Consider the following 56,805-nt stretch of genomic DNA (forward strand, 5'->3'; position numbering starts at 1 on the left):
TCACAAACTCGGTGTTGTTACCCGTGTCGCAGATCACAGACGAGCGGGCATAAGATGCGCAGCAGTCCGGCTTGTGAACTGCCTCACATGTGCACGATCTTCGCGAGGCGGGGCACGCGTCGCCGGCAGCGGTCCAACGGTCAAGGACGACTGGAAGGAGCGAGGAGCGTGAATGCGTACGCGCCCATCCTCGTGCTCGGCGCCCTCGGCGCAGGGTTTGCGATCTTCTCCGTGGTCATGGCCACGCTGATCGGCCCAAAACGCTACAACCGGGCAAAGCTGGAAGCCTACGAGTGCGGCATCGAACCGACACCGATGCCGGCCGGCGGCGGTCGCTTCCCCATCAAGTACTACCTGACGGCGATGCTCTTCATCGTCTTCGACATCGAGGTTGTCTTCCTCTACCCCTGGGCCGTCACCTTCGACTCCCTGGGGATCTTCGGGCTCGTCGAGATGCTGCTCTTCGTGCTCACCGTCTTCGTCGCCTACGCCTACGTCTGGCGCCGCGGCGGCCTGGAATGGGACTGAGGGGCTGAATTCCCATGGGACTGGAAGAGAAGCTGCCGAGCGGCTTCCTGCTCACCACCGTCGAACAGGCCGCGGGATGGGTGCGCAAGTCGTCCGTCTTCCCGGCGACGTTCGGCCTCGCCTGTTGCGCCATCGAGATGATGACGACCGGAGCCGGCCGCTACGACCTGGCCCGCTTCGGCATGGAGGTCTTCCGCGGCTCCCCGCGCCAGGCCGACCTGATGATCGTCGCCGGCCGGGTCAGCCAGAAGATGGCGCCGGTGCTGCGCCAGGTCTACGACCAGATGCCCGCTCCCAAATGGGTGATCTCCATGGGGGTTTGTGCATCCTCGGGCGGAATGTTCAACAACTACGCGATCGTCCAGGGCGTCGACCACATCGTCCCGGTGGACATCTACCTCCCCGGCTGCCCGCCCCGCCCCGAGATGCTGATGGACGCGATCCTCAAGCTCCACCAGAAGATCCAGGGCGGAAAGCTCGGCGTGAACCGGGAGGAGGCGGCCCGCGAAGCGGAAGAGGCCGCCCTCAAGGCCCTCCCCACCATTGAGATGAAGGGGCTGCTCCGGTGAGCGAGACCCACGAGCCGGAGAACGGCGCCACCGGCGACGACAACGGCACCGAAGGCGGCCTGCCCGCCCCGCGCGCCCAGGGCCCCGAGGTCATCGGCGTCCGCAAGGGCATGTTCGGAGCCCGGGGCGGCGCCGACACCAGCGGCTACGGCGGCCTCGTCCGCACCGTCGCCCTTCCCGGCGCGAGCAGCCGCCCGTACGGCTCCTACTTCGACGAGGTGGCCGACGAGCTCGAAGGCGCCCTGGAGGAGCAGGACCTGCTCCCGGAGAACGCCATCGAGAAGACGGTCGTCGACCGGGGCGAGCTCACCTTCCACATCGCCCGCGAGCACCTCGTGCGCGTCGCCCGCACCCTGCGCGACGACCCGGCCCTGCGCTTCGAGCTCTGCACCGGCGTCTCCGGAGTGCACTTCCCCGGCGACAAGGGCCGCGAACTGCACGCCGTGTACCACCTGCGCTCCCTGACGCACGGCCGGATCCTGCGGCTGGAGGTGTCGGTCCCGGACGACGACCCGCACGTCCCCTCGCTCGTCACCGTCTACCCGACCAACGACTGGCACGAGCGCGAGACCTACGACTTCTTCGGCCTGGTCTTCGACGGGCACCCGGCCCTCACCCGGATCATGATGCCGGACGACTGGCAGGGCTTCCCGCAGCGCAAGGACTACCCCCTCGGCGGCATTCCCGTCGAGTACAAGGGCGCCCAGATCCCGGCTCCCGACCAGCGGAGGTCGTACAGCTGATGTCCACGTCACACCACGCGTCCTCCCGCGAGACCACCGAGGGCACCGTCTACACCGTCACCGGCGGCGACTGGGACGAGATCGTCCAGTCCGCCGCCAAGGCCGACGACGAGCGGATCGTCGTCAACATGGGGCCCCAGCACCCGTCCACCCACGGCGTGCTCCGGCTGATCCTGGAGATCGACGGCGAGACGGTCACCGAGGCCCGCTGCGGCATCGGCTACCTGCACACCGGCATCGAGAAGAACCTCGAATTCCGGAACTGGACGCAGGGCACCACCTTCGTCACGCGCATGGACTACCTGACGCCCTTCTTCAACGAGGCGGCCTACTGCCTCGGCGTCGAGAAGCTCCTCGGCATCACCGACCAGGTCCCGGACCGGGCCACCGTGATCCGCGTCCTGCTGATGGAGCTCAACCGGCTCTCCTCCCACCTGGTGTGCATCGCCACCGGCGGCATGGAGCTGGGCGCCACCACGATCATGATCTACGGCTTCCGCGACCGCGAGCTGATCCTCGACATCTACGAGCTGATCACCGGCCTGCGGATGAACCACGCGTTCATCCGCCCCGGCGGCCTCGCGCAGGACCTGCCCCCGGGCGCCGTCGACCAGCTGCGCGAGTTCGTGAAGACCATGAAGAAGAACCTGCCGGAGTACGACAAGCTCGCCACCGGCAACCCCATCTTCAAGGCCCGCATGCAGGACGTCGGCCACCTCGACCTCGCCGGCTGCATGGCCCTCGGCGCCACCGGCCCGATCCTGCGCTCCGCCGGCCTGCCGCACGACCTGCGCAAGTCCGACCCGTACTGCGGCTACGAGACCTACGAGTTCGACGTGCCGACCACCGAGACCTGCGACTCCTACGGGCGCTTCCTGATCCGCCTGGAGGAGATGCGCCAGTCGCTGCGGATCGTCGAGCAGTGCCTGGAGCGCTTGGAGCCGGGCCCGGTGATGGTCGCCGACAAGAAGATCGCCTGGCCGGCGCAGCTGGCCATGGGCCCCGACGGCCTAGGCAACTCGCTCGACCACATCAGGAACATCATGGGCACCTCCATGGAGGCCCTCATCCACCACTTCAAGCTGGTGACCGAGGGCTTCCGGGTACCGGCCGGCCAGGCGTACGCGGCCGTCGAGTCCCCCAAGGGCGAGCTCGGCGTCCACGTCGTCTCCGACGGCGGGACCCGCCCCTACCGGGTCCACTTCCGCGACCCGTCCTTCACCAACCTGCAGGCCATGGCCGCGATGTGCGAGGGCGGCCAGGTCGCCGACGTCATCGTCGCCGTCGCCTCCATCGACCCCGTGATGGGAGGCGTCGACCGATGACCGCCAGTCCTCAGAACCGAGGGGTCTCGCTGGGCATGCCCCAGCTGCCCGCCCCCGACTTCCCGGCGGAGGTGCGCGCACGCCTCGCGGCGGACGCGGCGGACGTCGTCGCGCGCTACCCCGACAGCCGCTCCGCGCTTCTCCCCTTGCTGCACCTGTGCCAGTCGGAGGAGGGATACGTCTCCAAGACCGGCATCCGCTTCTGCGCCGAGACGCTGGGGCTGACCACCGCCGAGGTCACCGCCGTCGCGACCTTCTACACGATGTACCGGCGCAAGCCCTCCGGCGACTACCAGGTCGGCGTCTGCACCAACACCCTGTGCGCGGTCATGGGCGGCGACGCCATCTTCGAGGAGCTCCAGCAGCACCTCGGGGTCGGCAACAACGGGACCACCCCCGACGGCAAGGTCACCCTCGAGCACATCGAGTGCAACGCGGCCTGCGACTACGCCCCCGTGGTGATGGTCAACTGGGAGTTCTTCGACAACCAGACCCCCGCGTCCGCCAAGGCCATGGTCGACGACCTGCTGGCCGGCCGCGAGGTCGCCCCCACCCGGGGCGCGCCGCTGTGCACCTTCAAGGAGACCGCCCGGATCCTCGCCGGCTTCCCGGACGAGCGCGCGGGAGCCGTCGAGGCCACCGGCGGTGCCGGCCCCGCCTCCCTGATCGGACTGCGGATCGCCCGCGGCGAGTCCCCGCACACCCCGATCGTCCACCCGCGCGGCGAGACCACCACCGAGGGAGGGGAGTGATGTCCGTGTCCTCCGAACTGAGCAACGGGGGTGCCTCCCGGCCGGAGGCCGGGGGAGGGACCAGCCCGGAGAAGCTGCTCGCGCCCGTCCTGTCGGCCTTCTGGGACGAACCCGCGTCGTGGACGCTGGAGACCTACCGGCGCCACGAGGGCTACGAGGGCCTGCGCAAGGCGCTCGCGATGACCCCGGACGACCTCATCGCCTACGTGAAGGACTCGGGCCTGCGCGGACGCGGCGGCGCCGGCTTCCCCACCGGGATGAAGTGGCAGTTCATCCCGCAGGGCGACGGAAAGCCGCACTACCTCGTCGTCAACGCCGACGAGTCGGAGCCGGGGACCTGCAAGGACATCCCCCTCCTCTTCGCCAACCCGCACTCCCTCATCGAGGGAATGATCATCGCCTGCTACGCGATCCGCTCCGAGCACGCGTTCATCTACCTGCGCGGCGAGACGGTGCCCGTCCTGCGGCGCCTGCACGAGGCCGTGCGCGAGGCGTACGCGGCCGGATACCTCGGCAAGGACATCGACGGCACCGGGCGCAACCTCGACATCACGGTGCACGCGGGCGCGGGCGCGTACATCTGCGGCGAGGAGACGGCACTGCTCGACTCCCTCGAAGGCCGGCGCGGCCAGCCCCGGCTGCGTCCCCCCTTCCCGGCGGTCGAGGGGCTCTACGCCTGCCCCACTGTCGTCAACAACGTCGAGTCCATCGCCTCGGTTCCCGCGATCCTGAACAAGGGCAAGGACTGGTTCAAGTCCATGGGGACCGAGAAGTCCCCCGGCTTCACCCTGTACTCGCTCTCCGGCCACGTCGCCGGCCCCGGCCAGTACGAGGCGCCGCTCGGCATCACCCTGCGCCAGCTCCTCGACATGAGCGGCGGCATGCGGCCCGGCCACCGGCTGAAGTTCTGGACCCCGGGCGGCTCCTCCACCCCCATGTTCACCGACGAACACCTCGACGTCCCCCTGGACTACGAGGGGGTGGGCGCCGCCGGCTCGATGCTCGGCACCAAGGCGCTCCAGTGCTTCGACGAGACCACCTGCGTGGTGCGCGCCGTGACCCGGTGGACGGAGTTCTACGCCCACGAGTCCTGCGGCAAGTGCACGCCCTGCCGCGAAGGCACCTACTGGCTGGTCCAGTTGCTCCGCGACATCGAGGCGGGCAAGGGCGTCATGTCCGACCTCGACAAGCTGAACGACATCGCCGACAACATCAACGGCAAGTCCTTCTGCGCGCTCGGCGACGGCGCGGCCAGCCCGATCTTCTCCTCGCTCACGTACTTCCGCGCGGAGTACGAGCAGCACATCACGGGCAAGGGCTGCCCCTTCGACCCCAGGAAGTCGACCCTCTGGGCCGACACGGAGGTGAACGCATGACCGTCACCACTACGTCCGCCTCCGGGGGCGAACCCGCCGTCCCGCCGGAGGACCTGATCTCGCTCACCATCGACGGGGTCGCCCTCTCCGTGCCCAAGGGCACCCTCGTCATCCGGGCCGCCGAACAGCTCGGCATCGAGATCCCCCGGTTCTGCGACCACCCCCTCCTCTCCCCGGCCGGCGCCTGCCGCCAGTGCATCGTCGAGGTCGAGGGCCAGCGCAAGCCGATGGCCTCCTGCACCATCACCTGCACCGACGGCATGGTCGTCAAGACGCAGCTCACCTCCGAGGTCGCCGACAAGGCCCAGCGCGGGGTGATGGAGCTGCTGCTCATCAACCACCCGCTGGACTGCCCCGTCTGCGACAAGGGCGGCGAGTGCCCCCTGCAGAACCAGGCGATGTCCCACGGCAACGCCGAATCCCGGTTCGAGGGGAAGAAGCGCACCTACGAGAAGCCCGTCCCGATCTCCACGCAGGTCCTGCTGGACCGGGAGCGCTGCGTGCTCTGCGCCCGCTGCACCCGCTTCTCCAACGAGATCGCCGGCGACCCGATGATCGAGCTGCTCGAACGCGGCGCGCTCCAGCAGGTCGGCACCGGCGAGGACGACCCCTTCGAGTCGTACTTCTCCGGCAACACCATCCAGATCTGCCCGGTCGGCGCCCTCACCTCCGCCGCCTACCGGTTCCGCTCCCGGCCCTTCGACCTCGTCTCCTCCCCGAGCGTGTGCGAGCACTGCGCCGGCGGCTGCGCCACCCGCACCGACCACCGCCGCGGCAAGGTGCTGCGCCGGATGGCCGCCGAGGACCCCGAGGTCAACGAGGAGTGGATCTGCGACAAGGGCCGCTTCGGGTTCCGCTACGCGCAGCGCCCGGACCGGCTGACCACCCCGCTCGTGCGCAACGCGGCCGGGACCCTGGAGCCGGCGAGCTGGCCCGAGGCCCTCCAGGCCGCCGCCGACGGACTCGCCGCCGCGCGCGGCCGCGCCGGAGTGCTCACCGGCGGCCGGCTCACCGTCGAGGACGCCTACGCGTACGCCAAGTTCGCCCGGGTCGTGCTCGACACCAACGACATCGACTTCCGGGCCCGCGTGCACAGCGCGGAGGAGGCCGAGTTCCTGGCCGCCACCGTCGCCGGCACCGGCAAGGACCTCGACGGCGAGGGGGTCACGTACTCCTCGCTGGAGGCCGCTCCCGCCGTGCTGCTCGCCGGCATCGAGGCCGAGGAGGAGGCCCCCGGGGTCTTCCTGCGGCTGCGCAAGGCCCACCGCAAGCGCAAGCAGCGGACGTTCGCCCTCGCGCCCTTCGCCACCCGCGGCCTGGAGAAGGCGGGCGGCACCCTGCTGGCCGCCGCACCCGGCACCGAGCCCGAGTGGCTCGACGCACTGGCCTCCCGCACCGGCCTGGAAGCCGGCGGCACCGAGGCCGCGGACGCTCTGCGCGCCCCCGGCGCCGTCATCGTCGTCGGCGAGCGCCTCGCCGGAGTGCCCGGCGCGCTGACCGCCGTCGTGCGCACCGCCGCCGCCACCGGCGCCCGGCTGGTGTGGATCCCCCGCCGGGCCGGCGAGCGGGCCGCCGTCGAGGCGGGCGCACTGCCCTCCCTGCTGCCGGGCGGCCGTCCGGCCACCGACCCGCGGGCGCGCGACGAGGTCGCCACCGTCTGGGGCCTGGACGAACTCCCGCACCGCTACGGACGCGACACCGGCCAGATCGTCGAGGCCGCCGCCACCGGTGAACTGTCGGCCCTGCTCGTCGCGGGCGTCGAGGTCACCGACCTGCCGGACCCGCGACGGGCCCGCACGGCGCTGAAGGAGGCCTTCGTGGTCTCCCTCGAACTGCGCCCCGGCGAGGTCACCGACCACGCCGACGTGGTGTTCCCGGTCGCGGCCGTCGTCGAGAAGACCGGCGCGTTCATCAACTGGGAAGGCCGCGTGCGCCCCTTCGAGGCCGCGCTCAAGCCCGACCAGATGACCCGCCGGCTCGCCCCCGCCGACGCCCGCGTGCTGCACATGCTCGCGGACGCCGCCGACCGGCCGATCGCCCTGCCCGACGTGCACGCCGTACGCCGGGAACTGGAACGGCTCGGCCCGTGGGAGGGCGGACTCGCCGCCGAGGCCGCCACCGACACCGCGCCGCTGCCGCGCCCGGCCGCGGGCGAGGCGCTCCTCGCCGGCCACCGGCTCCTGCTCGACCTGGGCCGGCTCCAGGAGGGCGACGACGCCCTGGCCGGCACCCGGCACGAGGCGAGCGCCCGGCTCTCGGCCGCCACGGCCGCCGAGACGGGCGTCAAGGACGGCGACGTCCTCGCGGTCACCGGTCCGGCCGGCTCCGTGGAACTCCCGCTCCGGATCACCGAGATGCCCGACCGAGTGGTCTGGCTCCCGCTGAACTCCACCGGCTCCGGCGTGCTCGCCGACGCCGGAGCCCGGCCGGGCACCCTCGTACGCATCGGCCCGGCGACCCCGGCCGCCGCCGGCGACACCACCGCGGAGGTGGACGCGTGAACACCGTTCAACTCGCTGCCGAGGACCTCTCCCTGTTCGGGAAGGACGTCTGGTGGCTCGTCGTCATCAAGGCGGTGTTCTGCTTCGCCTTCCTGATGGTCACCGTGCTCTTCTCCATCGTGTGGGAGCGCAAGGTCGTCGCCTGGATGCAGCTGCGCATCGGCCCCAACCGGCACGGTCCCTGGGGCATGCTCCAGTCGCTCGCCGACGGCGTGAAGCTGATGCTCAAGGAAGACATCATCGTCAAGCGGGCCGACAAGGTGGTGTACGTCCTGGCCCCGATCATCGCGGCGATCCCGGCCTTCATGGCCATCGCCGTGATCCCCTTCGGCCCGCCCGGTGACGAGATCTCCATCTTCGGCCAGCGCACCACGATGCAGCTGACCGACCTGCCCATCGCGATGCTCTACATCCTCGCGGTGGCCTCCGTCGGCATCTACGGCATCGTCCTCGCCGGCTGGTCCTCCGGCTCGACCTACCCGCTCCTGGGCGGCCTCCGCTCGTGCGCGCAGATGATCTCCTACGAGATCGCGATGGGCGCGGCCTTCGCCTCCGTCTTCCTCTACTCCGGGTCGATGTCGACCTCGGCGATCGTGGAGGCGCAGGCCGACCGCTGGTACATCGTGCTCCTGCCGGTCTCCTTCATCATCTACGTCATCACGATGGTCGGCGAGACGAACCGCGCCCCCTTCGACATGCCGGAGTCCGAGGGCGACCTGGTCGGCGGCTTCAACACCGAGTACTCCTCCATCAAGTTCGCGCTGTTCATGCTCGCCGAGTACGTCAACATGGTCACCGTCTCGGCGGTCTCCGTGACCCTCTTCCTCGGCGGCTGGCGGGCCCCGTACCCGATCAGCACCTTCTGGGAGGGCGCGAACCACGGCTGGTGGCCGCTGCTCTGGTTCGTCCTCAAGGTCCAGCTGCTGCTGTTCTTCTTCATCTGGCTGCGCGGCACGCTGCCGCGCGTGCGCTACGACCAGCTGATGAAGCTCGGCTGGAAGGTGCTCATCCCGGTCTCCGTGGTCTGGCTGATGCTCGTCGCCACCGTCCGGGCCCTGCGCAACGAGGCCTACGACTTCAGCGAGATCGCCCTCTACGTGGGCAGTGCCGTCATCGCGATCCTCCTGTTGTCCTTCGTCGCCGACGTCTTCCGCGACAAGCGGGAGAAGGCCACGGCGGAGCGGGCCGGGAAGGCCGCGGCGGCCGAGCCGTTCGACCCGATGGCGGGCGGGTTCCCCGTGCCGCCGAAGCCCGGCCAGCACCTGGCACCCGTACCGCGCAGGCGGTCCCGCAGCGAGCGGGAGCTGATCGTCAGTGGCGGGACGAATTCCGACAGTGACCGAGAGGAGGGTGCTGAGAATGTCTGACGAGAAGTGGCAGAACCCGGTGGCCGGCTTCGGCGTGACCTTCAAGGCCATGTTCAAGAAGCGCCTCACCGAGCAGTACCCGGAGCAGCAGAAGACCACCGCCCCGCGCTTCCACGGACGCCACCAGCTCAACCGGCACCCCGACGGTCTGGAGAAGTGCATCGGGTGCGAGCTGTGCGCCTGGGCCTGTCCCGCCGACGCCATCTACGTGGAGGGCGCGGACAACACCGAGGAGGAGCGCTACTCCCCGGGTGAACGCTACGGCCGCGTCTACCAGATCAACTACGCCCGCTGCATCCTGTGCGGGCTGTGCGTCGAGGCCTGCCCCACCCGGGCGCTGACCATGACGAACGAGTTCGAACTGGCCGACGCAAGCCGCGAGTCGCTCATCTACACCAAGGACCAGCTGCTCGCCGGGCTGACCGAGGGCATGGTCGAGGCCCCGCACTCGGTCTTCCCCGGCACCGACGAGCAGGACTACTACCGCGGACTGGTGACGGGCGCCGCCCCGGGCACGGTCCGCCAGGTGGCGGTCTCCAAGGGGGAGGAGCCGGCCGAGGGGGCCGACGGGAACGCGGAGGTGGGGGCATGAGCGCCATCGCCGCCACCGTCACCTCCACCGGCGAGGCCGTGCAGTTCTGGATCCTCGGCACGGTCGCCGTCATCGGCGCGCTGGCCACGATCCTGATGAAGAAGGCCGTGCACAGCGCGCTCAGCCTGGCCGGGACGATGATCATCCTGGCCGTCTTCTACCTCGCCAACGGGGCGTACTTCCTGGGCGTCGTCCAGGTGATCGTCTACACCGGCGCGATCATGATGCTCTTCCTCTTCGTGGTCATGCTCGTCGGCGTCACCGCCGCCGACTCCCTGAAGGAGACCATCAAGGGCCAGCGCTGGCTCGCGGCCCTGTGCGGGCTCGGCTTCGGCATCCTGCTGATCGGCGGCATCGGCAACGCCGGGATCAGCCACTTCAACGGACTCGGCAAGGTCAACTCCGCCGGGCACGTCGAGGGACTGGCCCAGCTGATCTTCACCAAGTACGTCTTCGCCTTCGAGCTCACCGGCGCGCTGCTGATCACCGCCACGGTCGGCGCCATGGTCCTCACCCACCGCGAGCGCACCGAACGCGCCGCCACCCAGCGCGAGCTGGCCGAGCGCCGCGTCCGCGAGGGCGTCCAGCTCCCGCCGCTGCCCGCGCCCGGTGTCTACGCCCGGCACAACGCGGTGGACGTTCCCGGCCTGCTCCCGGACGGCACCCCGTCCGAGCTGACCGTCAGCAAGACGCTGCGCGCCCGCGGCCAGGTCCGGGACGTCTCCGGCCAGGCGCTCGACGACCTCAAGGCCCTGGAGCAGCGTTCCGCGGAGCGCCTCGGCCGTGAGGAGGCCTCGAAGTGAATCCGGTCAACTACCTGTACCTGGCGGCGCTGCTCTTCACCATCGGTGCCGTCGGCGTGCTCATCCGCAAGAACGCGATCGTGCTGTTCATGTGCGTCGAGCTGATGCTCAACGCCTGCAACCTCGCCTTCGTCGCGTTCTCGCGGATGCACGGCAACCTCGACGGCCAGATCATCGCGTTCTTCACGATGGTCGTCGCCGCCGCGGAGGTCGTGGTCGGCCTGGCGATCATCGTGTCGCTGTTCCGTACCCGCCACTCGGCCTCGGTCGACGACGCCAGCCTGATGAAGCTGTAAGGGGTCGCTGTGGAGAACCTGATTGCGCTGCTGATCGCGGCGCCCCTGCTCGGAGCGGTGGTGCTGCTCTGCGGCGGCCGCCGCCTCGACAAGGCCGGCCACTGGCTCGGCACCCTGCTCGCGGCCGCCTCGTTCGGCATCGGCGTGGCCCTGTTCGCGGACATGCTGGGCCGGCCGTCGGACGACCGCACCCTCACCCAGAACCTGTACACCTGGATCCCCGTCGAGGGCTTCCAGGCGGACATGGCCTTCCAGCTCGACCAGCTGTCGATGACGTTCGTCCTGCTGATCTCCGGGGTGGGCACGCTCATCCACGTGTACTCCATCGGGTACATGGAGCACGACGAGCGCCGCCGCCGCTTCTTCGGCTACCTCAACCTGTTCGTCGCGGCCATGCTGCTGCTGGTCCTCGCCGACAACTACCTGCTGCTGTACTTCGGCTGGGAGGGCGTCGGCCTCGCCTCGTACCTCCTGATCGGCTTCTGGCAGCACAAGCCCAGCGCGGCCACCGCCGCCAAGAAGGCCTTCCTGGTCAACCGCGTCGGCGACATCGGCCTCTCCATCGCGATCATGCTGATGTTCACCACGTTCGGGACCTTCGCCTTCGGTCCGGTGCTCGGCGCGGTGGGCGAGACCTCCGAGGACACCCTCACGGCCATCGGCCTGATGCTGCTGCTGGCCGCGTGCGGCAAGTCCGCCCAGGTGCCGCTGCAGTCCTGGCTCGGCGACGCGATGGAGGGCCCGACCCCGGTCTCGGCCCTCATCCACGCGGCGACGATGGTGACCGCCGGCGTCTACCTGATCGTCCGCTCCGGGGCCATCTTCAACGCGGCGCCCGACGCCCAGCTGGTGGTCACCGTCGTGGGCGCCGTCACGCTCCTCTTCGGTGCGATCGTCGGTTGCGCGAAGGACGACATCAAGAAGGCCCTGGCGGGCTCGACGATGTCGCAGATCGGCTACATGATCCTGGCCGCCGGCCTCGGCCCCATCGGCTACGTCTTCGCGATCATGCACCTGGTGACGCACGGCTTCTTCAAGGCCGGCCTCTTCCTCGGCGCCGGATCCGTGATGCACGGGATGAACGACGAGGTCGACATGCGCAAGTACGGGGGGCTGCGGAAGTACATGCCGGTCACCTTCGTCACCTTCGGCCTCGGCTACCTGGCGATCATCGGCTTCCCGGGCCTGTCCGGCTTCTTCTCCAAGGACATGATCATCGAGGCGGCCTTCGCCAAGGGCGGCACCGAGGGCTGGATCCTCGGCGGGGTCACCCTGCTGGGCGCCGGCATCACCGCCTTCTACATGACCCGCGTCATGCTCCTCACCTTCTTCGGCGAGAAGCGCTGGCAGCCGGACGCCGACGGCCACGCGCCGCACCCCCACGAGTCCCCGAAGTCCATGACCATCCCCATGGTCATCCTGGCCTTCGGCTCGGTCTTCGCCGGCGCCTTCTTCGAGATCGGCGAGCGCTTCCTGAAGTGGCTGGAGCCCGTCACGGGCTACTCCCACGGGAACCCGCCGGTCAGCGCCATGACCGTCACCGCGGCCACCATGGTGATGCTCCTCGTCGGCGTCGGCATCGCCTGGGCGATGTACGGCAAGCGGCCCGTCCCGGTCGTCGCCCCGCGCGGCTCCTTCCTCACCCGGGCCGCCCGACGGGACCTCTACCAGGACGACTTCAACCACGTCGTGCTGGTGCGGGGCGGGGAGCACCTCACCCGCTCCCTCGTGTACGTCGACCACAGCCTGGTCGACGGGGTGGTGAACGGGACGGCCGCCTCGGTCGGCGGTCTCTCGGGCCGCCTGCGCAAGCTGCAGAACGGCTACGCCCGCAGCTACGCGGTCTCGATGTTCGGGGGCACGGCGATCCTGATCGCCGCGACCCTGCTGATGAGGGCGGTGTGACATGAACTTCCCGCTTCTGACGGTCACGGCCGCGGTCCCCGCGGTCGGCGCGATCCTCACGGCGGCCGTCCCGGCCGGCCGCAGGGCCGCCGCCAAGTGGCTCGCGCTGCTGGTCTCACTGGCGACCCTGGCCCTGGCCGTGCTCGTCGCCGTCCGCTTCGAACCCGGCGGAGACCGCTACCAGCTCACCGAGTCCCACGCCTGGATCCCCGACTTCGGCGTCCGCTACGAACTGGGCGTGGACGGGATCGGCGTGGTCCTCATCGGACTCACCGCGCTCCTGATCCCCTTCGTGATCGCTGCGGGCTGGCACGACGCCGACCCGCTGGAGACCAGCTCGAAGCGCTGGCGGCCCACCCAGGGCTTCTTCGCCCTGATCCTGCTGGTCGAGGCGATGGTGATCATCTCCTTCGAGGCCACCGACGTCTTCCTCTTCTACGTCTTCTTCGAAGCCATGCTCATCCCGATGTACTTCCTCATCGGCGGCTTCGGGGACCGGGCGCACGCCGGGTCCGACGAGAACGCGGCCGCGCAGCGCAGCTACGCGGCGGTCAAGTTCCTCCTCTACAACCTGGTCGGCGGCCTCATCATGCTGGCCGCGGTCATCGGCCTGTACGTGGTCGCGGGGAACTTCTCGCTCCAGGAGATCGCCGCCGCGCGCGCGGCGGGCACGCTCGACATGGCCACCAACACCGAACGGCTGCTGTTCCTGGGCTTCTTCTTCGCCTTCGCGGTGAAGGCCCCGCTGTGGCCGCTGCACACCTGGCTGCCGAACGCGATGGGGGAGTCCACCGCGCCGGTCGCCGTGCTGATCACCGCGGTCGTCGACAAGGTCGGCACCTTCGCGATGCTCCGCTTCTGCCTCGGCCTCTTCCCGGACGCCAGCAAGTGGGCCACCCCGGTGATCCTCGTCCTGGCCCTGATCAGCATCGTCTACGGCGCGCTGGTCGCGGTCGGCCAGCGGGACATCAAGCGGCTGGTCGCCTACGCCTCGATCTCGCACTTCGGCTTCATCGTCCTGGGCATCTTCGCGATGACCTCCCAGGGCCAGTCCGGCGCCACCCTCTACATGGTCAACCACGGCCTGTCGACGGCGGCGCTGATGCTGGTGGCCGGCTTCCTGATCTCGCGGCGCGGCTCGCGGCTCATCGCCGACTACGGAGGCGTCCAGAAGGTGGCCCCGGTCCTGGCCGGCACCTTCCTGATCGGCGGCCTCGCCACCCTCTCGCTGCCGGGCCTCGCACCCTTCGTCAGCGAGTTCCTCGTCCTGGTCGGCACCTTCGCCCGGTACCCGGTCGTCGGCATCATCGCCACCACCGGCATCGTGCTCGCCGCGCTCTACACGCTGGTGCTCTACCAGCGCACGATGACCGGGCCCGTGAAGGAGGAGGTCCGCAGCATGCCGGACCTGCGCCTGCGGGAGGTGCTGGTGGTCGCCCCGCTGATCGCCCTGCTGATCGGCCTCGGCGTCTACCCGAAGGTGCTCACCGACATCGTCAACCCGGCGGTGGAGCACACCATGTCGGACGTCCGGCAGACCGACCCGAAGCCCGAGGTCGTCGTCGACGCCAAGAACGGAGAGGCGGCGAAGTGAGCGCACTGAACTCCGCCCACAGCCTGTGGACAATGGCGGCGGACGGGCCGGCCGGCCGGATTCCGGCCCCGACCATCGAGTACGCCCAGCTCGCACCCACGCTGATCGTGGTCGGCGCGGCGATCATCGGGATCCTGGTCGAGGCCTTCGTGCCCCGCAAGGCCCGCTACCACGTCCAGGTCTTCCTGGCCCTGGCCGCGCTGGCCTCCGCCTTCGCGGCGGTCGTCGGCCTCGCCGCCGGCGGGTACGGCTCCACGAAGGCGCACGTCGCGGCGATGGGCGCCATCGCCGTGGACGGCCCGGCGCTCTTCCTGCAGGGCACCGTCCTGCTGGCCTCGGTCGTCGCGGTCTTCACCTTCGCCGAGCGGCGCCTGGACCCGGCCGCGCACGGCAACCGCGTGGACTCCTTCGCCGCCCAGGCGGCGTCGGTGCCCGGCAGCGACAGCGAGAAGGCCGCGGTCAAGGCGGGCTTCACCACCACCGAGGTCTTCCCGCTGGCCCTGTTCGCGATCGCCGGAATGCTCATCTTCCCGGCGGCCAACGACCTGCTGACGCTGTTCATCGCCCTGGAGGTCTTCTCCCTCCCGCTGTACCTCCTGTGCGCCGTCGCCCGCCGCCAGCGGCTGATGTCCCAGGAGGCCGCGGTGAAGTACTTCCTGCTCGGCGCCTTCTCCTCGGCCTTCCTCCTCTTCGGCATCGCCCTGCTCTACGGGTACGCGGGCTCGGTCTCGTACGCGGTGATCGCCGACGTGGTCGACGGGACCGTCACCACGATCGACCCGGCCCTCGCGGGGACCATGGGCAACGACGCGCTGCTGCTGATCGGCGGCGCGCTCATCCTGACGGGCCTGCTCTTCAAGGTCGGCGCCGTCCCGTTCCACATGTGGACCCCGGACGTCTACCAGGGCGCCCCGACCCCGATCACCGGCTTCATGGCCGCCGCGACGAAGGTGGCCGCCTTCGGCGCCCTGCTGCGCCTGCTCTACGTGGTCCTGCCGGGGCTGCGCTGGGACTGGCGCCCGGTGATGTGGGGCATCGCCATCGTCACCATGCTGGCGGGCGCGGTGATCGCCGTGACCCAGACGGACGTCAAGCGCCTGCTGGCCTACTCGTCCATCGCCCACGCCGGCTTCATCCTGGCCGGTGTCATCGCGACCTCGGCGGAGGGCGTGCGGGCCGTCCTCTTCTACCTGGCCGCGTACTCCTTCGTCACGATCGGCGCGTTCGCCGTGGTCACGCTGGTCCGCGACGCGGGCGGCGAGGCCACCCACCTGTCCAAGTGGGCCGGTCTGGGACGGCGTTCGCCGCTGACGGCAGCCGTCTTCGCGGTCTTCCTGCTCGCCTTCGCCGGCATTCCGCTGACGTCGGGCTTCACCGGGAAGTTCGCCGTGTTCTCGGCCGCGGCCGAGGGCGGCGCCGGGGCGCTGGTCGTGATCGGCGTCCTCTCCTCCGCGATCGCCGCGTTCTTCTACATCCGGGTGATCGTCCTGATGTTCTTCAGCGAGCCGAAGGCCGACGGTCCGACCGTGGCCGTGCCCTCGCCGCTGACGATGACCACCATCGCGGTGGGCGTCGCGGTCACCCTGGTCCTGGGCCTGGCGCCGCAGTACTTCCTGGACCTGGCGGGGCAGGCGAGCACCTTCGTCCGCTGACCGCTCCACCGCTCCACCACACGGCCGTGGGCCCGGCCCCCTTCCTCGGGGGCCGGGCCCACGGCCGTGCGCGGGGCTACTTCTTCGGACGGTGGCGGGGCGTGATCGCCGTGAGGTCCACGTCGATGGTGAACGGTACGGAGAGCTTCAGGCGGTCGTGGAAGATGCCCGTCGCCACGTAGGAGCCCGTGGCGGGATCCAACTCGTAGACGTAGACCACGGCGCGTCCGTCCTTGTTCTCGACCCGCCAGAAGTGCACGATCCCGGCCCTGGCGTACTTCAACGGCTTGGTCTCGCGGTCGCGTCCGACCGAGTCGGGGGAGACCACCTCGATGGCGAGCTCCACCGCCCCGGCGGGGAAACGGGTCTGTTCCAGGTCGTCCACGACATCGGTGCGGACGACCACCACGTCCGGCTCGGGCCGGTTGTGTGCGTCGATGTCGATCGTGAACTCGCGAAAGATCTCGAAGTCGGCGGGTGCCGCCGACCGCAGCTGCCACTTGAACAAGTCGACGGCTCGCTCGTGGAAGATGCTCTGCGGACTCACGAAGATCAGGCTCCCGTCGATCAGCTCCGTGTGCGGAGGCAGATTCGGAAGCGTGTCCAGGTCGTCCGCGGTCCAGCCGCCCGCGGGCGGGATGGGCCAGCGGGGCCCCGGCTCCGGCTCCGGTTCGGGCTGCGGCGCTGCGGGTCCGACGCTCATCAGTGCTCCCATGGGGCAGAGTCTCGCGAGTCCGCTCAGCGTATCGCCGGAGTTCTCGCGCGAGCTCACACTGACGAGTGAGTCATATGCCGTTGCCACTTGACGAACCCGGTCGCGGCCGCGGCTAGTGGCCGTGGGAGGTGGCCGGCTTGCCCGGGGTCGGAGCCTTCTTCGGGCAGGTCAGAGCGGTGTTCCAGTTGTGGAAGCGGCCCGCCGGGTTCTCCTTGTAGGCCCACATGTGCAGGTCGTAGTGCTTGGGCATGCCCGCCCAGTGGCCCGGCATCGGCCCGTCGAAGGGCAGCCCGAACATGCTCGGCCGGTCGTCGGCCGTCTTCAGGTCCTGGTCGCGGTCGGTGGACATCCACTCCACCGTCTCCAGCCGGCGCCGGCCGTTCTTGTCCTTCTCCCGGCTGTAGAGGAGCGCCGTGGGCCTCGCCGGGTCCTTCGAGCCCCAGTTGGCCTGCTTGACGTAGTGGTAGTTCATGGCGCCCGCCCCGAACGGGTTCGTCATGCACTCCTCGCCCATCGGGACGTACCCGTCCTTGAGGGCCTGCCGCTCGTCCGCGTACTTGGCGGTCGCCGCCATCGCCGTCGCCATGTCCCGCATGGCCTTCGCGTTGCGCGGGTCGGGCGCCGGGCCCTCGACCCCGGCGGCCGGGGCCACGGCGGTCAGGCCGAGCGTCACGGCGGCCGCGCAGGTGACGAGGGTCCTCAGGCTGCGTACGGTCATGGCGCGGCTCCTCGCGGTGGGGGTACCGGGTACGGGTTCCCGCTCCCGGTCGTCCGTCCACCATCCCGGGCCGCCGCGCGCGCCGCACGCGGCGCGCCTCCGAACGGGGGCCGGGCAGGCCCCGTCCGGAGGCGCCGAGGACTACTGCGCCGCGGGCGCCGCCGGCACGATGCGCCCGGTGACCTCGCCGAGGCCGACGCGGGTGCCGTCCGGGCCGGGGGCCCACGCGGTCAGGGTGACGGTGTCCCCGTCCTCCAGGAAGGTCCGCTTGCCGTCGGCCAGCTCGATGGCGTCGCGGCCGTTCCAGGTGAGTTCCAGCAGCGAGCCGCGCTGGGCGACCTCCGGGCCGCTGACCGTGCCCGAGCCGAAGACGTCGCCGGTGCGCAGGGAGGCGCCGTTGACGGTCATGTGGGCGAGCTGCTGGGCGGCGGTCCAGTACATCGTCGCGAACGGCGGCCGCGCCACCTCCTGCCCGTTGACGGACACGGTGATGTGCAGGTCGAAGCCGCCCGGACGGTCGACGGCCGCGTCGTCCAGGTAGGGCAGGAGCGGGAAGTCCCGGGCCGGCGGGGCCACCCGGGCGGCGTCCAGGGCCTCCAGGGGGGTCACCCAGGCGGAGACGGAGGTGGCGAAGGACTTGCCGAGGAAGGGGCCGAGCGGCACGTACTCCCAGGCCTGGATGTCGCGCGCCGACCAGTCGTTGAGCAGGAACAGACCGAAGACGTGGTCCTCGAACGCGCCCAGCGGCACCGGGCTGCCCAGCTCCGAGGGCGCACCCACGACGAAGCCGACCTCGGCCTCGATGTCGAGCTTGACGGACGGGCCGAAGACGGGCGCCGGGTCGGTGGGGGCCTTGCGCTGCCCGGAGGGCCGTACGACGTCGGTCCCGGAGACCACGATCGTGCCGGAGCGGCCGTGGTAACCGATCGGCAGGTGCTTCCAGTTGGGGGTCAGCGCGTCGCCGTCGGGGCGGAACATGCGGCCGACGTTGGTGGCGTGGTGCTCGCTCGCGTAGAAGTCGACGTAGTCGGCGACCTCGTACGGCAGGTGCAGCGTGACCGCGTCCAGCGGCAGCAGGTGCGGCTCGACGGTGGGGCGGTGGCCGGGGTCGGTCACCCAGGCGGTCAGCGCACGGCGCACGTCGCGCCAGGCGGTGCGGCCGGCGGCCAGCAGCGGGTTGAGGGAGGGCTGCCCGAGCAGTCCGGCGTACGGGGAGCCGAGCGCGACCGCGGCCGCCCCCGCGTCGAGCACGTGCCCGCCGATGCGCACGCCGATCCGGCGGTGCTCCTCCCCGGCGGTCGAGAAGACGCCGTAGGGGAGGTTGTGCGGCCCGAACGGGTCGCCCTCGGGGACATCGAGGGGGCTCTGCTGGGGCATGGGGTGCTGCCTCGCTTTCGACGCGGTCCGGGGGTGTCCCGGGGGCTGGTTGACACGTTACGTGGCTGAAGGGGCCTAGGGGAGGCCGGATTCGGGCTCTATTTGTAGGACTTGTCCGCAGGGGTCCGTATCCTTGGCGCCGTGACTTCCGCGCCTCTTCCGGCCCTCCCCCCTGCTTTGATCGCGACCGACCTTGACGGGACCCTGCTGCGCGCGGGGGACACCGTTTCCGCCCGTTCCTACGGGGCTCTCGCGAAGGCCCGCGCCGTCGGCGCCCAGCACATCGTCGTCACCGGACGCCCGGTGCCACAGGTCCGGCACGTCCTGGACGACCTCGGTTATACGGGGCTCGCGGTGTGCGCGCAGGGCGCCCAGGTGTACGACGCGGCGCGCGGCCGGATGCTGCACTCCGTCGCCATGGACCGCGAGCTCGCCGAGGTGGCCCTCGGCAAGATCGAGGCCGAGATCGGCGAGGTCTACGCGGCCGTGAACCAGGAGGGCCTGGACGCGGAGATGCTGATGGGGCCGGGCTACCGGATGTGGCACCCCCACCTGCCGACGGTCCGGGTCCCGCGGCGTTCGGGCCTGTGGTCGGCGCCGATCAACAAGGTGCTGCTCCAGCACCCGGAGCTCGACGACGACGAGCTGACGCGGGTGGCCCGGGCGGTGGTCGGGGACCTGGTGAACGTCACCATGGCGGGGGAGCACACCGTGGAGCTCCAGCCGCTCGGCATCGACAAGGCGGGCGGGCTCGCCCGCGCCGCCGAGGTCCTGGGGGCGTCCCCGGCGGGGACGATCGCCTTCGGCGACATGCCGAACGACATCCCCATGTTCGCGTGGGCGGCATGGGGGGTGGCGATGGCGAACTCGCACCGCGAGCTGGTCGCCGTGGCGGACGAGGTGACCCTGTCGAACGACGAGGACGGCGTCGCGGTGGTCCTGGAGCGCCTCTACGCCTGACCGGCCCTGCTGCCCCGGGCCGGTCGGGGCCGGGCGGGCGGTCAGCCCGCGCTGCGCGGGAGGCGGCGTTCCCAGGTGCGGTGGAAGACCACCTCGTCGCCCTCCCGGCACACCACCTCGTTCGACGTGAGGAAGCCGCCCTCGTCGCAGGTGATCTCCGAGCGGGTCTCCACCCGGGCGTCCCAGCCCAGGTCCGGCCGGTGCAGCCGGATCCGCCACCGCGAGCGGGTCCGCGCCGACAGCGGGTCCGCGTCCTGGATCTCGTAGGTCTCCTCCGCCTCCTCGCCGTACTCCAGGCCGTCCGGGTACACGCGGGTGCCCCCGTAGCGCGGGTCGACCTCCAGCCGCCAGGTGCCGCGCGCGACGTCCCGTACGACGAGCCGTTCCGGGCGGGGTTCGTCCAGGGTGGCCGGGACCGTCACCCCCAGCGGCTCCGCCTGCTCCGGCGGCTCGAACACGATCCCGTCCTCGGCCGGCCCGGCCACCCGCACGGGCAGGGTCAGCGCGCTGCCCGCCGGGTCCAGGGTCCAGCCGGCCTCGGAGCCGGCCCGCGGCCAGATCCACGGCCAGTACGCGGAGGACACCGCCAGGCGGATCCGGTGCCCCGGCGGGAAGGCGTGCCCGATGCCGCCCAGCTCGAAGGAGACGTCCTCGTACGAGCCCACCGGCCACGGGACGGCCCGGTGGCGGCCCTGCCGGGCGGACAGGTTCAGCGCGCCCCGGGTGACGAGCGTCGAGGAGCCGTCCGGGGCGACGTCGCAGAGCCGGGCCACGACCTGCCCGTACGGGACGTCGAGGCGCAGCCGCAGGGTCACCGACGCGCGCCCCAGGATCTCCACCGGCTCGTCGCCCTCGACCGGGAACTCGAAGCAGGCCGACTTGGCGTCCTCCTCGCGCTGGTCCGGCGGCAGGTCGGCCTCGTTGCCGAAGGGGAAGAAACGGCCCGCGTCGAGCCCCGTGTGCTGCGGCGAGGCCACGGCCACCGGCGCGCCCGCGAACACGTACGGGACGGGGACCACCGTCGCCGAGGGCCAGCTCCGCTCGGCGACCCAGCGGCCCGGCAGCTCCTCGTACACGGTGGCCGGCGGGTGCGCGTCGCTGATCCAGGCCCGCAGCAGCGGCTCGTCCATCACGTCGTTGTCCACCCCCTTCAGCCAGTGGTCCCACCAGCGCAGGGTCTCCTGGAGGAAGCCGATCGCGGGTCCGGGCGGCAGCCCGCGGTCCGGGTACTGGTGCGACCAGGGCCCGATCAGCCCGCGGACCCGCCGCGGGTCCAGGTGCTCCACCAGGCGCAGCACGGTGTCCCGGTAGGGGTCGTGCCAGCCGCCGACGGCGAGGACGGCCGCGCCGACCGCCGTGTAGTCCTCGCAGACGCTCCCGTGGCGCCAGTAGTCGTCGCGGGTCTGGTGGGACAGCCAGGTGTGGACCAGCGGCTCCATCGCCTCCAGACGCTCCAGCCACTGCGCGCGCCAGCCGTCGCCGGCGAAGAGCGGGTCCGGCGGCCGGGCGGTGAAGGCCAGCATGGTGGCCGCCCACGCGTGCATGTCGACGGCGAGCACGGAGCCGCCCATGTAGTGGACGTCGTTGTCGTAGCGGTCGTCGGTGGAGCAGACGGTGACGACCGCCTTGAGGGGCTCGGGGGCCAGGGCGGCGATCTGGAGGGAGTTGAATCCGCCCCACGAGATCCCGAACATCCCCACCGCGCCCGTGCACCACGGCTGCGCCGCCAGCCACTCCACGACCGCGACCCCGTCGGCCAGCTCGCGCGGGTCGTACTCGTCGCCCGGCCGCCCGCCGCTGCAGCCGTGGCCGCGCACGTCGACGCGTACGGAGGCGTATCCGTGGCCCGCGTACCAGGGGTGGCGCTGGGCGTCGCGGGGCGCGGTCCAGTCGGTGAGCCGGTAGGGGAGGTACTCCAGCAGGGCGGGGACCGGTTCGTCCGTCACGGGCCGCCAGACGCGGGCGTACAGCGCGACGCCGTCGGGGAGCGGGATCCGGACGTCCTCGTGCGTGGTCCGGTACGGGAACTCGGTGCGGATGATCATCGGGTTCGGCCGCCAATCGCCTCAGTGGACGGGGTGCATGGTGCGGCGCAGCCACGGCGCCAGTGCGATCACGGCCAGGCCGGCCGCCACCGCTACGGCGCCGTTGACGCCGAAGTACACGGGGTGGGACACCTGGCCGTAGGCCTTGACCACCTGCGCCTGGATGCCGTTGGCCAGGGCGAGGGAGAGGAACCAGAGGGCCATCGTCTGGCTGCCGAAGGCCCGGGGGGCGAGCTTGCTGGTGGCCGACATGCCCGAGGTCTCCAGCAGGACGTCGCCGAGGCCGAGCAGCAGGTACGACCCGACGATCCACCAGGCGGCCATCCGGTAGGAGTCCCCGTCGTGCCCCGAGGTGGGGATCACCATGAGCAGGAAGGACAGGCCGCCGAGGATCACCCCGATGGCGATCTTGTTGGAGGCGTGCGGCTGGCGGGGGCCCATCCTGGCCCAGACGGCGGCGACCACCGGGGCCAGCGCGACCTCGAAGGCGCCGAGGGCGGAGGCGTACCAGCTCGACGGGAAGTCGAAGCCGAGGATCGTGGTGCGGGCGTTGGTCGAGGCCAGCAGCATCATCGTGGAGTAGGCCTGGAAGAGGATGAAGTTGAAGGCGACCGAGGCCAGGAAGAGCACCACGTACGGGCGCAGCCGGCCGCGCTCCGCGGCCGTCACCCGGGGGCTGCGGAACATGACCGCGAAATAGACGACGGGCGCGAGGACCGAGACGAGCGTCAGCAGGTCGACGAACCGGTCCATCGTCAACCAGCCGATGACGGCCAGAAGGGTGGCGAGCGCGGCGGCGGCGAGACCCCCGCCGATGATCAGCCGTACGGCGCGCCCCAGGGCGGCGGGCGCGAGCGCGTACTCGGCGGAGTGCCTGCGCCCGGCCAGGTGACGGCGGCCCAGCACGTACTGGACCAGGCCCGCGGTCATGCCGATCGCGGCGGCGGAGAAGCCCCAGTGCCAGCCCTGGTGCTCGCCGAGCCAGCCGGTGACCAGCGGTCCGGCGAAGGCGCCGATGTTGATGGCCATGTAGTAGAGGGCGAAGCCGGCGTCGCGCCGGTCGTCGTCCGTGCGGTAGAGCTTGCCCACCATGGTGGCCACGTTCGGCTTGAGCAGGCCGGTGCCCGCGCTGATCAGGCCGAGGCCGGTCCAGGTCATGGCGGTGGTGGGCACGGCCATGGCGTAGTGGCCGCAGGCGATGAGGATGCCGCCCCAGAGCACGGCGCGGTACGAGCCGAGGATGCGGTCGGCGAGCCATCCGCCGGCGACGGAGACGAGGTAGACCATGGTTCCGTAGGCGGCCGCCACCGAGGCGGCGGTGCCCGGGTCCATGCCCAGGCCGCCGTGGGCCACCGTGTCCGCGAAGTAGAGGACGAGGATGGCCTGCATGCCGAGGAAGGAGAAGCGCTCCCACACCTCCAGTCCGGAGAGCGTGGCGAGGCCCCGAGGGTGCCCGAGGAAGGCATGCTCGTCACCGGGCGGCGGCTGTTCGGCCTCCGGATCCGCGGGCTCGTCCCGATCGGTTGCAGATGTGGGCAAAACGCACTCTCCGGTTGATTCGGCTCCTCACGAACATACCGGGGCTCATCGGGCGGTGCGTGGCGGGTGGCCGGGAAGGCCCTCTCGGTGATCGAAAAGGGACCCGATACGCTGGCTTGAGTGATGGCAGCGACACATCGACAATCCATGTGATCGTCAGCGTGATCGTCAGCAGACAGGAGTACCCCTCGTGACCGTCGTCGGGCCGTTCGGACTGAGCGTGCGGGACCAGGCTCTTGAGACCGATGTCCAGGCCGGACTGGCCGCCGTCGAGGCGGGTCTGCTGGAAGCCACCAAGAGCGAAGTCCCCTTCATCACCGAGGCCGCACAGCACCTGGTCCGGGCCGGCGGCAAGCGGTTCCGGCCGCTGCTCGTCATGCTCGCGTCCCGGTTCGGCGACCCCTACGCGCCCGGGATCGTCCCGTCGGCCGTGGTGGTCGAGCTCACGCACCTCGCGACGCTCTACCACGACGACGTCATGGACGAGGCCGACGTGCGCCGCGGGGTGGAGAGCGCCAACGCCCGCTGGGGCAATTCGGTGGCCGTCCTCACGGGTGACTTCCTCTTCGCCCGTGCCTCGCACATCCTGGCCGACCTCGGTCCCGAGGCCGTGCGCATCCAGGCGGAGGCCTTCGAGCGGCTCGTGACGGGCCAGATCCTGGAGACCGCCGGACCGCGCGACGGCCGCGACCCCGTCGCCCACTACCTCGACGTCATCGCCGGCAAGACCGGCTCGCTGATCGCCGTCTCCGGCCGGTTCGGCGCGCTCATGTCCGGAGCCGACGAGTCGGTCGTCGACATCCTCACCCAGTACGGGGAGCGCCTCGGCACCGCCTTCCAGCTCGCCGACGACGTCCTCGACATCGCCTCCGACGCGCACGAGTCCGGCAAGACGCCGGGCACGGACCTGCGCGAGGGCATCCCGACGCTGCCCGTGCTGCGGCTGCGCGAGATGGCCGCGCGCGACGGCCGCCCGGAGGACCTGGAGCTCGTGGAGCTGCTGGACGGCGACCTGACGGACGACGCCCGCCACGCCGAGGTCCTCACCCGGCTGCGGGCGCACCCCGCCCTGGAACAGGCCCGCCGCGACACCATCCGCTACGCGGAGGACGCGCGGGCCACGCTCGCGCCGCTGCCCGAGTGCTTCGCGAAGGCGGCCCTGGAGGAGCTCTGCGACGCGGTGGTGCACCGCGCCGGCTGACACCGCGCAGGGGTGGTCCGCCGCCCCGTCGTGCGACGGGCCCTCCTCCCCGCCGACCCCTACGGGTCGGGGGAGGAGGGCCCGCCGCGTGTCATCCCTCGGTATTACGTCCGGTTGCGTCCGGGGGCTGACGCCCCCGGCCCGTCTTTTTGGTCAGATGGAGTTATCAACCCCACCGGATCGGGTGAGCGCGGCGAAACGGATGTCGCCGCCGTCGACACAGAGGGCAGGGCACTGACATGGCAGCGAACACGAAGACTTCTCGCAAGGTCGCCCGGTACGCCGTACCGGTCGCGGTGGCGGGCGTCGCCGCGGCGACCGTGGCGATGGTCCCGGCCTTCGCCAACGCCGGAGGGCCCGACCTGCCCAAGGTGACGGCGCAGCAGCTGATCGAGAAGATCGCCGCCTCGGACGTGGAGCAGCTGTCGGGCACGGCGAAGATCAGCACCGACCTGGGCCTGCCGAAGCTCGCGTCCGGCCTGCTCGGGGGCGGCGGCGTCACGGGCGGCTCCGCCGACCCGCAGGACAAGGTCGCGCAGCTCGCGAACGGCACGCACACCCTCCGGGTCGCGGCCGACGGCGAGGACCGCCAGAAGCTGACCTTCCTGGACGGCAAGGACGAGTACAGCCTCATCCACAACGGCGACGACGTGTGGGGCTACGACTCCAAGTCCAACGAGGTCTTCCACGAGAAGGCGACCCCGTCGGAGAAGGCGGCCGGCAAGGGTGCGGGCAAGGAGCACAAGACCGGCGACCGGCTGAACGCCACCCCGCAGAAGATGGCCGAGGAGATCCTCGCGGCCGCCGGCCCCACCACGGACGTCAGCGTCGGCGAGACCGCGCAGGTGGCCGGGCGCGACGCCTACCAGCTGGTGCTCAAGCCCAAGCAGGCCGGCTCGACCGTCGGATCGGTGCAGATCGCGGTGGACGCCAGGAACGGCGTGCCGCTGCGCGTGCAGCTGCTCTCCGCCCAGGGCGGCAAGCCCATCGTGGACGCCGGCTTCACCAAGGTGGACTTCGCCAAGCCCGCCGCCGACACCTTCGCCTTCACCCCGCCCAAGGGCGCCAAGGTGACCGAGGGCACGGACGACCACGGCAAGGGCGACAAGGACGGCGCGTTCAAGGCGCTGGAGTCCATCCCCGGCCTGGACGCGCTGGCCGGCGGCCAGAACGGCAAGGGCGACGTGAAGGTGCTCGGCGAGGGCTGGGCGACGATCGCGCGGATGGACACGGGCGCGGGCAAGGGGCTCAAGGAGCTGGAGAACGACAAGAACGCCCCGAAGGAGGCCAAGCAGTTCCTCGACTCCCTCGGGGACAAGGTGGGCGGCAGCTTCGGTGAGGGCCGGGTCCTGTCCACCCGCCTGTTCAACGTCCTGCTCACGGACGACGGCAAGGTCTACGCCGGCGCCGTCACCAAGGACGCGCTGGTGAAGGCGGCCGACGCCAACAAGTAGCCGTCCCGGCGGCGACGGACCCAAGGGTGGGCGGGGACTGTGTCCCCGCCCACCCTTTGTGTCATGGGTGCTGCCCGTACAGCGCGGCCGCTGTACGGTGTTGGGCATGTCGAGACACGTCACCATCCGCCTGGACGAGGAGTTCCACGAGCGCCTGAAGGCGCGCGCGGCGGCGCTGGGGACGACGGTCACCGCGCTGATCACCGAGGTGACCGAGCGCGAGCTCGACGAGGACCGGAAGAACTTCCTCTCCGGCATAGAGGAGTTCGCCGATCACTGGGGCTACTTCCAGGAGCGGTTCGGCAATTGAAGATCACCATGGAGTGGGCCTGGACCGCTCTGGCCCACCATCTCCCTTCGGATCCCGCGGTGTGGGACCCCTCCGGGGTGGCCGCCGCCGTCGCCAGGCACCAGAACGACCTCGTCCTGGTGCCCGAACAGCCCGCCCCGGACACCGCGTGGCGGGCCGCCGCGTTTCTGCACACCCTCGCGGTCTGCCCGGCACTGGAATCGCCGATGAACGAGTTCTACGCGGCCGCGGCGACGCGCTCGTACCTGCGCGTGGCCGGGGCCGCGAAGCTGCCCACGCCGGAGGAGCTCGGCGACCTGGTCGAGGCGGCGAAGCTGGGCCGCGCGGACGTGGCGGCCGTGGCCGAGGAGCTGCGGGCCCGGATGAACGAGCCGCTGGAGGCCTCGTCCCCGGCGGCCCGTGCCGAGGACGGCTGAGCTCCGGCACGATCCGGGCGGACCGTGCCGGAGCCCGAGGAGAGCGGGAGCGCCGGCCGGCTAGAAGGTGATCTTCCAGCTGTTGATGTAGCCGACGTCCTGGGCGGCCGCGTCCCTGACCCGGAGGTTCCAGGTCCCGTTCGCGACCTCGCTGGAGGCGTTCACGGTGTACGACCCCACGATGTTGTCGGCGCTGCCGCCGCTGCGGTTGTGCAGGTTGTAGACCGTGCCGTCCGGGGCGACCAGGTCGACCACCAGGTCACCGCGGTAGGTGTGGACGATGTTCACGTCCACCTTCGTGGTGGCCGGGGCGTTGCCCGCGACGCCCGAGACCGCGATCGGCGAGTTGACGGCCGCACCGGGGGAGTCCGGGATGTTCACGTCCGCCGTGTTCTCGAAGGACGGGCCGGGCGGGACCGGGGTGGAGGCGCCCAGGTGCCAGATCGCGTAGGCGACGGCGTCCGCGTTGCGGTCCAGCGCGGTGTCGTTGATGTTCGCGGTGTTGTCGCAGGAGGAGTGGTAGCAGCGGTCGAAGGACTGGCCGGCGGTGCCGCCCCACTTCTGTGCCTGCGCGGAGGTCTTGGTGTTGCTGGCGCCGGTGAACAGGCCGCCGACCGGTATGCCCACGTTCTTGAACGAGGCGTGGTCGGAGCGGCCGTCGCCCTCGGTCTCGATCTCGGTCGGGACGCCGATGCCCGCGTAGTAGTTCTTGAAGGTCTGCTCGATCGTCGGGTCGTCGTCGTAGACGAAGTAGCCCGGGTTGGGCGAGCCGATCATGTCGAAGTTCAGGTACCCGGCGAACTTGGCCCGCTCGGCCGACGGCAGGTTGTTGACGTAGTACTTCGACCCGATCAGACCGAGCTCCTCCGCGCCCCACCAGCCGAAGCGCAGGTGCTTGGTGGGCTGCAGCCCGGCCCGGGAGACCGCGAGGGCCGTCTCCAGGACGGCCGCGCTGCCGGAGCCGTTGTCGTTGATGCCCGCGCCCGAGGTGACGGAGTCGAGGTGGGCGCCGGCCATCAGGACCGAGTTCGGGTCGCCGCCCGGCCAGTCGGCGATCAGGTTGTAGCCGGTGGCGCCGCTGGAGGTGAAGGTCTGCAGGGTGGTGGTGAAGCCCGCCGCGTCGAGCTTGGCCTTCACGTAGTCGATCGACGCCTTGTAGCCGGCCCGGCCGTGGGCGCGGTTGCCGCCGTTGTTGGCGGCGATCGTCGAGAACTGCGACAGGTGGGCCTTGACGTTGGCCAGCGGGATGTCGGGCGGGGTCGGCGCCGCGGTCGCCGCCGTGGGGGCGGCGAGTGCGGCGGGGGCGGTGGAGGCGAACAGGCCGGCGACCGCGAACGCGGTCACGGCGGCGAGGCGCCGGGAGACGGACAGGCTCATGTGGGGGCTCCGGGATTCCGCTGGGGATATGACGGAACGAGCGAGAGAGCGGGTGAGCGTTAGTGCGTCAGTGCGAGCCTGATGTTCAGCGAGAGTATGACTGTCCGTCAAGACCATAATCCGGTCAGGGTCGTTCGCTGAACGGACGATCCCCGGTACGGGTGGTCCGTACCGGGGATCGTGAGGTGGGGATGTACGCCCGTGGCGGGCCCGCGGCGCTCCGCTATGCGGGCTCCCGGGCCGGTGCCGGGGCGGCGGCGGGCGCCGCCTCCAGCCGCACCCGGGAGCGGCGCGCGGTACGCAGGGCATCCCAGGTGAGGAGTGCGAGCGCGGCCCACACGAGGGAGAAGCCCACCCAGCGCTCCGGGGGCATGGCCTCGTGGAAGTACAGGACGCCGAGCCCGAACTGGAAGACGGGCGCCAGGTACTGCAGCAGCCCGAGGGTGGACAGCGGGACCCGGATCGCGGCCGCCCCGAACAGCACCAGCGGCACCGCCGTGACCAGGCCCGTCGCGGCCAGCAGCAGGCCGTGGCCGAGGCCCTCCGAGGCGAAGGTGGACCGGCCCTGCGCGCCCAACCAGAGCAGGTAGCCCAGCGCCGGCAGGAACAGCAGGGCGGTCTCGGCCGCCAGGGACTCCAGCCCGCCCATGTTGAGCTTCTTCTTGATCAGCCCGTAGGTCGCGAAGGAACAGGCCAGGACCAGCGAGATCCACGGCGGCCGCCCGTAGCCCACGGCGAGCACCAGCACGGCGACGAAGCTGAGGCCGACCGCCACCCACTGGGCGCGGCGCAGCCGCTCGCCGAGGACGAGCACGCCCATCGCGATGCTGACCAGCGGGTTGATGAAGTAGCCGAGGCTCGATTCGACGACGTGGCCGTTGTTGACCGACCAGATGTACAGGCCCCAGTTCACGCTGATCACCGAGGCGGCCAGCGCGGTCAGCGCCAGCTTGCGCGGCTGCCGCAGCAGCTCGCGCATCCAGCTCCAGCGGCGCACGAAGAGCAGGGCGATCCCGACCACGGCCAGGGACCAGGTCATCCGGTGGGCGAGGATCTCGACGGCGCCCGCGGGCACCAGCAGGGGCCAGAAGAGCGGGACCAGCCCCCAGATCCCGTACGCGCCGAATCCGTAGAGCAAACCCGTGCGCTGCTCGTTCTCCGCTTTCACGGGGCCTCCTGTACGACTTCCAGCCAACTTCACGACGGTATCGCCGGACGGCTCGGATGTCATGCCCGTAATCGCGAGATACTCATGACATCTTCCCGGGGGCGGCGCGCGGCCGCCGCCCGGGAACCCGCCGTCAGGCCAGCGCCGCGCCGATCGCCTCGGCCACCGGCGTCGTCGGGCGTCCGATCAGCCGGGCCAGGTCCCCGCCGGTGCCCGCCAGCCGGCCGCGGGCGATCGCCGCGTCCACGTCCACGAAGACGGCGGCGAACTCCGCCGGCACCCCGGCCCCGGTCAGGACCGACAGGTGCTCCTCGGCCGTCAGGTCGGTGTACGCGATCTCCTTGCCGGACTGCGCCGACACCTCCGCCGCGTACTCCGCGAGGCTCCACGCGGTGTCCCCGGACAGCTCGTAGACCTGCCCCAGGTGCCCCTCGCCGGTGAGCACCGCGGCCGCGGCGGCCGCGTAGTCGGCCCGCGCCGCGGAGGCGATCCGGCCCGCGCCCGCACTGCCCACGACCGTGCCCCGGCCGAGGACGGCCGGCAGCTCGCGGGTGTAGTTCTCGTGGTACCAGCCGTTGCGCAGGAAGGTGTAGGGGACCCCGGAGGCCAGGACGGCCCGCTCGGTGGCGGTGTGCTCCGCGGCCAGGTCGAAGTCGGCCTCCGGGCCGCCGAGGATGCCCGTGTAGGCCAGCTGCGCCACGCCGGCCGCCCGTGCGGCCTCCAGCACGGCGGTGTGCTGCGCGACGCGCCGCCCGAACTCGTTGCCCGAGATCAGCAGGACGCGGTCCCCGGGCCGGAAGGCGGTGGCCAGGGCGGTGGGGTCGTCGTAGTCGGCGACGCGCACCTCCACCCCGCGTGCGGCCAGGTCGGCCGCCTTGCCGACGTCCCGGACGACGACGGCGACCCGGTCGGCGGGGACCCGTTCGAGGAGTTCCCCGACCACGAGACGGCCGAGTGCTCCGGTGGCTGCGGTGACGACGATGCTCATGACTGCTCTCTCCTCGTGGGGGACGACAGCACCATCGTAAGGTAAGCGCTAACTTTTAGAAAGCGCTCTCTGTGGGGTGGTGTGGAATGCCGCGGAGCCCGGATCCCCCCGAGGGGATCCGGGCTCCGGGACGGCCACCGCGCGCCGAGGTCAGCCGACCACGGTCCAGGTGTCGTTGCCGCTCAGCAGCGCACCGAGGTCTCCCTTGCCGTTGCGCTCGACGGCCGCGTCGAGCTGGTCGGCCATCAGGGTGTCGTAGACCGGCCGCTCGACGCTGCGGAAGACTCCGATCGGGGTGCGGTGCAGGGTGTCCGGGTCGGCGAGTCTGGACAGGGCGAACGCCGTGGTGGGGCTGGCGTTGCCCGCGTCGTGCACCAGGACCTGCGACTCGTTCGCCGGGGTGACGTCGACGACCTCCAGGTCGCCGGTCGCGTGGTTGCGGACGACGCCCTTGCCGCCGTCCGCGCCGAAGCGGATCGGCCGGCCGTCCTCCAGGCGGATCACCGCCTCCCGGGCCTGCTCCTGGTCCTTGAGGACCTCGAAGGCGCCGTCGTTGAAGATGTTGCAGTTCTGGTAGATCTCGACGAGCGCTGTGCCCTGGTGGTCGGCCGCCCGCCGCAGGACCTCGGTGAGGTGCTTGCGGTCGGAGTCCACGGTGCGGGCGACGAACGAGGCCTCGGCGCCGATCGCCAGCGACACCGGGTTGAAGGGCGCGTCCAGCGAGCCCATCGGCGTGGACTTGGTGATCTTGCCGACCTCGGAGGTGGGGGAGTACTGGCCCTTCGTCAGCCCGTAGATCCGGTTGTTGAAGAGCAGGATCTTGAGGTTGACGTTGCGGCGCAGGGCGTGGATCAGGTGGTTCCCGCCGATGGAGAGCGCGTCGCCGTCGCCCGTGACCACCCACACGGACAGGTCCCGGCGGGAGGTGGCGAGCCCGGTGGCGATGGCCGGGGCGCGCCCGTGGATGGAGTGCATCCCGTAGGTGTTCATGTAGTACGGGAAGCGGGAGGAGCAGCCGATCCCGGAGACGAAGACGATGTTCTCCTTCGCCAGCCCGAGCTCGGGCATGAAGCCCTGGACGGCCGCCAGCACGGCGTAGTCGCCGCAGCCGGGACACCAGCGGACCTCCTGGTCCGACTTGAAGTCCTTCATCGACTGCTTGCCCTCGGCCTTCGGCACCAACGAGAGCAGGGTGCGGGCGGTGCCTGCCCGCCCGGGTGCCGCGCCGTCGGTCGCCTCTTCGGTCACCTCAGTCATCGATGGCCTCCTTGAGAACCGTCGCGAGCTGCTCCGCCTTGAACGGCATTCCGTTGACCTGGTGGTACGACCGGGCGTCCACCAGGTATTTCGCCCGGATCAGGGTGGCGAGCTGCCCGAGGTTCATCTCCGGCACCACTACCTTCTCGTAACGCTCCAGGACCTCGCCGAGATTCCTCGGGAAGGGGTTGAGGTGGCGCAGATGGGCCTGGGCGACGGGGAGTCCGGCGATCCGGAGCCGGCGGACGGCGGCGGTGATGGGCCCGTAGGTGGAACCCCAGCCGAGGACCAGGGTGCTCGCGCCGTCCGGGTCGTCGACGTCGAGGTCGGGCACCCGGATGCCGTCGATCTTGGCCTGGCGGGTGCGGACCATGAAGTCGTGGTTGGCGGGGTCGTAGGAGATGTTGCCCGTGCCGTCCTGCTTCTCGATGCCGCCGATGCGGTGTTCCAGGCCGGGGGTGCCGGGCACCGCCCAGGGCCGGGCCAGCGTCTCGGGGTCGCGCTTGTACGGCCAGAAGACCTCGGTGCCGTCATCGAGCACGTGGTTCGTGCCGGTGGCGAACTTGACCTTCAGGTCCGGCAGGTCCGTGACCTCCGGGATCCGCCACGGCTCGGAGCCGTTGGCCAGGTAGCCGTCGGAGAGCAGGAAGACCGGGGTCCGGTAGGCCAGCGCAATCCGGGCCGCGTCGAGGGCGGCGTCGAAGCAGTCCGCGGGCGTGCGCGGCGCCACGATCGGCACGGGAGCCTCGCCGTTGCGGCCGAACATGGCCTGGAGGAGGTCCGCCTGCTCGGTTTTCGTCGGAAGTCCCGTGGACGGGCCGCCGCGCTGGATGTCCACGATCAGCAGCGGGAGCTCCAGCGAGACCGCGAGGCCGATCGTCTCCGACTTGAGCGCCACACCGGGCCCGGAGGTCGTCGTCACCGCCAGCGCCCCGCCGAAGGCGGCCCCCAGGGCCGCGCCGATGCCGGCGATCTCGTCCTCGGCCTGGAAGGTCCGCACGCCGAAGTTCTTGTGCTTCGACAGCTCGTGCAGGATGTCCGAGGCCGGGGTGATCGGGTACGAGCCCAGGTAGAGCGGCAGGTCGGCCTGCTGGCCCGCGGCGATGAGTCCGTAGGAGAGGGCCAGGTTCCCCGAGATGTTGCGGTAGGTGCCGGTGGGGAAGGCCTTGGTGGCGGGCGCGACCTCGTAGGAGACCGCGAAGTCCTCGGTCGTCTCGCCGAAGTTCCAGCCGGCGCGGAAGGCGACGATGTTCGCCTCGGCGATGTGGGGCTTCTTCGCGAACTTCTGCCGCAGGAAGGCCTCGGTGGCCTCGGTCGGCCGGTGGTACATCCACGACAGCAGGCCCAGCGCGAACATGTTCTTGCTGCGTTCGGCCTCCTTGCGGGAGAGCCCGAAGTCCTTCAGCGCCTCGACGGTCAGGGTCGTCAGCGGCACCGGGTGGAGGTTGTAGGCCGCCAGCGAGCCGTCCTCCAGCGGCGAGGTCTCGTAGCCGACCTTGGCCATGGGGCGCTTGGTGAACTCGTCCGTGTTGACGATGATCTCCGCGCCGCGCGGCACGTCCCCGATGTTCGCCTTCAGGGCGGCGGGGTTCATGGCCACGAGCACGTTCGGCGCGTCGCCGGGGGTGAGGATGTCGTGGTCGGCGAAGTGGAGCTGGAAGGAGGAGACGCCCGGCAGGGTGCCGGCGGGGGCGCGGATCTCGGCGGGGAAGTTCGGCAGCGTCGACAGGTCGTTCCCGAACGACGCCGTCTCCGACGTGAAGCGGTCCCCGGTGAGCTGCATGCCGTCACCGGAGTCACCCGCGAAGCGGATGATCACACGGTCGAGACGGCGCACTTCCTTGCCGCCAGGACTCTCCGGAGCGCGCTGTCCGCCGACAACCGCACCCCCGGCCCCGTCGGCCTGTTCTGGGCTGCTGACCTGGCTGGTCACTGAACTGGACCTCCTTCGAGGCGTGAGCACCCCCAGAACCCACCCTACGTCGGTAGGGATCGGGCCCCCAGGAGCGACCACATTCTGGACCGTAGGACCGCCCTTCGAGACGGCCCGACCGGTATGCCGTATCTGACAGAGTGTCAGTCGATCAAGATTTCAGATAGGTGAGCACGGCCAGTACGCGCCGGTGATCCCCGTCACTCGGCGACAGGCCCAGCTTCATGAAGATGTTGCTGACGTGCTTCTCCACCGCGCCGTCACTGACGACCAGCTGCTTCGCCACGGCGGAATTGGTGCGGCCCTCGGCCATCAGCCCGAGCACCTCGCGCTCGCGCGGGGTCAGCCCCGCCAGCACGTCCTGCTTCCGGCTGCGGCCGAGCAGCTGCGCGACCACCTCCGGATCCAGGGCCGTGCCGCCCCGGGCCACCCGGACCACCGCGTCCAGGAACTCCCTGACCTCGGCCACCCGGTCCTTCAGCAGATACCCCACTCCGGTACTGGAACCGGCCAGCAGCTCCGTCGCGTACTGCTCCTCCACGTACTGCGACAGCACGAGCACGCCTATCCCGGGATGGTCGCGGCGCAGCTGCACCGCCGCCCGCACGCCCTCGTCCGTGTGCGTCGGCGGCATCCGCACGTCCGCCACCACCACGTCCGGCAGGGCGCCCTCGGCGGCGAGGTCCGCCACCGTCTTGATCAGGGCCTCCGCGTCCCCGACGCCCGCCACGACGTCATGCCCCCGGTCGGTCAGCAACCGGGTCAGGCCCTCGCGCAGCAGCACTGAATCCTCGGCGATGACCACCCGCACCCTGTCGTCCACGACTCAGCAGCTCCCGCGTCCACTCGATTTCCCGTACTGACCGGCTCAGCCAAGCATCCCAGCCTCAAGCCCCGGTGAAGGCAGAGCCGGGACAACACGTGGGCGTACGGGGGGAGTTTTCACATGCCGATACGTCCGGACGGGTCGGCTCCGGGTCCGGGCGGTGCGGGCGGGGTGCTGCCGGGGCGAGCCGCCCCGCGCAGCCCCTGCGTCCATCCGGCGTAGGCCACTCCCCGGTCCGGGCGGGAGCCCAGGAGCCGGGCAGGGGCGTGGGGCCTCGCCGGTCGGGCGGCGCCTGACGGACCGGCGACGGTCGGGTGCATGCCGCGGAGCGGGGGCGTGGGGCGGGGGCGTGGGGCGGGGGCGTGGGGCGGGCCCCCGTCCGCCCGGGCGGGGGCCCGCCCAGCCGATCGGACGGGGGTCCCGCGGGCCTACGTCCGCCACGGCAGCTCGGCGGTGACCGTCGTCCCCCCGCCGGCCGGGGAGTCGACGACGAGCACGCCGTCCACCGCGTCCAGCCGCTCGGTCAGCCCCGCCAGCCCCGCCCCGGCCCGTACGGCCGCCCCGCCCCGGCCGTCGTCGCCGACCTGCAGCAGCAGCCGTTCCCCGGACTTCCACACGTCCACCGAGGCGGACCGGGCCCCGGCATGACTACTGACGTTCCGCAGCAGCTCCGAGACCGTGAAGTACGCGATCCCCTCGACCGCCGCCGAAGGCCGCTCCGGCAGGTCCACGGCCACCCTCACCGGCACCGCGCACCGCGAGGCCACCGACGACAGCGCCGCGTCCAGCCCGCGGTCCGTCAGCACGGCCGGGTGGATCCCGCGGGCCAGGTCCCGCAGCTCCTGGAGGGCGACCTTCACCTCTCCGTGGGCCTCGTCCACCAGCCGCGCGGCGGCCTGCGGGTCCTCGACCAGCCGCTCCCTGGCCGACCCCAGCTCCATGGCCAGCGAGGCCAGCCGGGCCTGCGCCCCGTCGTGCAGGTCCCGCTCGATGCGCCGCAGGTCGGCGGCGGCCGTGTCGACCACCACCCCGCGGTCCGACTCCAGCTCGGTGACGCGGCCGGCCAGCCGGGACGCCCCCAGCAGTCCGACGACCAGCACCCGGTCGACGGTGGTCAGGGCGCGGATCACCCAAGGGGTGGCGAGGGTGAGGGCCAGTCCGACCAGACTGGTCAGCACGATCTCGGCCGGGGCGTCGAGGTGGAAGGTGTAGTCGTCGTTCTGGAAGAGCTGGAGCCCGGGCTGGTCGGTGAACGTGGGGAAGACCCAGTACCAGAGCGGGTACAGGAGGTACGCCCAGCCCGACGCCCAGAACGTCAGTGCCACACAGAAACCGAACACCGCCCACGGGAAGTGGATCAGGCAGTACAGCACGTGCCGCCAGGCACTCCCGTTCTTGAGCAGCGCCCCCATGGCGGCGAGCGCACCGGGCTTCGCCGCCCGGATCGGTGCCGGGGCGGCGACGCGGACCCCGAGCAGCCCCCGCACCCGGGCCCGCTCCAGTACGCCGATCCCCCGGCCCACCGCCAGCAGCACGGCGAACACCGGGACACCGAGGAAGGTGACGAGCAGCCCGGCGCCGAGGCTCACGCCGGTGATCGCGAGCGAGAAGTACAGCGTGCTCAGCGGCAGCCCGATCAGCAGGTAGGCCAACTCCCGCCAGGTCCGCGCCGTCACCGGCGCACCCAGTACCGTGCGGAGCCCGCCGCCGCCGCCGCCGTTGCCCATGTCCCCGACCCGCCCTTCCCGCTCCTCCGTGACTCCTCCACCCTCGCGCCGGGCCCCATTCCTGAACCATCCGGCGGGTCGGCGTACCGGCCGGGGGGTTATCCCCACCCCGGCCCTCCGGCCCCTCCGACGGCACCGCGCACCCGCTTCCCCGCACCCGCTTCCCCGCACCCGCTTCCCCGCACCCGCTTCCCCGCACCCGCTTCCCCGCACCCGCTTCCCCGCGCCGGCTCCTCGTACGGCCACGCGTGCCCGTACGGGGCCCCGTACCGGCTCCGATACGCGCAGGGGCTCCCGGCCGGTCCGGCCGGGAGCCCCTGCGCGAGCCGCCCGAGGGCGCGGGGGTCACCCCCGCCCCGCACCCCCGCGGTCCCGCCACGGCAGCTGCGCCGTCACCACCGTGCCCGCGCCCTCGGGGGAGTCCACGACCAGCACCCCGTCCACCGCGTCCAGCCGCTCCGCCAGTCCCGCCAGCCCGCTCCCGCGGGAGACGTCGGCGCCGCCGCGCCCGTCGTCGGAGACCCGCAGCACCAGCCGCGCGTCCGCCCGCCACACCTCCACGCTCGCGCCGCGCGCCTGCGAGCCCGCGTGCTTGCTGACGTTCTGCAGCAGCTCCGACACCACGAAGTACGCGATCCCCTCGATCGCCTCCGCCGGCCGTTGCGCCGGCAGGTCCACCACCACCTTCACCGGCACCGTGCACCGCGCCGCCACCGACGACAGCGCCGCGTCCAGCCCGCGGTCCGTCAGCACCGCCGGGTGGATGCCCCGCGCGAGGTCCCGCAGCTCCTGGAGCGCGAGCTTGACCTCCCCGTGGGCCTCGTCGACCATCGCCGCCGCGCCCTCCGGATCCTCCAGCAGCTTCTCCTTCGCCAGGCCCAGCCCCATCGCCAGGGCCACCAGCCGGGCCTGCGCCCCGTCGTGCAGGTCCCGTTCGATGCGCCGCAGGTCGGCCGCGGCCGTGTCGACGACCACGCCGCGGTCCGACTCCAGCTCCGCTATCCGCCGCTCCAGGTCGACGGAGGGCGACAGCAGACCCCGCACCATCGCGCGGTCCACGTTCGCCAGCAGCCGCACCAGGTAGGGCAGCACCGGCCACAGCACGAACAGACCCGTCAGGACTACCGTGAAGGTGAGAACGCCCCAGGGCAGCCGGATCAACTGGTAGAGCACCGTCCGCCAGCCGACCGGATCCTTGATGCCCGTCCACAGCCAGGGGAAGAAACCGCCGGACCGCCGCGGACCGGGAAGCGGACTCGGTTCCTCGATCCGGACTCCCAGCAGCGACCGGGCGCGGGCCCGTTCGAGCCGTCCCCATTGCCGGGACAGAAAGAGACCGACCGCAAGCAAAGGAAGTCCGATCGCGGTCACGGAAAGACCGCCCGCGGTGGAAACCATGACGACCGCGTAAACGAATCCGATGATCCCCTCCGGCAGATTGATCACCAGATGGGCGATTTCCTTCCACGTGACGGCGCTGAATGCGGGCCGTACGGGAGGAGGTCCGTCGTGGTCGGGGAGGGCATGGCTCGTGGTCATGCGCCACACCCTGTCAAGCACGGCCCGCCGGTGCCATGGGGTGGCCGGGGTGCTGTGAACGGGGGATAACCCCACCCCGTGTGAGGCAGGCCCTAGACTCCCGTCCGTACGAGATCGTCGACAGTGCACGAGGAGCGAGGAACGGACGTGCCCGAACCAACGGTATCGACCGTAACCGTGCTCGCGGCGGACTACTTCCGGAGTTATTCGGTCGTCGGTCTGCTGGCCGCCCTCGGTGTGCTTTTCGTGGCCGTCGCCTTCGGCGCCGGGCGCCTGCTGCGGCCGGTGGTCCCGACCCACGAGAAGCTGCTCACGTACGAGTGCGGCGTGGACCCGGTCGGCGACGGCTGGGCGCACACCCAGGTCCGCTATTACGTCTACGCGTTCCTCTACGTGATCTTCGCCGTCGACTCGATCTTCCTGTTCCCGTGGGCGACGGTGTTCGCCGCCGCCGGTTACGGCGCCACCACGCTCGTGGAGATGTTCATCTTCCTGGGCTTCCTGGCCGTCGGCCTGCTCTATGCGTACAAGAAGGGCGTCCTCGAATGGACGTGACACCGGCTGTGACGCCGACAGACGCCGCCGCGACGGACGCCACCGCGGCGGACGGCGCGACCGGGGGTGCGGGCGGGAGCGTGCCGCTCCCGGAGCCCAAGCGCCTGGGAGTCCTCTCCCGCCTGGCACCGGAACCCATGAAGGTGGTCCTGAACTGGGGCCGCCGCTACAGCCTGTGGGTCTTCAACTTCGGCCTCGCCTGCTGCGCGATCGAGTTCATCGCCGCCTCCATGGCCCGGCACGACTTCATCCGTCTCGGCGTGATCCCCTTCGCGCCCGGACCCCGCCAGGCCGACCTGATGATCGTCTCGGGCACCGTCACCGACAAGATGGCCCCGGCCGTCAAGCGGCTCTACGAGCAGATGCCCGAGCCGAAGTACGTCATCTCCTTCGGCGCCTGCTCCAACTGCGGCGGCCCCTACTGGGACTCCTACTCGGTCACCAAGGGCGTCGACCAGATCATCCCCGTCGACGTCTACGTCCCCGGCTGCCCGCCCCGGCCGGAAGCGCTCCTCCAGGGCATCCTCAAGCTCCAGGAGAAGATCGCCCGCGAGTCGCTGGCCGAACGCTACGCCGCCGGCCCGTCCGTCTCCCAGCTCACCAGCGGCCTGGTCACGCCCCCGCCCGCACCCGGTCAGGGGGCCGGCGCGTGAACCTCTACGACTCCCTCCCCGACGCCGCGGCCACCGTCTTCGGAGCCGAGGCCCTCGCCGAGCTCTCCTACGACGTCCTCACGGTCGACGTGCCCGTCGGCAGCTGGATCCCCTCCCTCGAAATCGCCCGGGACAAGCTGGGCTGCACCTACTTCGACTGGCTGAGCGCCGTCGACGAGCCCGGCACCGGCTTCCGGATCTGCGCACACGTCGCCTCGCTGGAGAACCACCGCGTCCGCCGCCTCCTGCTGCGCACGACCGTCCCGCACAGCGCCCCCTCCCTGCCGTCGGCGGTCGCCGTCTACGCGGGAGCGGAATGGCACGAACGCGAGACGTTCGAGATGTTCGGGATCCGCTTCACCGACCACCCGAACCTGGTCCACCTCCTGCTCCCGGAGAACTTCGAGGGACACCCCCTGCGCAAGGACTTCGTGCTGGCGGCGCGCGTCGCCAAGGCCTGGCCGGGCGCGAAGGAGCCGGGCGAGACCCACGACCCGGACGCCCCGAAGCGCCGCCAGATGCTCCCGCCCGGCGTGCCGGACCCGAACGACTGGGGCCCGATGAAGGGCCAGCTCCCGCCGGCCCCCGCCCGCCCGGCCCGCACCCCCCGCGCGGCCGGGGCCGCGGCCCGCACCCCCCGCGAGGGGGCACCCGTACGCCGTACCCGCTCGGTGGCCGACGGCTCCGCCACCCAGACCGCCGAGTCCGCCGGTACCGCCGCCACCCCGGAGACCCCGGCCCGTCCGGTCCGCCGTACCCGCTCGGCGTCCGACGGCTCCGCGAGCCAGGCCGCCGCAGCCGAGTCGGTCGCGCCGGGTGCCGAGACCTCCGAGGCTCCGGCCCGTCCGGTGCGCCGTACCCGCTCGGCGTCCGACGGCTCCGCCAGTCAGGGTGCGGCCGAGTCGGCCGAGCCCGCCGCCCCGGACGCGGACCCCGCGGCGCGTGCCCCGCGCCGCCCGGCACCCCGCAGCTCCGACGCCCCGTGGCACGACCCGAAGCCCGCCTACGACGAAACGGCATCCCGGCCGGCTCCGGAGGCCGGACCCGGCGAGCCGCCGGCGACCGGGGCCACGGACACCACCGAGACCACCCAGCGCAAGACCGAGACCGAGACCGACCCCACCACCGACAACGGAGGCGACGCGTGAACGACGTCCTCGACGTCGCCCTGCGGCTGATCGTCGTCTTCGCCGTCTTCCTCGTGCTCCCGCTCGTCGTCGGGCAGACCGAGCACAAGGTGATGGCCCACATGCAGGGCCGCCTCGGCCCCATGTACGCCGGCGGCTTCCACGGGTGGGCCCAGCTCGTCGCCGACGGCGTGAAGTTCGCGCAGAAGGAAGACGTCGTCCCGGCCAACGCCGACCGCCGCATCTTCCAGCTCGCCCCCGCCGTCGCCCTGCTGCCGTACCTCCTCGTCCTCCTCGCCATCCCCATCGGCCCGGGCGAGGGCGCGGTCGGCCAGGTCATCGACGCCGGGCTGTTCTTCGTCCTCGCCGTCATGGGCGTCGGAGTCCTCGGCTCGCTCATGGCCGGCTGGGCCTCCGCGAACAAGTTCTCCCTGCTCGGCGGTCTGCGCACCGCCGCGCAGCTGCTCGCCTACGAACTCCCCATGCTGCTGGCCGCCGCCTCCGTGGCGATGGCCGCCGGGACGGTCTCCCTCCCCGGCATCGTCGAGGCCTTCGAGTGGTGGTGGCTGCCCTGGCAGATCGCCGGCGCGCTCGTCTTCTTCACCGCCGGCCTCGCCGAGCTCCAGCGGCCCCCCTTCGACATGCCCGTCGCCGACTCCGAGATCATCTTCGGCGCGTACACCGAGTACACCGGCCTGCGCTTCGCGCTGTTCCTGCTCGCCGAGTACGCCGGCATCGTCGTTCTCTGCTTCCTCACCACCGTCCTCTTCCTCGGCGGCTGGCACGGCCCCTTCGGCGGCGACGGCCTCGGCTGGGTCTGGACCCTGCTCAAGACCGCGGTCCTCGCCTTCGTGGTGATCTGGCTGCGCGTGAGCTACCCGCGCCTGCGCGAGGACCAGCTCCAGAAGCTCGCCTGGACCGTACTCATCCCGCTCGCGCTCGCCCAGATCGCGCTCACCGGCATCGTGAAGGTGGCGATCCAGTAATGCCCATCCCCGGATCCGGCCTCGCCAAGGGCCTCGCCGTCACGCTGCGCACCATGACGAAGCGCTCGCACACCGCCCAGTACCCCGACGTCCAGCCCGAACTCCCGCCCCGCTCCCGCGGGGTCATCGGCCTGTTCGAGGAGAACTGCACGGTCTGCATGCTCTGCGCCCGCGAGTGCCCCGACTGGTGCATCTACATCGACTCCCACAAGGAGACGGTCCCCGCGTCCACCCCCGGTGGCCGCGAGCGCAGCCGCAACGTCCTCGACCGGTTCGCCATCGACTTCTCCCTCTGCATGTACTGCGGGATCTGCATCGAGGTGTGCCCCTTCGACGCCCTCTTCTGGTCGCCGGAGTTCGAGTACGCGGAGACCGACATCCACGAGCTGACCCACGAGCGCGACAAACTCCGCGAGTGGATGTGGACCGTCCCGGCCCCGCCCGCCCTCGACCCGGCCGCCGAGGAACCCAAGGAGATCGCCGCCGCCCGCAAGGCGGTGGAGAAGGCCGAAGCCGCGGCCGCCGCCGCGGTGGCCGCCGACGCCGCCGCCCGGGCCGCCGAGAACGAACCCCCGACCACCCCGAACCCGGAGGGAGACGCGTGACCCCCGCCGCCACCCTGGCCGCAGCCGCCACCCCCGGGCCCGGATTCCTGTCCCCGACGGGCGTCGAGATCACCTTCCTCCTCGTCGGACTCGTCACCTTCGGCGCGGCCCTCGTCACGGTCACCACCCGCCAGCTGGTGCACGCCGCCCTCTGGCTGGTCGTCGCACTCGGCGGCATCGCCGTCGAGTACCTGCTGCTGACCGCGGAGTTCATCGCCTGGGTCCAGGTCCTCATCTACCTCGGTTCCGTGGTCGTCCTCCTCCTCTTCGGACTGATGCTCACCAAGGCACCCATCGGCCGCTCCCCGGACGCCGATTCCGGCAACCGGCTGATCGCGCTCGGCGTGGCGGTCGTCGCCGCCGTCGCCCTGGTCTGGGTCGTCGTCGACGCCTTCCGCACCACCTGGATCGACCTCGACGGACCCGTCCAGGGCTCCACGAAGGTCTCCGGCGAGATCCTCTTCCAGCACTGGGTGCTGCCCTTCGAAGCGCTCTCCGTGCTCCTCCTCGCCGCCCTGATCGGCGCCATCGTGCTGTCCCGCAAGAACGAGGCCCCCGACGCCGCCGCCCCGGCCGGCCCCGGCGGCGGACAGAAGGGCCCGCGCTGATGCACCTCGCCTACCCCGCCGTGCTCGCGGCGCTCCTCTTCTGCACGGGCCTGTACGGCGTACTGGCCCGCCGCAACGCCATCCTCGTCCTGATGTCCGTCGAGCTCATGCTCAACGCGGTCAACCTCAACCTGGTGGCCTTCGACGTCTGGCTGCGCGACGCCCTGCACGCCGGCCAGGCCCTCACCCTCTTCACCATCGCCATCGCCGCCGCCGAGATCGGCATCGGTCTCGCGATCGTGCTGATGGTGTACCGCAACCGCGGCACCGCGGACGTCGACCGGCTGCGCGACACCGCGGAGGGCCACGAGCCCGACGCGGGCACCAGCACCGGCGCCCACACCGGAACCGCCCGGCCGGAGGTCTCCGCGTGAGCACCACGACCCTCGCCGTCCTCGTCCCGCTGCTCCCCTTCCTGGGCGCCGTGGCGGGACTGCTGACCGGCCGCAACGCGCCCGGCTTCGTCCGGCCGCTCGCCATCCTGCCGACGCTGGGCGCCGCCGTACTGGCCGTTCTCGTCGCCGTCCGCCAGGGCGGCGGCCCGGCCATCAGCACCGCCACCGAGCTGACACCGACCGGCTCCGTCCCCATCGACCTGTCGCTCTACGTCGACGGCTTCGCCGCGCTGGTCGCGGTCCTGGTCGGGGTCGTGGCCACCTGCGTGCAGGTGTACTCGACGGCCTACCTCCGCGAGGACCCGCGCTACCCGTCGTACGCCGCCCTCGTCTCACTCTTCACCTCCGCCATGCTGCTCGTCGTCTACTCCGGCGACCTGATGGTGCTGCTGGTCGGCTGGGAAGTCATGGGCATCTGCTCGTACTTCCTCGTCGGCCACTACTGGGAGACCGAAGCGGCCCGCTCCGCCTCCCTGAAGGCCTTCCTCGTCACCAAGCTCGGCGACGTCCCCTTCCTCATCGGCCTGTTCGCACTCGCCACCGACGCCGGCTCCTTCCGGATCACGAAGATCCTCGACACCGTCGCCGCCGGCGGGCTCGACCACCCGACCGTCATCGCGCTGCTCCTGCTCGCCGGCGTCGCCGGCAAGTCCGCGCAGTTCCCGCTGCACACCTGGCTCCCCGACGCCATGGCGGGCCCCACCCCGGTCTCCGCGCTGATCCACGCCGCGACGATGGTCGCCGCCGGCGTCTACTTCATCGCCCGCCTCCCCCCCGTCTTCGCGGCCTCCTCCGCCGCACTGGTGGTCATGGCCGTCATGGCGGCCGTCACGATGGTCGGATCCGCCCTCGCCGCCCTCGCCCAGGACGACATCAAACGGGTCCTCGCCTACTCCACGATCGGTCAGCTCGCCTACATGACCGGCGCCCTGGCCGTCGGCGACCGCGCCGCCGCCGTCTTCCACCTCATCTCCCACGGCGCCTTCAAGGCGCTCCTCTTCCTGGGCGCCGGCGTGATCATTCACGCCGCGGGGACGAACTCCCTGGCCGCCATGTCCCGCATGGACGGCCTGTCCAAGCGCATCCCCGACGCCTTCTGGACGATGACCGTCGCGCTGCTCGCGCTCGCCGCGATCCCGCCCTTCGCCGGCTTCTTCTCCAAGGAAGCCGTCCTCGTCGCCGCCGAGCAGACCGCGACCGGCCACTCCGACTTCGCCCCCGCCGCCGCGGGCTGGCTGGTGCTCGTCGCCGGTGTGCTGACCGCCCTGCTCACCGCCGCCTACGCCACCCGCCTGTGGCTGATGGCCTTCCGCGGCCGGGGTGCCTCCGCCCCCGACCACGGCAGGGAACCCCTCGCCATGACCGGCGTGCTGTGGCTCCTCGCCGTCCCCACGCTCGGCCTCGGCCTCGCCGCCGGCCCCGTCGGCGACTGGTTCGACGGCCAGGAGCTCAGCCCGACCCTGGTCACCTCCGTCCTCGGCACGGGCGCCGCGGTCATCGGCGTGATGCTCACCTACGCCCTCTGGCAGCGCGCCACGGTCAAGGCCGCCGCGGCACCCGCGGCCGGACCCGCCCGCGCCGCGGCCGCAGCCGAGGAGCCGCCCGCCGTGGCCGCCGCGGTGTCCGCCGCCACCGCGGCCGCCGAGTCCGCGGCCGAGACCCCCGAGGTCGCCGAGGTGACCCACGACCACCCCGCCGTCCCGGCCAGCCCCGCCGCCGACCCCGGCAAGGCCCTCCTCGGCCCCCTCCACCGCCACGCCGCCGACGGCTTCCACCTCGACGCCGTCTACGACCGGCTGTTCGTGCGCCCCGTCCGGGCGGCCGCCCGGCTCGTCACGTTCCTCGACCGCGAGGTCGTCGACACGTACGTCCGCGGCGCGGGCACCGGCACCCGGCTGCTCGGCGGCCTCGTCCGCCGCGCCCAGACCGGCAACGTGCAGAGCTACCTGAGCGCCCTGCTCGCCGGCGCCGTGGTCCTGGCGATCGCCACCGCCGTCCTCGCCAACGTCAACGCCGGATCGTGAGCCGTGAGTCAGCCGTGATTGATATCAGCCCGTCCGTGATGCAGTTCCTTCTGGCGTTCGTCGTGGCCGCACCGCTCCTCGGCGCCGTCGCGGCCCTCCTGCCCGCCCCGCCCGGGCTCAAGGGCCGCAGCCCCGAACAGGCCGTGCTCCGCCACGGCGTGACCGTGACCGGCGTGATCCTCGCCGCGGCGATCGCCCTCGCCCTGGGCTTCGACCACAACGCCCCGTCCCGCTTCCAGGCGACGACGGACATCAGCTGGATCCCGGCACTGGACGTGCGGATCCACCTCGGTGTCGACGGCATCTCGCTCCCCCTCCTCGTGATGACCGCGCTGCTGTTCTTCCTCTGCGCGCTCTACAGCTACTTCAAGCTCCCCGCGGGCCCTTCCCCCAAGGCCTTCGTCGCCCTGCTGCTCGTCCTCGAATGCGGCACCCTGGCGACCTTCGCCGTCCTCGACCTGCTGCTCTTCTTCCTCGCCTTCGAGACGGTCCTCATCCCGATGTACTTCCTCATCGCCCGCTGGGGCGGCGCCCAGCGGCAGGCCGCCGCCTGGAAGTTCATCCTCTACACGCTCCTCGGCTCCGTCGTGATGCTGCTCGGCCTCCTCCTCATCGGTGTGACGGCGGACACATTCGACATGGTGGCACTCGCCTCTGACAACGGCCGCGAACTGTCCCGCACCACCCAGCTCCTGGCGGTCCTCGCCATCGGCATCGGGCTCGCCGTGAAGACCCCCATGTGGCCGCTGCACAGCTGGCTGCCCGACGCCCACACCGCCGCCCCCACCGTCGGATCCGTCCTGCTGGCCGGCGTCCTGCTCAAGATGGGCACGTACGGGTTCGTGCGCATCCTGCTGCCCGTCACCCCCGACGGCATGCAGACCGTCGCCCCCTACCTGGGCGCCTTCGCCGTCGTCGGGATCGTCTACGGATCGCTCGCCTGCCTCGCGCTGGCCCGCAAGGGCAACAAGGGCGACCTCAAGCGCCTCATCGCCTACTCCTCCGTCGGCCACATGGGCTTCGTCCTCCTCGGCATCGCCTCCATGAGCCCCACCGGGGTCAACGGCGCCCTCTTCGCCAACATCGCCCACGGCCTGATCACCGGCCTGCTCTTCTTCCTGGTCGGCGCCCTCAAGGACCGCTACGGCACCGCCGACCTCGACACCCTCGCCGGCGCCACCGGCGCCGCCCTCTACGGCCGCGCCCCCCGCCTCGGCGCCCTCCTCGCCTTCGCCGCCGTCGCCTCCCTCGGCCTGCCCGGCCTCGCCGGCTTCTGGGGCGAGATGCTGGCCCTCTTCGGCGCCTTCGACCCGGCCGAGGGCCTCTCCCGCCCGGCGTTCCTCACGTACACCGCCATCGGCGCGTTCGGCACCCTGCTCACCGCGGCCTACCTGCTGGTCGTCGTACGGCGCGTCTGCATGGGCGACCCGAAGGCAGGCCCCGAACTCGCCGTCGCCGACGTCCAGCACTACGAGTTCGCCGCCTGGACCCCGCTCGTCGCCCTCACCGTCCTCGCCGGCCTGTGGCCCGCGCTCCTCCTCGGCCTGACCGACCCGGCCGTTCAGCAGCTCCTCGCAGGAGGCAACTCATGACGGCCCTGACCGCCCTCGCGGCCGAGACCCCCAGCCTGGTCCAGTCCGTCGACTGGACCGCCATCGCCCCCGTGGTGATCACCGCCGTCGTCGGCCTGGCCGTCCTCGTCGCCGACCTCTTCACCGCCGAGCGGCACAAGCCGGTCCTCGGCTGGATCTCGGTGGCCGGCCTCGCCGCCGCGACCGCCGCCCTGATCCCGCTGCGCGCCGGCGACCGCTCCACCTTCTGCCTCACCGCCGACCCGGAGGCCTGCAGCTACGTCGCCGACCACTTCACGGTGGTCGTCCAGTTCCTGGTGCTGGCCGGCGCCCTGCTCACCGCCCTGCTGTCGGTCACCGCCGTGCGCGACACCCGCATGCCCGCCGGCGAGTACTGGTTCCTGCTGCTCTCCTCCGCCGCCGGCGCCGCCCTGCTGCCCGCCTCCCGCGACCTCGCCACCCTGATCGTCGCGCTGGAGGTCGCCTCCCTGCCCGCCTTCGCGCTCGTCGGCATGCGCCGCGGAGACCGGCTCTCCTCCGAGGCGGCCCTGAAGTTCTTCCTGTCCTCCGTCACCGCCACCGCCGTGTCGCTGATGGGCGTCAGCTTCGTCTACGCCGCCACCGGATCCATGCACCTCACGCAGGTCGCGGACGGGCTCGAAGACGTCCCCGGACAGCTCGACACCCTCGCCATGGCCGGCGTCGCCCTCACCCTCGTCGGCTTCGCCTTCAAGACCGCGGCCGTCCCCTTCCACTTCTGGGTCCCCGACACCTACGTCGGCGCCCCCCTGCCCATCGCCGGATACCTCTCCGTCGTCGGCAAGGCCGTGGGCTTCACCGGCCTCGTCCTCGTCACGGTGATCGCCTTCCCGGCGTACTCGCAGATCTGGGGCCCGGCCCTCGCCGTCCTCGCCGCGCTCACCATGACCCTCGGCAACGCCGCCGCGCTGCGCCAGTCCCCGGTCCGCCCGCACAGCGCCGTACGCCTGCTCGCCTGGTCCTCGGTCGGCCAGGCCGGCTACCTGCTGGTCCCCATCGCGGCCGCCGCCTACACCGAGCGCGACCAGATCGGCTCCACCCTCGCCTACGCCCTCATGTACGCCGCCGTGAACCTCGGCGCCTTCGCCGTGGCCGCCCTCGTCGCCCGGACGAAGCCCCTGCACCGCATCAGCGACTACCGCGGCCTCTACGCCGAGCGCCCGCTCGCCGCGCTGTCCCTGGCCTTCTTCCTGCTCTGCCTGGCCGGCCTGCCGCCCGGCATCATCGGGCTCTTCGCCAAGGTCACCGTCTTCCGGTCCGCCGTCGACGCGGGCCTGGGCTGGCTGGCCGTGCTCATGGCGGTCAACGTCGTCATCGCCCTGTACTACTACCTGCGCTGGACGGCCGTGCTCTTCCGCGCCCCCGAGGGCGCGGAGGGCGCACAGGCCCGTACGAAGGCCCCCTGGCCGGTGGCCGCGGCCATCGTCGCGACCGCGGTCACCGCGGTCGTCCTCTCGGGCGCCCCGCAGCTCGTCCTGCGCGTCGCCTCGGGGAGCCTCTTCGCGCAGTAGCCCGGAGCGGGGCGGTTGCCCCGGACGGAGTAACGCCCCCGGCGGCCCCGCCGGCCCCACCGGAGGGGCCGCGGCGGGCCGCCGCCCCGGCACGCCCTGGGAACCAGCCGCCCTCACCTCGCGTTGACCAGGAAGGGAGGGTCCACTGGACCGTAGACCCTCGGACCCATGACGGGGCTCCCCAGCCGCACCACTTGGAGGGCGTACCGTGCACCGCCGGCACAACGGGCTCAAGACCGCCGTACTCCTCGGCGGGCTGTCCGCACTCATCATCCTCATCGGCAGCTTCTTCGGACGCGGCGGACTGATCGTCGCCGTCGTCATCGCCCTCGGGACGAACGCCTACGCGTACTGGAACAGCGACAAGCTGGCTCTACGCGCGATGCGCGCCCGCCCCGTGAGCGAGTTCGAGGCCCCGCAGCTCTACCGCATGGTGCGCGAGCTCTCCACGTCCGCGCGCCAGCCCATGCCACGCCTCTACATCTCGCCCACCGAGGCGCCCAACGCCTTCGCCACCGGCCGCAACCCGCGCAACGCCGCGGTCTGCTGCACCGAGGGCATCCTGCGCATCCTCGACGAACGCGAGCTGCGCGGGGTCATCGGGCACGAGCTCAGCCACGTCTACAACCGCGACATCCTGATCTCGTCGGTCGCCGGAGCACTCGCCTCGGTGATCATGTTCCTGGTCAACTTCGCCTGGCTGATCCCGGTCGGCCGGTCGAACGACGACGAGGGCCCCGGCCTCCTGGGCATGTTGCTGATCATGATCCTCGGCCCGCTGGCCGCCTCGGTGATCCAGCTGGCCATCAGCCGCTCGCGCGAGTACGAGGCGGACGCCTCCGGAGCCCAGCTCACCGGGGACCCCTTGGCCCTGGCCAGCGCGCTGCGCAAGCTCGACGCGGGCACCAAGCAGCTCCCGCTGCCCCCCGAACCGCGGCTGGAGACGGCGAGCCACATGATGATCGCCAATCCCTTCCGCCCCGGTCAGGGATTGACCAAGATGTTCTCGACCCACCCCCCGATGGCCGAGCGCATCGCCCGGCTCGAACAGATGGCAGGCCGCACGCAGTGAAGACCATCCTCAACATCATCTGGCTCGTACTCAGCGGTGTGTGGCTGTTCCTGGGCTACATCCTGGCGGGTGTGCTGCTGTGCATCACGATCATCGGCATCCCGTTCGGCATCGCCGCCTTCCGCATCGCCGTCTACGCCCTCTGGCCGTTCGGCTACACCACGGTCGAGCGCCACGACGCCGGCGCCGGATCCTGCATAGGCAACGTCCTGTGGCTCGTCCTCGCGGGCTGGTGGCTCGCCCTGGGCCACATCGTCACGGGCATCGCGCTGTGCGTCACGATCATCGGCATCCCCTTCGGCATCGCCAACTTCAAGATGGTCCCGCTCTCGCTGCTCCCGCTGGGCCGCGAAATCGTCCCGACGGACGCCCCGTTCGCCAGCCGCTGACACGGTTCTGACGGGGTCCGGTCAGGAGTTGTCCACAGGCCGGGCGGAGTGTCGGTGGGGTGCGCCACCATGAACGCATGAACGAGACCGAGCAGTTGCTGGAGCAAGTCGCAGACCGTGCGCGCACCTCCGCGCGGGCCCAGGGAAAGCCCCTGCCCACGCCGCTGGGCACCGGGGAGATCGTCCGCGCCGAGGACATACTCGGCTTCCCGCTTCCGCCCCTGCTCGCCCGGCTCTACACCCGCGTGGGGGACGGCGGATTCGGCCCCGAGCAGTGCCTGTTGCCGCTGCGCCGGGCCGTGGAGGCCCATCGGGCCCAGCTCCGCTCCGGGTGGCGGTGGCCAGGGGGCGTCCTGCCCGTGGCCGACCTCGGCTGCGCCGTGTACGCCTGTGTCGACTGCCGCTCCGCCACCGCCCAGGTCCTCCTCTTCGACCCCAACCCCGGCGAGCCGGACCTCGCCTGGTCCGTGGACACCCCGAGCCTGGCCGGCTGGCTGCGCGGCTGGCTCGACGGCACCGCCTGGTTCTGCGAGGACTCCGACGCCGGGGAGGCCTACGACCTGGAACAGGTCCCCTGGACGGAGTTCAGGTCCCGGATCTGACCCGCCCGCGCCGCACCCCGTAGACCAGTGCGCCCAGCGCCAGCACGACCGCCCCGGTCACCGCCGACGCGAGGGGCAGCGCGCACCCCAGCACCACACAGCCGGACAGCCCCACCGCTGCCACGGCCCGGCCCTTGACAGCTGAATCGAGAGTCCACGCGGAGGCGTTCGCGATCGCGTAGTAGGCCAGCACTCCGAAGGAGGAGAAGGCGATCGCGCCCCGCAGATCGGCGGTGGCCGCGAGCACCGCCACGACCGCGCCCACCGCCAGTTCGGCATGGTGGGGGACCCGGTGCCGCGGATGGACCGCGGCCAGCACGCGCGGCAGATGTCCGTCGCGGGCCATCGCCAGGGTGGTCCTCGACACCCCCAGGATCAGGGCCAGCAGCGAGCCCAGCGCGGCCAGGGCCGCGCCCACCCGGACGACCGGGACCAGTTCGGGCCGGCCGGCCGCCCGGACCGCGTCGGCCAGTGGGGCCGACGACGACGCCAGGCCCCCGACGCCGAGGACCGACAGCGCCGCGAGCGCGACCGCGGCGTACACCAGCAGCGCGATGCCGAGGGCGATCGGCACCGCCCGCGGGATCGTCCGTCCCGGATCGCGCACCTCCTCGCCCAGGGTGGTGATCCGGGCATATCCCGCGAAGGCGAAGAACAGCAGCCCGGCCCCCTGCAACAGCCCGTGGACGCCCCGGTCCGCCCCGCCCGGGAGCACGGCCACCGCCGCGTCCGACGACAGGCACACCACGACCACCGCGGCGAGCACCGCCAGCACCACCGCCACGATCAGCCGGGCGATCCGGGCGGACTTCTGCGCCCCGCCGTAGCTCGCGGCGGTGAGCGCCACCACGGCGGCCACGGCCACCGCGTGCTGCTGCCCGGGCCAGACGTACGCCCCCACGGTGAGCGCCATCGCCGCGCAGGAGGCCGTCTTGCCGATCACGAAGCCCCAGCCGGCCAGGTATCCCCAGAACGGGCCGAGCCGCTCCCGCCCGTAGACGTAGGTGCCGCCGGAGGCCGGGTACCGGGCGGCCAGCCGCGCCGAGGAGTGCGCGTTGCAGTAGGCCACGAGGGCCGCCACCGCCAGCGCGGCCAGGAGGGCGCCGCCCGCCGCCCGCGCCGCCGGCGCCAGCACCGCGAAGACACCCGCGCCGACCATCGCGCCCAGCCCGACGACCACCGCGTCGGAGACGCCCAGGGTCCGCTTCAGCTCATCCGTCACGGGCGGAGGGTAACGGGCCTAGATGACGCCCTCCCGGCCGGCGAGTGGCGCCCGGGTGCGCTCCCAGCCCTCCAGGGCGGTCAGACAGGCGTGGTCCAGGTGCCGCAGCCCGCTCAGGTCGAGCCGGACGGGCCGGTCGTGCGGCAGGGCGTCCAGGGCGTCGAGCAGTTTCGGCAGCCGCAGGAAGCTGGCGTTGCCCAGGACCCGCACGCACAGCTCCTCGCCCTCCCACACCTCCTCGATGTGCACGTGGGAGGTCTCCCAGGCCGCCTTGGCGATGGCGAGCCCCAGCCCCACCAGCACCCCCTCGAAGAGGTTGGTGACGACGATCGCCGAGGCCGTGGCCACCAGCACCACCGCCTCGCCCCGGTGCGTGCGCCACAGCGAGGCCACCGCCCGGACCGGCAGCAGCTTCCAGCCCGCGTACAGCAGCACCCCCGCCAGCGCGGCGAGCGGCACGCTCTCCAGCACCTGGGGGAAGGCCACGGCGAAGAGCAGCAGCCAGACGCCGTGCATCACCCGGGACGCCCGGGTGCGCGCGCCGGCCTCCACGTTGGCGGCGCTGCGGACGATGACCGCGGTCATCGGCAGCGCGCCGAGCAGCCCGCAGACGCTGTTGCCGACGCCCTGGGCGATGAGCTCCTTGTCGTACTCGGTCCGCGGCCCGTCGTGCATCCGGTCCACGGCGGCGGCGCTGAACAGCGTCTCGGCGGAGGCGATCAGCGCCAGTGCGATCACGGTTCCCGCCGCGCCCACGGTGGCCAGCGCGCCGAACTGGTCCCAGGCGGGCGGGGACACCGCCTCCAGCACCCCCGTCACCCGCACCTTCTCGACGGGCAGTTCCAGCAGGGCCGCCACGGCGGTGGCGGCGGCCACCCCCACGAGCGCCCCCGGCAGCAGCCGCAGGCGCGCGGGGGCCCGGCGCCAGAGCACCATGAGCACGATGGTCCCGACGCCCAGCAGCACGGCCTCCCCATCGGCCCGCGTGGCGAGCCCGTGCACCCCGCCGAGCTTCGCCAGGGTGTGCCCGGGAGCCTCCGCGTCACTCAAGGCGTACAGCTGCCCGGAGATCAGCACGAGCCCGATGCCGGCCAGCATCCCCTGCACCACCGCGACGGAGATCGCCCGGAACCACCGCCCGAGCCGCAGCGCGCCCAGGCCCAGCTGCACCACCCCGGCCCCGAGCACCAGCACCCCGAGCGCCGCCGGGCCGTAGGCCTGCACCGCCTCGTAGACGAGCACGGTGAGCCCGGCGGCGGGCCCGCTCACCTGCAACGAGCTCCCGCGGAACCAGCCGGTGACCAGCCCGCCCACCACGCCGGTGACGATCCCCAGCTCGGCCGGTACCCCGGAGGCGACCGCCACCCCCACGCACAGGGGGATGGCGACGAGTGCGACGACGACGGACGCCCAGAAGTCGTCCCGGAACGTGCCGGCCCCAGGCATGCGAGAACCCCCTGCCACGCGGTGATGTGATGCCACCACCGTGCTGGGCGCACCGGCCGCCCCCCAAGTGCCCACGGAAGCCCACGACAGCGCACGCGCCGCTCACGCCCCGCACACACGCCCCCGCCACCGGACCACGGGCCGCGGCGGGTGCGGGGCCCACAAGCACCTGAGCCCGTCCGCCGGGGGCGGACGGGCTCACTGCGAACGGCGCCGGCCGGACGCTTCGTAGAGGTCGGGGACCTCGGTCAGCGGTAGTTCACGAACTGGATCGCGAAGTCCAGGTCCTTGCCCTTGAGGAGCGCCTGCACGGCCTGCAGGTCGTCACGGCTCTTCGAGCTGACGCGCAGCTCGTCGCCCTGGACCTGGGCCTTGACGCCCTTGGGACCCTCGTCCCGGATGATCTTCGCCACCTTCTTGGCGTTCTCCTGGGAGATGCCTTCCTCGATGTTGGCGAAGATCTTGTACTCCTTGCCGGACAGCTGCGGCTCGCCCGCGTCCAGCGCCTTGAGCGAGATGCCGCGCTTGACCAGCTTGGTCTCGAAGACGTCGAGGACGGCCTTGACGCGCTCCTCGGAGTTCGCCTCCATGAGGATCTTCTCGCCCGACCACGCGATGGTCGCGCCGGTGCCCTTGAAGTCGTAGCGCTGCGAGAGCTCCTTGGCGGCCTGGTTGAGGGCGTTGTCGACCTCCTGCCGCTCGACCTTCGAGACGATGTCGAAACTGGAGTCGGCCATGTGCTGTGGCTCCTTGAAGTCGATGGTGATCGCCCCGGGGGGCGCGGCCGGACGTGCCCGGACCGCTCGGCAAAGCCTAGCCACCGCACCGGGTCGCGGCGCTGATCAATCCGGTGGCGGAGCACCCCCGGTCATCAGGTATCGTTTACGTCGTTGCCAGGGAGCACCGCCACAAAGCGGCCTCACAGGCGACATCCCATGGCGGTGTGCCCGAGTGGCCAATGGGAGCGGACTGTAAATCCGTCGGCTTAGCCTACCCAGGTTCGAATCCTGGCGCCGCCACGCGAGTGGAACCCCCTTTCTCTGCGGAATCGCAGAGAAAGGGGGTTCTTTCGTATCGCATGTGCCGCGGAGTATGACCGCCGCACATGCCGCACCCGCCCGCATCGTCGGCGGCTCCCGTTCGTTCACCGGGCGTGAAATGGACATCTGACACACGGGGGAAGGTCGGCGGCGGGGTGCTCGTCGCGCTGCTCGGCGCCGGGATCCCGGCCCTGATGGGGGCCGCGCTGCACACGGACGTGGGGGAGCCCTACACGGAGACCCGCCTGTACTTCGGCACCGAGCGCACCGGCGGCGGAGGACCGGTCGCCGAGGGGGAGTTCATGCGCTTCCTGGACCGGGAGATCACCCCCGCCTTCCCGGAGGGGCTCACCCTGCACGAGGGGTACGGGCAGTGGCGCGGCCGGGACGGGAAGCTCGTCCGCGAGGACTCCTACGAGGTGGTCCTGCTCTACCCGGAGAAGGAGGCCGACGAGCGCAGCAGGCGCATCGAGCGGATCCGCGACGCCTATGAGGACCGTTACCAGCAGGACTCGGTCGGCCGGTCGGACGACAAGGTCGACGTCGGCTTCTAGCCCGCGCCCGCCCCCGCCCCGCCCGCCACCGTCACGGCTCCCGGCCCGAGCCGCGGGCCGGCGGGCGGACGGCCTCCGGCCGCCGCGGCCCGCCCGACGGGGCGTCAGTTGCCCGCCACGTCCTTCACGGCCACCTGCACCGGCGTCGAGCCGGAGACCAGCTCCAGGGTCAGCCCGGCCGTTGCCGGGGTCTCCACCAGCTCGGCCAGTACGGCGGCCACGTCGTCGCGCGGGACGGGCCCGCGGCCCGTGCGCGCCTCCAGCCGCACCATCCCCGTCCCCGCGTCGTCGATCAGCGCGCCCGGACGCAGGACGGTCCACTCCAGCCCCAGCCGGGTCCGGACGTGGTCGTCGGCCTCGCCCTTCGCCCGCAGGTAGGCGTCGAAGACCTCGTCACCGTCGTGGTGCGCGTCGGCGCCCATCGAAGAGACCATCAGGAAGCGGCTCACCCGGGCCCGTTCGGCCGCGTCGGCGAGCAGCACCGCCGCTCCCCGGTCCACGGTGTCCTTGCGTCCGGCGCCGCTGCCGGGGCCGGCTCCCGCGGCGAACACCGCCACGTCCGCGCCCTGCAGGATCCCCGCCACGTGCTCGACCGACGCCGACTCCAGGTCGCACAGCACCGGCTCGGCACCGGCCGCCCTGAGGTCGTCGCCCTGTGCCGGGTCGCGGATGATGCCCGCGACCTCGTACCCGCGCGCGGCGAGCAGGCGCTCCAGCCGCAGCGCGATCCGACCGTGTCCACCCGCGATGACGATGCGCATGTCCCGACCGTACGACGAGCCGGGCGCTCATGCCCGCGAACGCACGGCGAACGTCAGGGGCCCGGCTCCGTGCGGCCCTGCCGGGGCAGGTCCAGGGCGACCGCGACGGCCGAGTCGCAGTACTCCCGCACGGCACTCGTACGGGCTACCACCCGCCCGCGGTGGATCACGATCCGGCTGTACGCCAGGGACAGCACACCCGAGAGCCGCTCCCCGCGCACGGCGACCAGCTCCGCCGGGAAGCCCGCCTCCAGCCGCACCTCCGGCAGGCCCATGGCGGCGCGGGCGCAGGCGCTGACGCAGTCGTAGGCCTCGGCCGCCCGCAGCCCGCCCTGGGACGCGAGCAGGTAGGCGGCCTCCAGCGGGTCGCCCCGGCCGACGGGGTTGCCGGCGTCCCGCAGCGCCCCGCTGCCCGCGGCCACCAGCACACCGGCGGAGCGCAGCAGCCGTACGGGCGCGGTGCGCAGCCCGCGGCGCTCCAGGGCCGCGCAGTCCCCCTGGGGCAGACAGGTCACCCGTACGCCGGCCGCCGCGAGCTGGTCGGCGGCGCGGGTCGCCGCGTCCAGGGGGAGCCGGGACAGGCCGCCGCAGGGGCCGACGGTCACCCCGGGGCGCAGCCCGCCGGCCATCGCTGCGAGCCGTGAGAGGCGCGCGGGATCGTCACCGTCCGTGTGCAGGTCGACGGGGCAGCCGTGCTCGCCGGCCAGCTCCAGCACGGCTTCGAGGAAGCCCGTCGGGTCCGGGTCCAGGTCGGGGCAGCCGCCGATCACGGAGGCGCCCATCTTGACGGCGTCGCGCAGCATGGCGAGCCCGTCGGCGCCGGCCACCCCCGTCAGCAGCCGGGGCACGGCCACGGTGGTCAGGTCGGCGAGCCCGCGCAGCGACCGGCGGGCCTGGAGCACGGCTTCCAGGGGGCCGAGGCCGTGCACGTCGCCGATGCGCACGTGGGAGCGCATCGCGGTGGCGCCGTGCCCGAGCTGGAGCAGGGCCGCCTCGGTGGCCCGCCGCTGGACCTCGTCGGGCGCGTACGAGACGGGCCCGTCGCCGTCGGCGGTCAGTGCGGTGTCCCCGTGGGCGTGCGGCTCGGCGGGCGCGGGGAGGAGCAGGTAGCCGCTGAGGTCCACCCGGGCCGACGTCATGGAGGGGAGGCTTCCGGCGGTGCCGACGGCCTGGATCCGGCCGCCGCCGAGCCGGACGTCGACGGTGCGGCCGTCGGTGAGGCGGGCCCCGGCGAGCAGCAGGGTGGTGGCCTCGGCGGCGGCCGCGTTGCCGTTGCCGCCGCGCGGGGACTGGAACGGCTGCTGCGGCTGGCTGTCGGACATCGCGCTCCTGCGGTGGCTCGGGCGGTTCCTGGGGCCGTGGCCGCGGCCACGGCCCAAGATCACGCAGCGTGCTCAGAGCGTAGGGCGCGGCGCACTCCGCTTCGCGGAAGAGCGCAATAGTCGTACCGGTGTGGTGCCCCGCTCCGCGGAGCCGCTGCTGTGAGCCCGCACACAAAAAGGGCCCGAAGGGACCGTGAAGGGGGCGCGACGCGGTGGACCGCTTGATCGGGAAGGCCCCCGGAACCCCCTCGGAGCCCTGCTGCCGCAAAGGATTTGGGCGATGGGCGGGCAACCGTGTAATGTCTTCATCGCTCGCCCCAATAGCTCAGTCGGTAGAGCGTCTCCATGGTAAGGAGAAGGTCTGCGGTTCGATTCCGCATTGGGGCTCTGGTGAGAGAGGTTCCCCACCCTCGGGTGGGGAACTGATCACACCAAAGCGGCGTAGCTCAGTCGGTAGAGCAAGCGGCTCATAATCGCTGTGTCACCGGTTCAAGTCCGGTCGCCGCTACCCACAGTAGCCGATTGCGGGGTCGGTCTCCCGATCGGCTACTCTTTTATGCGTTCATCCGTCCCATAGTCCGTCAAGGAGCACTCACGTGGCTGCCACCGACGTCCGCCCGAAGATCACGCTGGCCTGCGTGGAGTGCAAGGAGCGGAACTACATCACCAAGAAGAACCGGCGTAACAACCCGGACCGCATGGAGATGAAGAAGCACTGCCCGCGCTGCAACTCGCACACCGCGCACCGCGAGACCCGCTGACCCCAGCGA

52 protein-coding genes and 3 tRNA genes are annotated in these 56,805 nt (G+C 71.8%); 37 read left to right on the plus strand and 18 right to left on the minus strand.

Annotated elements, in window-relative coordinates:
* The first annotated feature begins 168 nt into the window (after positions 1–168).
* From ACPU2J_RS19845 to nuoN, 14 genes are read left to right on the plus strand one after another with little or no spacing between them, the layout of a single operon-like run.
* On the plus strand, positions 169–528 hold the full coding sequence (locus ACPU2J_RS19845) for an NADH-quinone oxidoreductase subunit A (protein ID WP_030010013.1): 360 nt from the start codon (positions 169–171) through the stop codon (positions 526–528).
* Between the two features lie 14 nt (positions 529–542).
* Positions 543–1,097: a NuoB/complex I 20 kDa subunit family protein gene (locus ACPU2J_RS19850; RefSeq protein WP_030162005.1), complete on the plus strand. Its 555-nt coding sequence runs from the start codon at positions 543–545 to the stop codon at positions 1,095–1,097.
* A gap of 59 nt (positions 1,098–1,156) precedes the next feature.
* A complete protein-coding gene (locus ACPU2J_RS19855) occupies positions 1,157–1,840 on the plus strand; it encodes an NADH-quinone oxidoreductase subunit C (protein WP_389071703.1) in 684 nt (227 codons plus the stop codon).
* A complete protein-coding gene (locus tag ACPU2J_RS19860) occupies positions 1,840–3,165 on the plus strand; it encodes an NADH-quinone oxidoreductase subunit D (protein WP_361591232.1) in 1,326 nt (441 codons plus the stop codon). Before ACPU2J_RS19855 ends, ACPU2J_RS19860 begins: the two co-directional genes overlap by 1 nt.
* Positions 3,162–3,917, plus strand: a complete 756-nt coding sequence (gene nuoE / locus ACPU2J_RS19865; protein ID WP_399821083.1) for an NADH-quinone oxidoreductase subunit NuoE — start codon at positions 3,162–3,164, stop codon at positions 3,915–3,917. The genes ACPU2J_RS19860 and nuoE overlap by 4 nt, the downstream gene beginning before the upstream one ends.
* Positions 3,917–5,293 carry an NADH-quinone oxidoreductase subunit NuoF gene (gene nuoF, locus ACPU2J_RS19870; protein ID WP_399821080.1) on the plus strand — a complete coding sequence of 459 codons (1,377 nt, stop codon included), beginning with the start codon at positions 3,917–3,919 and terminating at the stop codon, positions 5,291–5,293. The genes nuoE and nuoF overlap by 1 nt, the downstream gene beginning before the upstream one ends.
* Entirely contained in the window at positions 5,290–7,794 is a 2,505-nt protein-coding gene (locus ACPU2J_RS19875; RefSeq protein ID WP_423833743.1) for an NADH-quinone oxidoreductase subunit G, read from the plus strand. The genes nuoF and ACPU2J_RS19875 overlap by 4 nt, the downstream gene beginning before the upstream one ends.
* Positions 7,791–9,161, plus strand: coding sequence for an NADH-quinone oxidoreductase subunit NuoH (nuoH, locus tag ACPU2J_RS19880; protein WP_361591225.1), 1,371 nt, complete (start codon positions 7,791–7,793; stop codon positions 9,159–9,161). The genes ACPU2J_RS19875 and nuoH overlap by 4 nt, the downstream gene beginning before the upstream one ends.
* Entirely contained in the window at positions 9,154–9,753 is a 600-nt protein-coding gene (gene nuoI, locus ACPU2J_RS19885; protein WP_361591223.1) for an NADH-quinone oxidoreductase subunit NuoI, read from the plus strand. The genes nuoH and nuoI overlap by 8 nt, the downstream gene beginning before the upstream one ends.
* On the plus strand, positions 9,750–10,556 hold the full coding sequence (locus ACPU2J_RS19890) for an NADH-quinone oxidoreductase subunit J (RefSeq protein ID WP_361591221.1): 807 nt from the start codon (positions 9,750–9,752) through the stop codon (positions 10,554–10,556). Before nuoI ends, ACPU2J_RS19890 begins: the two co-directional genes overlap by 4 nt.
* On the plus strand, positions 10,553–10,852 hold the full coding sequence (gene nuoK, locus ACPU2J_RS19895) for an NADH-quinone oxidoreductase subunit NuoK (protein ID WP_030016652.1): 300 nt from the start codon (positions 10,553–10,555) through the stop codon (positions 10,850–10,852). The genes ACPU2J_RS19890 and nuoK (ACPU2J_RS19895) overlap by 4 nt, the downstream gene beginning before the upstream one ends.
* Before the next feature lie 9 nt (positions 10,853–10,861).
* Positions 10,862–12,757, plus strand: a complete 1,896-nt coding sequence (gene nuoL, locus ACPU2J_RS19900; protein ID WP_423833744.1) for an NADH-quinone oxidoreductase subunit L — start codon at positions 10,862–10,864, stop codon at positions 12,755–12,757.
* A gap of 1 nt (position 12,758) precedes the next feature.
* Positions 12,759–14,351, plus strand: coding sequence for an NADH-quinone oxidoreductase subunit M (locus ACPU2J_RS19905; protein ID WP_361591216.1), 1,593 nt, complete (start codon positions 12,759–12,761; stop codon positions 14,349–14,351).
* A 32-nt stretch (positions 14,352–14,383) separates the two neighbouring features.
* The gene (gene nuoN / locus ACPU2J_RS19910) at positions 14,384–16,003 is read left to right on the plus strand and encodes an NADH-quinone oxidoreductase subunit NuoN (RefSeq protein ID WP_361591344.1); all 1,620 of its coding nucleotides are present in this window, start codon (positions 14,384–14,386) and stop codon (positions 16,001–16,003) included.
* Between the two features lie 76 nt (positions 16,004–16,079).
* On the opposite strand, the gene ACPU2J_RS19915 is transcribed toward nuoN, so the two are convergent.
* The 3 genes from ACPU2J_RS19915 to fahA form a co-directional block, all read right to left on the minus strand.
* A complete protein-coding gene (locus tag ACPU2J_RS19915) occupies positions 16,080–16,706 on the minus strand; it encodes a Uma2 family endonuclease (protein ID WP_361591342.1) in 627 nt (208 codons plus the stop codon).
* A gap of 124 nt (positions 16,707–16,830) precedes the next feature.
* Positions 16,831–17,436, minus strand: coding sequence for a hypothetical protein (locus ACPU2J_RS19920; protein ID WP_423833745.1), 606 nt, complete (start codon positions 17,434–17,436; stop codon positions 16,831–16,833).
* A 141-nt stretch (positions 17,437–17,577) separates the two neighbouring features.
* Positions 17,578–18,813: a fumarylacetoacetase gene (gene fahA, locus ACPU2J_RS19925; RefSeq protein ID WP_423833746.1), complete on the minus strand. Its 1,236-nt coding sequence runs from the start codon at positions 18,811–18,813 to the stop codon at positions 17,578–17,580.
* 141 nt (positions 18,814–18,954) lie between these two features.
* On the opposite strand from fahA, the gene ACPU2J_RS19930 reads away from it, so the two are divergent.
* Positions 18,955–19,773, plus strand: a complete 819-nt coding sequence (locus ACPU2J_RS19930) for an HAD family hydrolase (RefSeq protein WP_361591210.1) — start codon at positions 18,955–18,957, stop codon at positions 19,771–19,773.
* A gap of 41 nt (positions 19,774–19,814) precedes the next feature.
* On the opposite strand, the gene ACPU2J_RS19935 is transcribed toward ACPU2J_RS19930, so the two are convergent.
* Together ACPU2J_RS19935 and ACPU2J_RS19940 are read right to left on the minus strand one after the other, a co-directional pair.
* Positions 19,815–21,818, minus strand: coding sequence for a CocE/NonD family hydrolase (locus tag ACPU2J_RS19935; protein ID WP_423833747.1), 2,004 nt, complete (start codon positions 21,816–21,818; stop codon positions 19,815–19,817).
* A gap of 21 nt (positions 21,819–21,839) precedes the next feature.
* A complete protein-coding gene (locus ACPU2J_RS19940; protein ID WP_423833748.1) occupies positions 21,840–23,357 on the minus strand; it encodes a peptide MFS transporter in 1,518 nt (505 codons plus the stop codon).
* A 190-nt stretch (positions 23,358–23,547) separates the two neighbouring features.
* Between ACPU2J_RS19940 and ACPU2J_RS19945 the strand changes: the two genes are divergently transcribed.
* The 4 genes from ACPU2J_RS19945 (at position 23,548) to ACPU2J_RS19960 (ending at position 26,738) form a co-directional block, all read left to right on the plus strand.
* On the plus strand, positions 23,548–24,558 hold the full coding sequence (locus ACPU2J_RS19945) for a polyprenyl synthetase family protein (protein ID WP_365070218.1): 1,011 nt from the start codon (positions 23,548–23,550) through the stop codon (positions 24,556–24,558).
* A 239-nt stretch (positions 24,559–24,797) separates the two neighbouring features.
* Positions 24,798–26,012, plus strand: a complete 1,215-nt coding sequence (locus ACPU2J_RS19950) for a LolA family protein (RefSeq protein ID WP_423833749.1) — start codon at positions 24,798–24,800, stop codon at positions 26,010–26,012.
* Positions 26,013–26,118: 106 nt separating this feature from the next.
* Positions 26,119–26,322 (plus strand): ribbon-helix-helix domain-containing protein, encoded by a 204-nt coding sequence (locus ACPU2J_RS19955; RefSeq protein ID WP_225884906.1) that lies wholly within the window; start codon positions 26,119–26,121, stop codon positions 26,320–26,322.
* The gene (locus tag ACPU2J_RS19960; protein ID WP_361591201.1) at positions 26,319–26,738 is read left to right on the plus strand and encodes a hypothetical protein; all 420 of its coding nucleotides are present in this window, start codon (positions 26,319–26,321) and stop codon (positions 26,736–26,738) included. Before ACPU2J_RS19955 ends, ACPU2J_RS19960 begins: the two co-directional genes overlap by 4 nt.
* A gap of 60 nt (positions 26,739–26,798) precedes the next feature.
* Here ACPU2J_RS19960 and ACPU2J_RS19965 read toward each other — a convergent pair whose 3' ends face one another.
* The 8 genes from ACPU2J_RS19965 to ACPU2J_RS20000 form a co-directional block, all read right to left on the minus strand.
* Positions 26,799–28,115 carry a M28 family metallopeptidase gene (locus ACPU2J_RS19965; protein ID WP_420079937.1) on the minus strand — a complete coding sequence of 439 codons (1,317 nt, stop codon included), beginning with the start codon at positions 28,113–28,115 and terminating at the stop codon, positions 26,799–26,801.
* 223 nt (positions 28,116–28,338) lie between these two features.
* A complete protein-coding gene (gene rarD / locus ACPU2J_RS19970; RefSeq protein ID WP_423833750.1) occupies positions 28,339–29,283 on the minus strand; it encodes an EamA family transporter RarD in 945 nt (314 codons plus the stop codon).
* Positions 29,284–29,416: 133 nt separating this feature from the next.
* Complete coding sequence (locus tag ACPU2J_RS19975) at positions 29,417–30,271, minus strand: SDR family oxidoreductase (RefSeq protein ID WP_423833751.1); 855 nt, start codon at positions 30,269–30,271, stop codon at positions 29,417–29,419.
* A gap of 150 nt (positions 30,272–30,421) precedes the next feature.
* Entirely contained in the window at positions 30,422–31,423 is a 1,002-nt protein-coding gene (locus ACPU2J_RS19980) for a 2-oxoacid:ferredoxin oxidoreductase subunit beta (RefSeq protein ID WP_361591340.1), read from the minus strand.
* 97 nt (positions 31,424–31,520) lie between these two features.
* Positions 31,521–33,461, minus strand: coding sequence for a 2-oxoacid:acceptor oxidoreductase subunit alpha (locus ACPU2J_RS19985; RefSeq protein WP_420079934.1), 1,941 nt, complete (start codon positions 33,459–33,461; stop codon positions 31,521–31,523).
* 151 nt (positions 33,462–33,612) lie between these two features.
* The gene (locus ACPU2J_RS19990; RefSeq protein ID WP_361591338.1) at positions 33,613–34,272 is read right to left on the minus strand and encodes a response regulator transcription factor; all 660 of its coding nucleotides are present in this window, start codon (positions 34,270–34,272) and stop codon (positions 33,613–33,615) included.
* 443 nt (positions 34,273–34,715) lie between these two features.
* A complete protein-coding gene (locus ACPU2J_RS19995; protein ID WP_423833752.1) occupies positions 34,716–36,014 on the minus strand; it encodes a sensor histidine kinase in 1,299 nt (432 codons plus the stop codon).
* Positions 36,015–36,359: 345 nt separating this feature from the next.
* Positions 36,360–37,553 (minus strand): sensor histidine kinase, encoded by a 1,194-nt coding sequence (locus ACPU2J_RS20000; RefSeq protein ID WP_420079932.1) that lies wholly within the window; start codon positions 37,551–37,553, stop codon positions 36,360–36,362.
* Positions 37,554–37,700: 147 nt separating this feature from the next.
* Between ACPU2J_RS20000 and ACPU2J_RS20005 the strand changes: the two genes are divergently transcribed.
* From ACPU2J_RS20005 to ACPU2J_RS20065, 13 genes are all read left to right on the plus strand, one after another.
* Positions 37,701–38,108 carry an NADH-quinone oxidoreductase subunit A gene (locus ACPU2J_RS20005; protein WP_361591188.1) on the plus strand — a complete coding sequence of 136 codons (408 nt, stop codon included), beginning with the start codon at positions 37,701–37,703 and terminating at the stop codon, positions 38,106–38,108.
* Positions 38,099–38,761 carry an NADH-quinone oxidoreductase subunit B gene (locus ACPU2J_RS20010; protein ID WP_423833753.1) on the plus strand — a complete coding sequence of 221 codons (663 nt, stop codon included), beginning with the start codon at positions 38,099–38,101 and terminating at the stop codon, positions 38,759–38,761. Before ACPU2J_RS20005 ends, ACPU2J_RS20010 begins: the two co-directional genes overlap by 10 nt.
* Positions 38,758–39,909 carry an NADH-quinone oxidoreductase subunit C gene (locus ACPU2J_RS20015; protein WP_420079931.1) on the plus strand — a complete coding sequence of 384 codons (1,152 nt, stop codon included), beginning with the start codon at positions 38,758–38,760 and terminating at the stop codon, positions 39,907–39,909. The genes ACPU2J_RS20010 and ACPU2J_RS20015 overlap by 4 nt, the downstream gene beginning before the upstream one ends.
* Positions 39,906–40,874: a complex I subunit 1/NuoH family protein gene (locus tag ACPU2J_RS20020; RefSeq protein WP_365070196.1), complete on the plus strand. Its 969-nt coding sequence runs from the start codon at positions 39,906–39,908 to the stop codon at positions 40,872–40,874. Before ACPU2J_RS20015 ends, ACPU2J_RS20020 begins: the two co-directional genes overlap by 4 nt.
* The gene (locus ACPU2J_RS20025; protein ID WP_423833754.1) at positions 40,874–41,479 is read left to right on the plus strand and encodes a NuoI/complex I 23 kDa subunit family protein; all 606 of its coding nucleotides are present in this window, start codon (positions 40,874–40,876) and stop codon (positions 41,477–41,479) included. Before ACPU2J_RS20020 ends, ACPU2J_RS20025 begins: the two co-directional genes overlap by 1 nt.
* Positions 41,476–42,087 (plus strand): NADH-quinone oxidoreductase subunit J family protein, encoded by a 612-nt coding sequence (locus tag ACPU2J_RS20030; protein WP_420079929.1) that lies wholly within the window; start codon positions 41,476–41,478, stop codon positions 42,085–42,087. The genes ACPU2J_RS20025 and ACPU2J_RS20030 overlap by 4 nt, the downstream gene beginning before the upstream one ends.
* Positions 42,087–42,461 carry an NADH-quinone oxidoreductase subunit NuoK gene (nuoK, locus tag ACPU2J_RS20035; RefSeq protein WP_361591178.1) on the plus strand — a complete coding sequence of 125 codons (375 nt, stop codon included), beginning with the start codon at positions 42,087–42,089 and terminating at the stop codon, positions 42,459–42,461. The genes ACPU2J_RS20030 and nuoK (ACPU2J_RS20035) overlap by 1 nt, the downstream gene beginning before the upstream one ends.
* Complete coding sequence (locus ACPU2J_RS20040; RefSeq protein WP_423833755.1) at positions 42,458–44,506, plus strand: NADH-quinone oxidoreductase subunit L; 2,049 nt, start codon at positions 42,458–42,460, stop codon at positions 44,504–44,506. Before nuoK (ACPU2J_RS20035) ends, ACPU2J_RS20040 begins: the two co-directional genes overlap by 4 nt.
* A gap of 38 nt (positions 44,507–44,544) precedes the next feature.
* Entirely contained in the window at positions 44,545–46,098 is a 1,554-nt protein-coding gene (locus ACPU2J_RS20045; RefSeq protein WP_423834987.1) for a complex I subunit 4 family protein, read from the plus strand.
* Positions 46,095–47,627 (plus strand): NADH-quinone oxidoreductase subunit N, encoded by a 1,533-nt coding sequence (locus ACPU2J_RS20050; RefSeq protein ID WP_423833756.1) that lies wholly within the window; start codon positions 46,095–46,097, stop codon positions 47,625–47,627. The genes ACPU2J_RS20045 and ACPU2J_RS20050 overlap by 4 nt, the downstream gene beginning before the upstream one ends.
* A gap of 208 nt (positions 47,628–47,835) precedes the next feature.
* On the plus strand, positions 47,836–48,699 hold the full coding sequence (htpX, locus tag ACPU2J_RS20055; protein WP_361591173.1) for a zinc metalloprotease HtpX: 864 nt from the start codon (positions 47,836–47,838) through the stop codon (positions 48,697–48,699).
* Positions 48,696–49,088 (plus strand): YccF domain-containing protein, encoded by a 393-nt coding sequence (locus ACPU2J_RS20060; protein ID WP_365141135.1) that lies wholly within the window; start codon positions 48,696–48,698, stop codon positions 49,086–49,088. Before htpX ends, ACPU2J_RS20060 begins: the two co-directional genes overlap by 4 nt.
* Positions 49,089–49,165: 77 nt before the next feature.
* Positions 49,166–49,690, plus strand: a complete 525-nt coding sequence (locus tag ACPU2J_RS20065) for an SMI1/KNR4 family protein (RefSeq protein WP_423833757.1) — start codon at positions 49,166–49,168, stop codon at positions 49,688–49,690.
* Here ACPU2J_RS20065 and ACPU2J_RS20070 read toward each other — a convergent pair.
* The 3 genes from ACPU2J_RS20070 to ACPU2J_RS20080 all read right to left on the minus strand — a co-directional run bounded on the left by ACPU2J_RS20070 (position 49,674) and on the right by ACPU2J_RS20080 (position 53,095).
* Complete coding sequence (locus ACPU2J_RS20070) at positions 49,674–50,912, minus strand: APC family permease (RefSeq protein ID WP_423833758.1); 1,239 nt, start codon at positions 50,910–50,912, stop codon at positions 49,674–49,676. The two genes, ACPU2J_RS20065 and ACPU2J_RS20070, sit on opposite strands and share 17 nt — an antisense overlap.
* Positions 50,913–50,930: 18 nt before the next feature.
* Positions 50,931–52,358, minus strand: a complete 1,428-nt coding sequence (locus tag ACPU2J_RS20075) for a SulP family inorganic anion transporter (RefSeq protein WP_423833759.1) — start codon at positions 52,356–52,358, stop codon at positions 50,931–50,933.
* Between the two features lie 248 nt (positions 52,359–52,606).
* Positions 52,607–53,095 carry a YajQ family cyclic di-GMP-binding protein gene (locus ACPU2J_RS20080; protein WP_361591163.1) on the minus strand — a complete coding sequence of 163 codons (489 nt, stop codon included), beginning with the start codon at positions 53,093–53,095 and terminating at the stop codon, positions 52,607–52,609.
* Between the two features lie 200 nt (positions 53,096–53,295).
* Between ACPU2J_RS20080 and ACPU2J_RS20085 the strand changes: the two genes are divergently transcribed.
* Positions 53,296–53,377 (plus strand) — tRNA-Tyr (locus ACPU2J_RS20085).
* 134 nt (positions 53,378–53,511) lie between these two features.
* On the plus strand, positions 53,512–53,952 hold the full coding sequence (locus ACPU2J_RS20090) for a DUF3574 domain-containing protein (RefSeq protein ID WP_361591161.1): 441 nt from the start codon (positions 53,512–53,514) through the stop codon (positions 53,950–53,952).
* A 104-nt stretch (positions 53,953–54,056) separates the two neighbouring features.
* On the opposite strand, the gene ACPU2J_RS20095 is transcribed toward ACPU2J_RS20090, so the two are convergent.
* Complete coding sequence (locus ACPU2J_RS20095; protein ID WP_365070172.1) at positions 54,057–54,713, minus strand: SDR family oxidoreductase; 657 nt, start codon at positions 54,711–54,713, stop codon at positions 54,057–54,059.
* 53 nt (positions 54,714–54,766) lie between these two features.
* Entirely contained in the window at positions 54,767–56,035 is a 1,269-nt protein-coding gene (locus ACPU2J_RS20100; protein WP_423833760.1) for an amidohydrolase family protein, read from the minus strand.
* Positions 56,036–56,349: 314 nt separating this feature from the next.
* Between ACPU2J_RS20100 and ACPU2J_RS20105 the strand changes: the two genes are divergently transcribed.
* The 3 genes from ACPU2J_RS20105 to rpmG all read left to right on the plus strand — a co-directional run bounded on the left by ACPU2J_RS20105 (position 56,350) and on the right by rpmG (position 56,796).
* Positions 56,350–56,422: transfer RNA gene (locus ACPU2J_RS20105), tRNA-Thr, on the plus strand.
* A gap of 48 nt (positions 56,423–56,470) precedes the next feature.
* Positions 56,471–56,543: transfer RNA gene (locus tag ACPU2J_RS20110), tRNA-Met, on the plus strand.
* Between the two features lie 88 nt (positions 56,544–56,631).
* Positions 56,632–56,796 carry a 50S ribosomal protein L33 gene (gene rpmG / locus ACPU2J_RS20115; RefSeq protein WP_007265873.1) on the plus strand — a complete coding sequence of 55 codons (165 nt, stop codon included), beginning with the start codon at positions 56,632–56,634 and terminating at the stop codon, positions 56,794–56,796.
* Positions 56,797–56,805 lie beyond the last annotated feature (9 nt).

The organism is Streptomyces manipurensis (genome assembly GCF_049570255.1).
Classification (GTDB): Bacteria; Actinomycetota; Actinomycetes; order Streptomycetales; family Streptomycetaceae; genus Streptomyces; species Streptomyces manipurensis.

What these genes read in the sequence shown, in the direction of transcription:
- ACPU2J_RS19995 (WP_423833752.1), bottom strand. Translation starts at nt 36,014, where the DNA reads ATGGGCAACGGCGGCGGCGGCGGCGGGCTCCGCACGGTACTGGGTGCG.
- ACPU2J_RS19890 (WP_361591221.1), top strand. Translation starts at nt 9,750, where the DNA reads ATGAGCGCCATCGCCGCCACCGTCACCTCCACCGGCGAGGCCGTGCAG.
- ACPU2J_RS19935 (WP_423833747.1), bottom strand. Translation starts at nt 21,818, where the DNA reads ATGATCATCCGCACCGAGTTCCCGTACCGGACCACGCACGAGGACGTC.
- ACPU2J_RS19980 (WP_361591340.1), bottom strand. Translation starts at nt 31,423, where the DNA reads ATGAAGGACTTCAAGTCGGACCAGGAGGTCCGCTGGTGTCCCGGCTGC.
- ACPU2J_RS20095 (WP_365070172.1), bottom strand. Translation starts at nt 54,713, where the DNA reads ATGCGCATCGTCATCGCGGGTGGACACGGTCGGATCGCGCTGCGGCTG.
- ACPU2J_RS20010 (WP_423833753.1), top strand. Translation starts at nt 38,099, where the DNA reads ATGGACGTGACACCGGCTGTGACGCCGACAGACGCCGCCGCGACGGAC.
- ACPU2J_RS20050 (WP_423833756.1), top strand. Translation starts at nt 46,095, where the DNA reads ATGACGGCCCTGACCGCCCTCGCGGCCGAGACCCCCAGCCTGGTCCAG.
- ACPU2J_RS19860 (WP_361591232.1), top strand. Translation starts at nt 1,840, where the DNA reads ATGTCCACGTCACACCACGCGTCCTCCCGCGAGACCACCGAGGGCACC.
- ACPU2J_RS20045 (WP_423834987.1), top strand. Translation starts at nt 44,545, where the DNA reads ATGCAGTTCCTTCTGGCGTTCGTCGTGGCCGCACCGCTCCTCGGCGCC.
- ACPU2J_RS20075 (WP_423833759.1), bottom strand. Translation starts at nt 52,358, where the DNA reads ATGCCTGGGGCCGGCACGTTCCGGGACGACTTCTGGGCGTCCGTCGTC.
- ACPU2J_RS19950 (WP_423833749.1), top strand. Translation starts at nt 24,798, where the DNA reads ATGGCAGCGAACACGAAGACTTCTCGCAAGGTCGCCCGGTACGCCGTA.
- ACPU2J_RS19955 (WP_225884906.1), top strand. Translation starts at nt 26,119, where the DNA reads ATGTCGAGACACGTCACCATCCGCCTGGACGAGGAGTTCCACGAGCGC.
- ACPU2J_RS19965 (WP_420079937.1), bottom strand. Translation starts at nt 28,115, where the DNA reads ATGAGCCTGTCCGTCTCCCGGCGCCTCGCCGCCGTGACCGCGTTCGCG.
- ACPU2J_RS20025 (WP_423833754.1), top strand. Translation starts at nt 40,874, where the DNA reads ATGCCCATCCCCGGATCCGGCCTCGCCAAGGGCCTCGCCGTCACGCTG.
- ACPU2J_RS19905 (WP_361591216.1), top strand. Translation starts at nt 12,759, where the DNA reads ATGAACTTCCCGCTTCTGACGGTCACGGCCGCGGTCCCCGCGGTCGGC.
- fahA (WP_423833746.1), bottom strand. Translation starts at nt 18,813, where the DNA reads ATGCCCCAGCAGAGCCCCCTCGATGTCCCCGAGGGCGACCCGTTCGGG.
- nuoN (WP_361591344.1), top strand. Translation starts at nt 14,384, where the DNA reads ATGGCGGCGGACGGGCCGGCCGGCCGGATTCCGGCCCCGACCATCGAG.
- ACPU2J_RS19875 (WP_423833743.1), top strand. Translation starts at nt 5,290, where the DNA reads ATGACCGTCACCACTACGTCCGCCTCCGGGGGCGAACCCGCCGTCCCG.
- nuoF (WP_399821080.1), top strand. Translation starts at nt 3,917, where the DNA reads ATGTCCGTGTCCTCCGAACTGAGCAACGGGGGTGCCTCCCGGCCGGAG.
- nuoK (WP_361591178.1), top strand. Translation starts at nt 42,087, where the DNA reads ATGCACCTCGCCTACCCCGCCGTGCTCGCGGCGCTCCTCTTCTGCACG.
- ACPU2J_RS19850 (WP_030162005.1), top strand. Translation starts at nt 543, where the DNA reads ATGGGACTGGAAGAGAAGCTGCCGAGCGGCTTCCTGCTCACCACCGTC.
- ACPU2J_RS20080 (WP_361591163.1), bottom strand. Translation starts at nt 53,095, where the DNA reads ATGGCCGACTCCAGTTTCGACATCGTCTCGAAGGTCGAGCGGCAGGAG.
- ACPU2J_RS20000 (WP_420079932.1), bottom strand. Translation starts at nt 37,553, where the DNA reads ATGACCACGAGCCATGCCCTCCCCGACCACGACGGACCTCCTCCCGTA.
- ACPU2J_RS20100 (WP_423833760.1), bottom strand. Translation starts at nt 56,035, where the DNA reads ATGTCCGACAGCCAGCCGCAGCAGCCGTTCCAGTCCCCGCGCGGCGGC.
- ACPU2J_RS19915 (WP_361591342.1), bottom strand. Translation starts at nt 16,706, where the DNA reads ATGAGCGTCGGACCCGCAGCGCCGCAGCCCGAACCGGAGCCGGAGCCG.
- ACPU2J_RS19975 (WP_423833751.1), bottom strand. Translation starts at nt 30,271, where the DNA reads ATGAGCATCGTCGTCACCGCAGCCACCGGAGCACTCGGCCGTCTCGTG.
- nuoE (WP_399821083.1), top strand. Translation starts at nt 3,162, where the DNA reads ATGACCGCCAGTCCTCAGAACCGAGGGGTCTCGCTGGGCATGCCCCAG.
- ACPU2J_RS20065 (WP_423833757.1), top strand. Translation starts at nt 49,166, where the DNA reads ATGAACGAGACCGAGCAGTTGCTGGAGCAAGTCGCAGACCGTGCGCGC.
- ACPU2J_RS19920 (WP_423833745.1), bottom strand. Translation starts at nt 17,436, where the DNA reads ATGACCGTACGCAGCCTGAGGACCCTCGTCACCTGCGCGGCCGCCGTG.
- nuoI (WP_361591223.1), top strand. Translation starts at nt 9,154, where the DNA reads ATGTCTGACGAGAAGTGGCAGAACCCGGTGGCCGGCTTCGGCGTGACC.